Source organism: Streptococcus sp. Marseille-P7376 (genome assembly GCF_902460385.1).
Classification (GTDB): domain Bacteria; phylum Bacillota; class Bacilli; order Lactobacillales; family Streptococcaceae; genus Streptococcus; species Streptococcus sinensis.
Genome location: NZ_CABPTS010000003.1, coordinates 1 through 57,671 on the forward strand (window position 1 = coordinate 1; position 57,671 = coordinate 57,671).

Genomic DNA, 57,671 nt, shown 5'->3' on the forward strand with positions numbered 1-57,671 from the left:
ACAGATTTTCGATCAACGTAAGATTGATGTGGAACCTGTCTTTGGGCAGATAAAGGCTTATTTGGGTTACAAGAGATGTAACCTAAGAGGCAAGCGTCAGGTGAAAATTGACATGGGTTTAGTGCTCATGGCCAATAATCTCCTTAAATACAATAAGAGAACGGTTCAAATTTAAAAAGCTAGAGTTCCATAATTGGGAATCTCTAGCTTTTTTGTGACTGAGAACTATTTTGTCTCAGACTCTTTTTCAGTAATACGGGCTCGCGTCGCCCATATAAGGGTTACAAGCTTTTACCCGGCAGTAGGGTGATTGGCAGGAAGTAGCCAGTTGAGGGTACTTCCTGATTATTAATTTTTTTCAGCAGTAAATCTACTGAGAGTTTGGCAATATCTTTCAAGGGCTGTTTAATCGTAGCCAGTTGAGGATAATAATTTTCAACAAAATAAGTCCCGTCATAGCCGATAATTTTTAAATCTTCAGGAATCTGGATGTTTAGCTCTTGAGCGACTTTCATCACCAAAATGGCTGTCAAATCATCTGAAGCAAAGATTGCATCCGGCTTGTTGTGGGTCAGAATGTGCTTGATTTCCATTTCTTTGCGGACGGGTGAGAAGTCACTGGAAACATTGATGATAGCAGCATCTGGCAGGACAGAGGCAAAGCCAGCATGGCGCAGGCCTGTTGGTGAGTTGGAGTTATCATTGCCAGTAATCATGATAATATTCTGAGCGCCTGCTTTGACCAGAGTCTGAGCAGCTAGTACTCCACCAGCGTAATTGTCCGAGGACACCACTGGAATATCGGGTGAAAGGTTGCGGTCAAAGGAGATGATGGGGGCTGTTACGCGATTGTAGTCTTCGATTCCTAGGTTATGACTGCCGGAAATGATGCCGTCCACCTGATTGGCTTCTAACATCTCAATGTACTCGCGCTCCTTGTCAGAATCATGCTCGCTGTTGCAGATAATAGTTTTATACCCCTGCTTAAAGAGCTCGTGTTCCAGCTTGTCAATCAGCTCAGCATAGAAGATGTGACTAATATTCGGGAAAATAAGTCCAATCAGCTTAGCGGACTTGCCCTGAAGACTGCGCGCCAGATTGTTAGGTTTGTAGGCCAACTCCCGCATAGCCTCCTCGACCCGAGAGATAGTTTTGCTGGATAAGTAACCTTTTCTATTGATAACGCGGGAAACGGTTGTGGGGCTGACCCCTGCCAGTTTTGCTACATCAGTTAGTTTTGCGACCATAATCTAATTCATAGTAAGTACCGGTCGGATTGCCCTTGGTGATGGCAATGCCTGTCTGGTCTCCACCTGGGAAGACGCGACCGGAAAATACTTTCTCTCCTTTATTGATAAAAATTTCAAAGATGGATTTGTCGATAAAGACATTGACAGTTGTATCTTTGGTGTCAAGGCTGGTGCTGCGGCTGCTTCCGAAGTCTAGGGCATATTGTTCCCCTGCCTGACTGCGGTCGACGGTCACTTGCCCAGCTTTGAGATCGAAGTTGATGGTTAACCCCTTGCCGTCCTTATCTGCAAAGAGGACGATTTCATGTTCGGTGTCTGCAGCGAGATTCAGCTCTAGCTCGTAGCTATTCTTGCTCTCAGCCAGCGCAGTGAAAGGTTGAGCTTCCGCTCGTAAATTCTTGATGGCTGCGACAGGGTATTGATAAAGCTTGCCATCTTTTAAAGTTAATTCTTTTACTAGTGAAAAGGTTCCCTGGTGGTCAAAGCGGTCAGACGGGTATTCCACATCTGGCAGACCTAGCCAGCTGACAGCGAAAGCTCGGCCGTCAGGGGCGTTGAAAGCTTGAGTCGCGTAGCACTCAAAGCCATAATCCAGATTCTGAATCGGGCTTGGATTGAGCATTTTTGCTTGTTTTGTGTCAAACGATTGACCTATCTTATACATGTTTGGGTAAATATTATCATAGTCCAGAACATCCTTGGACAGGCCTTGTGGGCAATAGAGCAGGACTGGCTGGTCATTAATGAAGACCAGATTAGGGCACTCCATCATGTAGGCCGTCTTGTCATTATCAAAGTCCAAGTCACCAAGGGTTTCCCAGTTGGTGTAGTCATTGTCCACAGCCTTGTAGAGCTTGACATAGCCTTGCTTATCCAGATTTTGTCCGCCGACAATAGCATAGAACTGTCCCTTATAATTAAAAATCTGTGGATCGCGGAAGTGATCGGTTGCTCCTGCCGGTTGCTCAATCAAGACTTTATCAATCTTCTCAATTTTCCCTTCTTTATCCAGCAATGCTCCGATTTGATAAGGGTGGCGCACCCAATTTTCGTCGCGGACATTTCCAGTATAAAAAAGGAAAAGCTTGTCATCAAACTGCATAGCAGAACCAGAGTAGGCACCGTGGCTATCCAGTTTCGTATCTGGCAGCACTCGCACACCAGTTTCTGTGAAATGCACTAAATCATCACTTTCAAGCTGTACCCAACATTTTAGACCGTGGGCTGCTCCAAAGGGAAAGTTTTGGTAGAAGACAATCCACTTGCCGTCAAAATATGAAAAGCCATTTGGATCATTCAGAAGCCCAGTTGTGGGCTCCACATGATAGGTGGCCCGCCAAGGAGATTTAGCGATATTGTCATTAATCTGTTGCAGTTCTTCTGCAGTCCAATCTTCGTAACGTCTGTAGCGTTTTTCAGTAGTCCAAGCCAATCTTCTGTCCTCCAATTATTTTTCTTACTTCTATAGTAAACGTTTTCCGCTCAAAAATCAACCTTTAACATTAAAAAAAATAAATTTCTGTAAAACGCTTGACATATTTTAAAGTTGTGATAAAATAATATTTGTAAAGGCGGTAAAATCGCTTTCAAAAAGTTTTACAATATTTTATAAGGAGATGTTTGCAAATGGATTATGCTAAAGTTGCAAAACAAGTCATTGAAGCTGTCGGTAGAGATAATCTTGTTGCAGTCGCACACTGTGCGACTAGGCTTCGTCTAGTTCTAAAAGATGATAGCGCTATTGACCAGAAAGCATTGGATAATAATGCAGATGTTAAAGGTACTTTTAAGACAGATGGACAATATCAAGTCATTATCGGTCCTGGAGATGTAAACTTTGTTTACGCTGAAATCATCAAAGAAACTGGTCTTAAAGAAGTTTCAACGGATGATTTGAAGCAGATTGTTGCTAGTGGAAAGAAGTTTAATCCTATTATGGCTTTGATTAAACTCTTGTCTGATATTTTTGTGCCTATTATTCCAGCCCTAGTTGCAGGCGGTCTTTTGATGGCTCTTCGTAATTTCCTGACCTCAGAAGGATTGTTCGGGCCTCAATCAATCGAGCAAATGGTTCCAGCTATTAAGGGACTGTCAGATATGATTCAGCTCATGTCTGCTGCTCCGTTTATGTTCCTGCCAATTCTTGTTGGTATCTCAGCTGCAAAACGCTTTGGAGCTAACCAGTTCTTAGGTGCTGCAATCGGTATGATTATGACAACACCAGATCTTGGGGGAGCTGAGAAATTTTGGGATATTTTGGGTTACCATGTGACGCAAACAAGTTATGTTTACCAAGTTATTCCAGTTCTTGCTGCTGTATGGATCTTGGCTCATCTTGAAAAATTCTTCCATAAGAAATTGCCTTCAGCTGTTGATTTTACCTTCACTCCATTGCTATCAGTGATGCTTACAGGATTCTTGACATTTACAGTCGTAGGTCCAGTGATGCTATTGGTATCTAACGGTATTACAGATGCGATTGTTTGGCTCTACAATACAACAAGCTTTATTGGTATGAGCGTATTTGGGGGAACCTATTCATTAATCGTAATGACTGGTCTTCACCAATCTTTCCCAGCCATCGAAACACAATTGCTTTCAGCTTGGCAAAATGGTAGTGGTCATGGAGACTTTATCTTTGTTGTTGCATCCATGGCCAACGTTGCTCAAGGTGCTGCTACCTTTGCAATCTTGTTCCTGACTAAGAATGCTAAAACCAAAGGTCTTGCCTCTTCTGCAGGTGTCTCAGCCCTCTTGGGGATTACCGAGCCGGCTCTCTTTGGTGTAAACTTGAAATATAAATTCCCATTCTTCTGTGCCCTTATCGGGTCAGCAGTAGGAGCTCTTTTTGCAGGTCTTCTTCAAGTTGTTGCTGTGTCTCTTGGTTCAGCAGGTTTCCTTGGATTCCTTTCAATTGATGCGAAATCAATTCCATTCTATTTCTTATGTGAAGTTATTGCTTTTGCGATTGCCTTTGCTTTGACTTATTTCTACGGTAAGACAAAAGCAGCAGATGTCTTTGCTGAAGAAGCTGTGGTTGCAACAGCAGATGAAACAGTAGAAACAGAATTAGCTGAAGACGTGGTTACTGAAGAAACAAATGCTCTTCAAGATGAAACAATCATTTCTCCTGTTGTTGGTCAAGCTGTGACTTTGGCTGATGTCAATGACCCTGTCTTTGCAAGTGGAGCGATGGGGCAAGGGATTGCTATTAAACCAACTAAAGGTGTTGTTTATGCCCCAGCTGATGCAGAAGTGACGATCGCTTTTGCCACCGGTCATGCCTATGGTTTGAAGACTGCTAATGGTGCTGAAATCCTTATCCACGTCGGAATTGACACAGTGTCTATGAATGGCGAAGGATTTGACCAAAAAGTGTCTCAAGGTTCTACAGTCAAAGCTGGCGATGTTCTTGGAACTTTTGATTCAGCTAAAATCGCGGCAGCTGGTCTGGATGACACAACTATGGTCATCGTGACCAATACAGCTGATTACGCTTCTGTGACTCCAGTTGCGGCAGGAGCAGTGGCTAAAGGCGATGCAATTATTGAAGTGAAAGCCTAGTATTACTCATCAAAAATCAGTAAAAGAAAACGAACAAATGTCATGTTTGTTCGTTTTTTCCTTGAGTGTTAAGATTTACAGAGGAAAATCTAAAATATAGAGCAATTTTCAATCTGGAAATATGCTATAATAAAGTATAAACAATACAAGAGGTGTTGAAATGACAAAATTGTACGGAAGTTTAGAAGCTGGCGGGACGAAATTTGTTTGTGCTGTAGGCGATGAAAATTTCAATGTTGTAGAAAAAACACAGTTTCCTACAACCACGCCGATTGAAACGCTGGATAAGACAATTGCCTTTTTCTCTCGTTTTGACAATCTAGCAGGTCTGGCAGTCGGTTCTTTTGGTCCTATTGATATTGACCCTAATTCTGAAACTTATGGCTACATTACGACGACTCCAAAACCACATTGGGCGAATGTGGACATCGTAGGAGCACTTCGTCGTGCTTTGAATGTACCAATTTGCTTTACGACAGATGTTAATAGCTCTGCTTATGGTGAAGTTGTAGCTCGCAACAATGCTGGCGGCCGCATTGAAAATCTGGTTTATTATACGATCGGAACAGGAATTGGCGCTGGCGCCATTCAGCGTGGTGAATTTGTCGGCGGAACGGGTCACCCTGAGATGGGACACTATTATGTAGCCAAGCACCCGATGGATGAAGAAAAAGGCTTTAATGGCGTTTGTCCTTTCCACAATGGCTGTTTGGAAGGTTTGGCGGCTGGCCCTAGCTTAGAGGCGCGGACAGGTGTACGGGGTGAAAATATTGAGCTCAATAACTCTGTCTGGGATATTCAAGCCTATTATATTGCGCAGGCAGCTATTCAAGCGACGGTGACGTTCCGTCCAGATGTCATTGTCTTTGGTGGCGGTGTTATGGCGCAGCAACATATGCTAGACCGCGTTCGTGAGAAATTTACAGTTCTCCTGAATGACTATCTCCCTGTTCCAGATGTGCGGGATTACCTTGTCACACCAGCTGTAGCGGGAAATGGCTCTGCTACATTGGGGAATTTTGTCCTAGCAAAAGAAGTCAGCGAACGCCACGCAAAATAGGTAAAACAAGAGGTCTGAAATGTCAGGCCTCTTCTATCTGAGGTGAAATATGCAAAAAGCGATTGTCAAGGATATTTTCTTTTTACAGCAAAAATCAGCCCCTGCAACGAAAGCCGACCTCTTTTTGGCCCAGGATTTGCAGGACACCTTATTGGCTCATAGAGAGTCTTGTGTCGGTCTTGCGGCCAACATGATCGGTGTTCAAAAGCGAGTGATTATTTTTATGTATGGCATGCTGCCCATGGTCATGTTTAATCCTATTCTCATCCAGAAATCAGGGCCTTACCAGACGGAAGAAGGCTGTCTGTCACTGCCTGGAAGTCGGCAAACGACTCGCTACCAAAAAATAACGATTGAATATCTGGATCAGAATTGGCTAAAGAAGATCATCACTTTAGAGGATTTTCCAGCGCAAATCTGTCAGCATGAATTGGACCATTTGGAAGGAATTTTGATTTGATAAGGAAGGAAATTCAGCTATTCTGAGGCTGAATTTTTTTATCACAAAAATGGTTCTCATAGAAACTTTTTTCTTGACATCTGCTGTTGATGTGCTAAAATAGTTCTCACGAAAACTAATTAGTTCTCAAGGGAACTAATCTAGAAAGGAAGTTTTGATGGAGAAGCCGTTATTAGAAATGAAACACTTTGGCCGACGAATGCAGCTGATGGTAGAAAAGGTTGCCAAGGAGCAAGGGATTGAGTTCATGGCTGGGCCGCAGGGGCAAGTTTTGCGTATTGTTACTTGCCGTGCACAGGAGGGTAAGGAAACGCTTATCAAGGATATTGAGCAGGAACTGGATATTTCCAAGTCGGTGGCCAGCAACCTAATGAAAAGGATGGAGAGAAACGGCTTTATCCAGCTGGAAACCAGCCAAAGGGACAAGCGAGCCAAATATATCCGCTTGACTGCGCAGTCTCAGGAGAACATGAGGAAAATTCGTGACTTTTTTGATGAAATGGACCGTCGTCTTTTGGAGGGGATTTCTGAGCAGGAATTACTGATTTTTTCTCAAGTGCTGACTAAATTTTATCAAAATATCGAAAGTCTAGAGAATGGAGAGAAAAATGTTTAAGTTATTTAAACGGCTGACGGCAAGGGAAGTGGGCATGATTCTACTCAGTGTACTCTTCACTTGCCTGACAGTATATCTAGAATTAGAGGTTCCGACTTATATTTCGGCAATTACTGGGCTGCTGCAGACGCAGGGAACGACTTTAGCGGATTTGTGGGAACCTGGGCTGAAAATGGTTGGCTTGTCCTTTGCTAGCTTTTTGTCTGCTACTGTAGTTGGATTTTTTGCAGCTCGTCTAGCTGCCAGCTTTACCCAGAGTCTGCGGAGCGATATTTTCAACCGTGTGCTGGATTATTCGCAGACGGAGATTAAGAAATTTTCAATCCCTAGTTTGTTGACTCGAACCACGAATGACATTACTCAGGTGCAGGCTTTGATTACTATGGGTTTGCAGGTAGTGACGCGGGGACCGATTATGGCGATTTGGGCCATGACTAAGATTATCGGCAAGTCAGAAAGTTGGTTGACAGCTGTTCTCATCGCTGTTATGATCAATGTCTTGATGACAGCAGTCTTGATGACACTTGCCTTTCCCAAGCAGTCGGTTGCGCAGCGCTTGGTTGATAAGCTAAACAGCGTTACTAGAGAGAGTCTGACGGGGATTCGCGTGGTCCGGGCTTACAATGCTGAAGATTATCAGGATAAGAAGTTTGCAGCAGCTAATGATGAAGTAACCCGTCTTAATCTCTTCATCAGTCGCTTGATGGCTATGATGAATCCTGTTATGATGGGGATTTCCAGTGGTTTGACCTTAGCCATTTACTGGATTGGGGCTTATTTGATTCAGGAGGCTGGGCTGCAGGAGCGTCTCCCACTCTTCAGTGATATGGTCGTCTTTATGTCCTATGCTATGCAGATTGTGATTGGCTTCTTGCTCATGGGGGCCCTCTTCATCGTCCTGCCTCGGACCATTGTATCCGCTGGCCGGATTAATGAAGTACTGGACCTGCATTCTTCTATCACCAGTCCGGAACAGCCTAAGGCAGCAGCGGATAGTAAAGGAGGGGTGGTCTTTCGCGATGTGTCCTTCCGTTATTCCAAGAATTCAGAAGCGGTCATTGAGCATGTCAACTTTACAGCGCAGACTGGTGACACCGTAGCCTTTATCGGCTCGACTGGTTCAGGAAAATCCACGCTGGTCAATCTCATTCCTCGTTTCTATGATGTGACTGAAGGAGAGATTCTGGTAGATGGTGTCAATGTTCAGGATTACCAGCTGGAAGACTTGCATAATAAGGTCGGCTACATCCCGCAAAAGGCGGTGCTTTTCTCTGGCGATGTTGAGAGCAATCTGGACTTCGGTCAAAGCCAAGAAAGCCCGCTGGATGAGCAGAAAATGTGGGAGGCTCTTGACCTAGCACAGGCTAAGCCCTTTGTCCAAGAGAAGGAAAAGGGGCTGAAAGCAGAAGTAGCTCAAAGCGGAACCAACTTCTCTGGTGGCCAGCGTCAGCGTTTGGCCATTGCCAGAGCCTTGGCTCGTAAGCCAGAAATCCTCATCTTTGACGACTCCTTCTCAGCACTAGACTATAAGACAGACCGCATTTTGCGTAAAGAACTGGCTGAGCGGACGCAGGATATGACCAAGCTAATCGTAGCGCAGCGGATTTCTACTATCATGGATGCGGATCAAATCTTGGTCTTGGATGCTGGTAAGGTGGTCGGTCAAGGTACCCACCGAGAGCTTTTGGCAAATAACGCGGTCTATCAAGAAATTGCCTACTCACAATTATCCAAGGAGGAATTAGAAAATGGGAAATAAGAAGCCTTCATTATTTAGCCAGATACGGCCTTATCTCAAAGGCTTCCAGCTTCCTCTTGCTTTGGCATTTGTGGGAGCTGTCTTGTCAAACATTATCACGGTCTATGGGCCAAATAAATTAAAAGAAATTACCAATCTCATCTCTGAAGGTTTGGCTACCAGCATTGATTTAAAAGCTGTGTCTCAGATTGCCCTCCTGCTGACCGTGCTCTATGCAGTCGGAGCTCTGCTCAACTACGGTCAGTCCTTTATCATCAGTACGGTTATCCAGTATTTCTCCAAGCGGCTGCGGACGGCCATTGCAGAGAAGATTAACAAGCTGCCGTTGGGCTATTTCGATGGTCATTCTCAGGGGGATACTCTGTCGCGCGTGACTAATGACGTAGATACGGTCGGCCAATCCCTCAACCAGAGTCTGGGAAATGTTATCTCTGCCAGCCTGCTCTTGGTGGCTGTGGTTTTGACCATGTTCTTCATGAACTGGATCTTGGCCTTGGTAACCATCTTAGCTACTGTAGTCGGCTTTGTCTTTGTCGGCCTCATCATGGGCAAGTCTCAGGGCTATTTCACCGCCCAGCAAAACGATCTGGCTGCGGTAAACGGTTATGTGGAGGAGATGTACTCCGGTCATAATGTTGTTACCAGCTATAATGCCATTGAGCAGTCAAAGGAGCGCTTTGCAGTTCTCAATCACAATCTCTATAATAGCATTTGGAAATCGCAATTTATCTCTAGCATGATGATGCCGCTCATGTTCTTTACGGGGAATTTTGCCTATGTGCTGGTTATTTTGGTCGGTGCTGCTCTGGTGATTAATGGCTCGATTAGCATTGGAATTATCGTCGCCTTTATGGTTTATGTGCGGACCTTCTCTCAGCCTTTGTCACAGATTGCCCAAGGTATCGCCGTCTTGCAGCAGGCTGGTGCAGCACTGGTTCGTGTCTTTGAATTTCTGGCTGAGCCTGATATGGAAGACGATCAGCATAAAGAGCAGCAGCTTACTGCTGTCAAGGGAGATGTTGCCTTTGAAGAGATCTTCTTTGGCTACAAGCCGGACCAGACCATTATTCATGATTTTTCAGCCCAGGCCAAAGCCGGACAGAAGATTGCCATTGTCGGGCCAACGGGTGCTGGTAAGACGACTATCGTTAATCTACTGATGAAGTTCTATGAAATTGACAAAGGACGTATCAGCATTGATGGTATAGATATTAAGGATATGAAACGCTCCGAGGTTCACGATGCCTTTTCAATGGTCTTGCAGGATACCTGGCTCTTTGAAGGGACTATTCGGGAGAACTTGATTTATAATCAGGAGCATGTGACAAATGAAGCAGTTGTTGCTGCGGCGAAGGCGGTTGGTGTTCATCACTTTATCATGACTCTGCCGCAGGGCTATGATACAGTGCTGGATGACACGGTCAACTTATCGGTCGGTCAGAAGCAGCTATTGACAATCGCTCGTGCTCTGCTGAAAGATGCACCGCTCTTGATATTGGATGAGGCAACTTCATCTGTGGATACGCGGACTGAGGAGCTGATTCAAAAAGCTATGGACAAACTCATGGAAGGACGGACTTCCTTTGTCATCGCCCACCGCCTATCCACTATCCGCAATGCAGACCTCATCTTGGTTATGCGCGATGGAAATATCATCGAGCAGGGCAATCATGACCAGCTCATGGCGTCGAATGGTTTTTATGCAGACCTTTACAACAGTCAGTTTGAGGAAGGCGAAGTAGCTTAAATTTAGCAATGAAATAGTCTACTATAGAATGGCACGGCTTAGGCTGTGCTTTTTCTGTAACTAGTGCATCGGTCGCTTCATTGGAAATTTAACAGCTAGATTTTGTGGTATTTTATTTAAGCAACATTTACAGTTTTATAAAAATATGATAAAATAGTTATAAATTTTAGTGTATCCTAGGGAGGAAATCATGAAAAAATTTTTAAACTATCTTGTCATCTCTTTAGCTGCGCTTTTGCTAGTAGCATGTGCTCCTAAAAAAACGGGTGGGAACGGTGTCTCTGGTAATAATCATGTTGAAGTGAAAATTAAGGGTGGTACTTATGTATTGCCCAAAGATGAGTCTTCGGATTCTAAGTATCTAGCTTTGAATGTTGAAATTAAAAATAAGAGTAATAAACAGTTATATATTAGTGACAATGACATCACTCTTTATAATTCTGATGATGAAAAAATTAGTTCGATCAATGTCTATGATTCTAGTGACAAGTTCAAAACAATGTCTTATGAAAAGGTTGCTAAGGATAAGAGCGTCAGTGGTTATGTAGTATTTGAAGTAAATCCAAAGGATACTTATGAACTTCATTATTCTCCTCTGTACACAGATATTGGCAAGAAAGAGCCAGAAGAGGTCACCATCAAAGTTGATGCTAAAAAGTATGCGGATAATGTGGATAAAATGGAAGACTTGGCTAAAGAATATGTAGAAAAAGTCTTCTTGAGTGGAGACGCTTCAGGAAAAGCAGAAAATGTGAGTTCGAAGCAGTCCGATCAAGCGGTTGTGACAACCTTGACAACAAAAAATGATGACAAGAAAAAAGAAGGAAAAGCTGATCAATTTGTTCTAGGAGGAGACTTGGAGAAAGATCGAGCTAATTTCATGACAAGCTTTACCAAAGAGTTTGGGGAAGAATTCTCTTACTATACGCCATCAGAAGCTGAATTGCGGACATTTGCTGAAGCATACACTAAAATGAATGCGAAACGTGCAAAAGTAACTTACCAAGTAGCTTCTTTCTTACCAGAAAGTGCGACAGTTTACGTTAGACCAGAAACGATTGGCCTAGAAAACATTCGGACTTACGACTTGGTCTCTAAATTTGTTAATGAGCATCGAGCAGAATATTCTGATTACAACGATGCATATAAGGCAGCAGAGAAATATATTTTAGAACAAGCGCCTAGTCAGTTTGACAGTATTCCTTTGGTTACACCTAAGTATATGGAATCTGAAGGTTATGAGCTGAAATTCACGAAAAAAGATGGCAAATGGGTTGTCGATAGCTCAGATGATTATGGGTATAAATACCTTGTCCGCTCCTTCAGTGGAAGTCTGTATTAATACTCAAAGGAAAGTAAATTCGTCTTATTATTAACCGCGGTGGGTTGGTGAGAAGCGAGAATCTAGAGAGGACCTGCTGGGTCTTCTCTTTTTTGATGTTTAAAGTTCAGCAAATGTTTGTTTTAAATTTGTCGACATTGCGAAATCCAAAAGTATTTGGCTTGAGGACTTTCATGAGAATATTGGTTAGCGTTAAAATGGGGAAATCTGGAGTGTTGTTCCTCTTCTTTTGGGCTTTGATGAAGTTTTAAAAATAGGATTTTGCGATTGAAGCTTGTCGGGAAGTACGCCAAAGAATTTTTCATCCTGCTTCTCTTAAAAATGGGTGAGCAGGAGTTGGTACAGTTGCTAGTGCTTTTTGAATTTTCTAAAATAGCTGAGTAGTGCATGATCATTCTTCGTGCAGTGCTGCTCTTGATTTTGGACGAGGTGACTTCTTCGGTGGATACGCGGACAGAGGAGTTGATTCAAAAAGCTATGGACAAACTCATGGAAGGCCAGACTTTCTTTGTCGCTGCTCACCGCTGACCACTATTCACAATGCGGACCTGATCTTGGTCGTGCGCGATGGGCATATCATTGAGTAGGGCAACCATGACTAGCACATGGCGGTTTATAGCTTCTATGCTGACCTTTACAAGAGTCGGTTTGAGGAAAAGCAAGAAGCAAGCTAAAATATAAAAATTGAACTCTAGCAATTTGAATGCTTGGAACTCTGTTTTTAGTATGGTATAGTAGATAGTAGAAATGGAGAAGTTCATGGAAATAGAGGTTTTAATGATGGCTTTTGACGAGAGTCGTATACCCCTGCTGGTCTAGAGCAAGATTCCAGAGCAAATGTTTGAAAAGTATGAAGGATAAGATGAAAGATTATCGTGTTTTCTATCAAAAGCTGACAGCTCCCTTGCGGCGACGTCCCAGCTTACTCAAAGTTTTGATTTGTTTTAACCGATTGATGACCCTGCTCATGCCCTTGGTTTATGCTGGAGTGCTATTCAATGCCTATCTGGTTGGAACCTGGCGAGGGTTGCTGCTTTATCTCTTGCTACCGGCGGCGGGGTTTATTGTTTTGTCGCTGGTTCGTCAGCGTATCAACCAGCCTCGGCCTTATGAGAGCTGGGACTTCAGTCCCTTACTGGCTAAGGATGTGTCTGGGGAATCCATGCCCAGCCGTCATGTTTTTTCCTCTACGATTATTGCCATGTCAGCCTTGTCACTATCTCCTTGGTTTGGTTTCATATTGCTGTTTTTGACGGCGCTTTTAGCACTGGTTCGAGTGCTTGGTGGAGTTCACTATCCTAAGGATGTCCTGGTCGGCTATGCCTGCGGGCTTTTAGTTGGCAGCCTTCTATATCTTTTTTGACGATGTCATTTTTCCTATTTTGCTACATCAAAGTTGCGTGGTGTAGCTTTTGATTTGTCCAATTTCACTTATATCTTCTTTCGATTGATTTTTCTGGAGTATGATGTAAGAAAACGCTTTTTCTCAGAAAAGTGATATAATGAGAGGAGAATAAGGGGGTAAGTGTATGGCAAAAACAAGATTATACCTAATCCGTCACGGCAAAACGATGTTTAATACAATCGGGCGAGCTCAGGGCTGGAGCGATACTCCGTTGACAGCAGAAGGCGAACGCGGTATTCGTGAATTGGGGATTGGTTTGCGTAAAGCGGGTATTGATTTTAAACTAGCTAGATCCAGTGATTCAGGTCGGACGATTCAAACAATGGGGATTATCCTGGAAGAGCTGGGCTTGACTGGGAAGATTCCTTATAGGTTTGACAAGCGCATCCGCGAGTGGTGCTTTGGCAGCTTTGACGGGGGATATGACGGTGAGCTCTTTATGGGAGTCATGCCTCGGGTCTTTAATGTCGAGCATGTTCACCAGCTCAGCTATGCCGAATTGGCTGAAGGTTTGGTTGAGGTGGATACAGCTGGTTGGGCAGAAAACTGGGAAAAACTCAGCAGCCGCATTTGGGAAGGCTTCTCAGCTATTGCTGAAGAGCTGGAGGCTTCTGGTGGTGGCAATGCTTTGGTTGTTAGCCATGGAATGACCATCGGAACCTTCGTCTATTTGATAAACAGAAGCCGCCCTCATGGACTTGACAATGGTTCTGTGACCATAGTGGATTATGAAGACGGGAAATTCAGTGTTGCTTGTGTTGGAGATATGTCCTACCGTGAAGTTGGAAAAGAGGAGCTGGAGGCAGAAGCTTGAAAAGAGGTCACCATGCTAAGAAAAACTTTTCTTTGTATCGACTGATAAACTGGGTCTTGTTTTTAGGGCTTGGGCTTGGATTGCTAGTTGCTTTGTGGCTATTTCAAGGGCAGGAAGAACATGCCCCAAAACCTGCTGATGAAAATCTTGAGGTCTTGGAGTCGAATTTACCCAATGTTTCAGTTGATGACTGGGAATTGATTTTAGTCAATCGCAGCCATCTTCAGGAAGATGCGCCCCCTCAATTGACCCAAATTGATGACATTCAGGTAGACAGCCGTATTGCTGAAAACACAAGAAAATTTTTAGCTGCGGCACAGAAAATTGCACCGGGAGAAACTTTGATTTCGGGCTATCGAAGTCGAGCGGAGCAGGCAGAAATTTATGAAGAAGCCCTAGCCTTAGCGGAGGAAGAGGGGCTTTCTCGACAAGACGCTGAACACGAGGTGCAAAAACGAATTCAGATTCCTGGCGCCAGCGAACATCAGACAGGCTTGGCTATTGATATGAGTGAGCCAGAAGGTCAGGAAGATGAAGTGGCCGATAAGATTGCGGAAATTGCTCCCAGATATGGCTTTATTCTGCGCTATCCTGAGGGGAAAAGCGATATTACTGGAGTGGATTTTGAGAATTGGCACTATCGCTATGTCGGCGTAAAATCTGCCCAATATATTCAAAAACATGATCTGGTTTTGGAGGAATACCTAGCTCTTTTAGAAGCCGCAGATAAGTGAGTTTTTTATTGTGCACTTAATTTGACAATTCAAGAGATAAAAAATCAGCTGCTCAAACGAGCAAGCTGATTTTTAACTCTTTTATTTTAAACCAGACCTTGGGCGATCATGGCGTTGGCTACATTTTCAAAGGCTGCAATATTGGCACCAGCAAGATAGTCCTTGCCAAGTCCATAAGTTTCAGCAGTAGTTTTAGCTGTATTGAAGATGTTGGTCATGATGTCTTTGAGACGGCCGTCAACTTCTTCGCGAGTCCAAGATAGGCGCAGGCTATTTTGGCTCATTTCTAGAGCGGATACAGCTACACCACCAGCATTGGCAGCTTTAGCAGGACCATAAAGGATTCCGTTTTCTTTGTAAACTTTGATAGCATCAAGGTCGCTCGGCATGTTAGCACCTTCAGAAACGACTTTAACTCCTTGGGCAACCAAACGTTTGGCCGCTTCCCCATTGATTTCATTTTGAGTGGCACATGGAAGAGCGATGTCGTAGTTACCAGCGTAAGTCCAGACAGAACCTTCATAGTAAGTAGCAGTAGCTTTTTCAGCAGCGTATTCTGTCAAGCGAGCACGGCGGTTATTCTTCACATCTGCTAGGAGGTCGAAGTCAATACCATTTTGGTCGATGACATAACCGTTTGAGTCGGAAACAGAGATAACGGTTGCTCCAAGTTCAGTTGCTTTTTGCAGGGCGTATTGGGCAACATTACCTGAGCCGGAAATAACCACTTTCTTACCAGCCAAGCTATCGCCATTAGCCTTGAGCATTTCTTGAGTAAAGTAAACCAAGCCATAGCCAGTAGCTTCTGGCCGAATTAAACTACCGCCAAATCCAAGAGGCTTACCAGTCAGGACACCAGCATCAAACTGTCTCAAACGCTTGTATTGACCGTAGAGGTAGCCGATTTCACGTCCGCCGACACCGATATCACCAGCTGGCACGTCCAGAGATGGACCGATGTATTTTTGCAATTCTGTCATAAAGCTTTGGCAGAAGCGCATGACTTCTGCGTCCGTTTTGCCTTTCGGATCAAAGTCAGAACCACCTTTACCACCACCGATTGGCAGGCCAGTCAAGACATTTTTGAAGATTTGCTCAAATCCGAGGAATTTCAAAATCCCTTGGTTAACAGTTGGGTGGAAACGGAGACCGCCTTTATAAGGACCAACTGCTGAGTTGAATTGCACGCGATAACCACGGTTGACTTGCATTTTGCCCTCGCGGTCCACCCAAGGAACACGGAAGCTAATCACACGTTCAGGCTCAGTGATACGGGCCAAGATATTTTCTTCGATGTATTCAGGATGCTTTTTAAAGACTGGCTCAAGCGTACTGAGAAACTCTTCAACGGCTTGGAGGAATTCTGCCTCGTGTCCGTTGCGGGCTTTTACAGTTTCAAAAGTACTTTGGATATATTCTTTAGCAGTTGTCATGGTGATTCTCCTTTGAAAGATTGTATTCTTACGGGGTCAATTATAGCAGAGATTTTTCCGCTTGTAAAGAAAAAAGTTGAATTTTCTGAAAATTCCCACGACATTTTTTCTGAAATATTCTTAAAAATTAGGGAGGTAAATACCGAACATTTTAGTAGAAAAATGGGATAAACTCTTTATAGGAGGAACTTTAATGATATAATAGAAGAAAACTAAGGAATATGAGGTCAAAATGATGACGACAACCAAGACACAAATTGCGGGTTTTGAATTTGACAACTGTCTGATGAATGCGGCAGGAGTGGCCTGTATGACAGTCGAAGAGTTAGAAGAAGTTAAAAACTCTGCTGCAGGAACTTTTGTGACCAAGACGGCGACACTGGACTTTCGTCAGGGCAACCCAGAGCCTCGCTATCAGGATGTTCCCCTAGGCTCCATCAACTCTATGGGGCTGCCCAATAATGGTTTAGATTATTATCTTGATTACTTGCTAGAGCTGCAGGAAAGTGAACCAGATCGGACCTTTTTCCTCTCGCTGGTTGGCATGTCGCCAGATGAGACTCATACTATTCTCAAAAAAGTTCAGGCAAGTGACTTTAAAGGGATTACCGAGCTCAATCTCTCCTGCCCGAATGTACCTGGCAAGCCTCAGATTGCTTATGATTTTGAAACAACGGCAAAGATTTTGTCAGAGGTTTTTGCTTATTTCACCAAACCGCTAGGTATCAAGCTGCCTCCTTACTTTGACATCGTGCATTTTGACCAAGCTGCCGCGATTTTCAACAAATATCCGCTCAAGTTTGTCAATTGTGTCAATTCGATTGGAAATGGTCTTTACATTGAGGATGAGTCTGTCGTTATCCGTCCGAAAAATGGTTTTGGTGGTATTGGCGGCCAGTATATCAAGCCGACGGCTCTGGCAAATGTCCATGCCTTTTACCAACGCCTCAAACCAGAAATCCAAATCATTGGAACCGGTGGTGTCTTGACTGGGCGTGATGCCTTCGAGCATATCCTTTGCGGAGCCAGTATGGTGCAGGTGGGTACAACCCTTCATAAAGAAGGTGTGGCAGCCTTCGAGCGCATCACTGCCGAACTCAAGGCGACTATGGAAGAAAAAGGCTATGAAAGTCTGGACGATTTCCGAGGGAAATTGAAGTATATTGAAGATTAAATTATCAAAGTAAGTATATTATTGGGTAGGATGAGTTTATTTTCCTGCCCTCTTCTTTTGATTTCTAGGAATCTCCTAATCAAAATTCTATAAAAATTTACTATTTTATGAGAAAATAGACACAAAGAAATGAGGTGTTTTTATGGCAGAAATTTATCTAGCAGGCGGTTGTTTCTGGGGCTTAGAAGAATATTTTTCTCGGATTGAGGGTGTTGAGGAGACGACAGTAGGCTATGCCAATGGTCAAGTGGAATCCACTAATTATCAACTGATACACCAGACCGACCATGCGGAAACGGTGCAGGTAGCCTATGATGAAAAGCGAGTTAGTCTGCGGGAGCTCCTGCTCTATTATTTCCGGGTTATTGATCCTCTGTCAGTCAACAAGCAGGGCAATGATGTGGGACGCCAGTATCGGACCGGCGTTTACTACGTCCGTGAAGCGGATCGGTCCATTATCGAGCAGGTCTTTGCTGAGCAGGAAGAGCAGCTTGGACAAAAGTTAGCTGTAGAGTTAGAGCCTCTGAAGCATTATATCTTAGCTGAGGACTACCATCAGGACTATCTCAAGAAAAATCCCGGTGGCTACTGCCACATCAATGTCAATGATGCTGCACAGCCTTTGGTGGATGCTGGTCATTATCCCAAGCCTAGCCGGCAACAGCTGAAAGACGAGTTGACCGAAGAACAGTATCAGGTGACCCAGCAGAGTGCGACGGAGCGTCCCTTCCAGAATGCTTACAATGCTACTTTTGACGCAGGAATCTATGTTGATGTGACAACTGGGGAGCCACTCTTTTTTGCGGCTGACAAGTTTGAGTCTGGTTGCGGCTGGCCGAGCTTCGCTCGTCCTCTTACCAAAGATGTAGTCAGGTACTATGAAGATAAGAGCCACGGTATGGAGCGGATTGAGGTGCGTAGTCGTTCTGGTAATGCCCATCTAGGCCATGTCTTTGCCGACGGACCACAGGAATTGGGCGGTCTGCGCTACTGCATCAACTCAGCAGCTCTGCGATTTATCCCAAAAGAGCAAATGGAAAAAGAAGGCTACGGCTATCTGCTCACGTATATGAAGTAAAAGGCTTTTAAGGCCTTTTTTGTGAAAATTGAAAAAATTTTTTAGATAAGGGATCATGTACATACGAAAAAAGGGAGAGAAATAGGCATTTTAAAAAAGCCTTCATTACTTTAGTTGCGTTTATGGCGGTGCTTGCTTTGATAGCTTGTCAATCTACGGCGAAAAGGACTACTGGCTCCACATCTTCCTCTATTCAAAAAGGTAAAGTTACAAAGAAACCAAAATCAGACAAGGAGACTGGTTCGAGTTGCCAGACGGCATCGCCTAGTGTGACAGTTTCTGAGAGTAAGGCAACAAGTTTGCCAGATGAAGTGACGAATGGCTTGCCTCAAGATGCCCAGTCTGCCAAGACAGATAAAATTTATGCAACAGGCAATGCCAAGGTTTATTATCGTTCCTTTGAAGGAGGATTTAGCGCTCAAACGCCTGATTTCAAGGGTTATACTGAGGAAAAAGTTAGAGAAATTCTTGGTGCACCAGAGACCGTGATAAGGGATTCGAACTATATTAAAGAGACCTTTAAGCGCCAAGAGTTAGAAAACTTAAAAGCGCTCTACCAAAGCCAATATGTGACGGAAGGAACAGGCGAGGGCTTTCTATTTGGTAGCAGCAGATATTGCACAAGCTGTCGGCTTAGGACAAGACTATCAGTTGGATAGCGCCTATATTTTATATAGTTACAAGCAAAATAAAGTTTACCTTGTTTTTATTGAAGGAGAGTTAAAATATATCACTCCTCACCCTGATTATCTTTATTTTAAATAAAGTATCAAAATCCCTTGCACTATTTTCCTAGGCTTGTTATAATGGCTAAAATCTCTTGAAACCAAGTGTTGGGAAAGTGAGGATATGCGGATGAAAGCATACACAAATGTCAATCTGGTGACCTGCGACAGCGAATTTCATGTTTATCGAGAAGGCTTGCTGGTTGTGGAAGATGAACGCATTGCCTACTGTGGTGCCTATGATGAGGCTTGGCTAGAACAATGCAGTGAGCTAGTAGATTACGAGGGAGCTTGGCTCATGCCAGGGCTGGTCAACTGCCATACACACTCGGCCATGACCTTGCTGCGTGGGATTCGTGACGACAGCAATCTGCACGAATGGCTGGAGGACTATATCTGGCCTGCGGAAAGTCAATTCACGGAGGATCTAACGACCGAGGCTGTGCAGCTGGCTCTAGCAGAAATGCTGCAGTCGGGGACAACGACTTTTAATGACATGTATAATCCTCAGGGAGTGGAGATTGACCGGATTTATCAGGTCGTGCGGCAGTCTGGTATGCGCTGCTATTTCTCACCAACTCTCTTTAGCTCAGCAGCAGAAACAACAGAAGAGACTCTGGCTCGTACACGGGCGATTATTGAGAAAATCCGCTCCTACAATGATGAAGATTTTCAGGTCATGGTGGCGCCTCATTCGCCTTATGCCTGTGACGAAGAGCTACTTAAGGGCAGTCTTGAGCTAGCGCGTGAGCTGGACTTGAAGCTTCATATCCATGTGGCTGAGACCCAGGAAGAAAATGAAATCATCCTGGAGCGCTATGGTAAAAGGCCTCTGGCTTTCTTAAAAGGGCTGGGCTACTTGGAGCAGCCAGCAATTTTTGCTCACGGAGTTGAGCTGAATCCGTCAGAAATTGCAGATTTAGCAGCTTCTCCAGTCAGCATCGCCCACAATCCTATCAGCAACCTCAAGCTAGCTTCCGGTGTAGCTCCAGTGACAGACTTACTAACTGCTGGTGTGACCGTTGGCCTAGCGACAGACTCTGTCGCTTCTAATAATAATCTGGATATGTTTGAGGAAGGTCGGACAGCTGCTCTTCTTCAGAAGATGCGTGCAGGTGATGCGACCCAGTTTACGATTGAGCAGGCCTTGAAGGCTTTGACCATCGAAGGAGCTAAGGCGCTGGGCTTGGAGAACAAAATCGGCAGTCTGGAAGCGGGCAAGCAAGCCGATTTCATTGCCATTCAGCCTAAGGGACGACTTCATCTCTATCCTTTGGAAAATATGCTGTCCCACCTAGTGTATGCAGTCAAGGGCAGTGATGTTCAGGATGTCTACATTGCTGGGCAGCAGGTCGTTCAGGATGGACAAGTGCTGACGGTTGATCTAGAACGTTTTGTGTAAGCATAAAAGCCGAGTTTTAGCTCGGTTTTTTAGTATATAGTATAAAGAAAATATAATTTTTTGCTAGAAAACGCTTGCAATTTTAACAGCCTTTTTAGGATGGACTGCAGCCAATAACGGAGTTGCTCTAGTTCTTACTGCTGCTGGTGATGGTTTCTTCCAGTTCTTACCAATGATGATTGCTGTAAATGCGGCTCGTAAATTTAAAATGAATGACTTTACAGCTTTAGCGATAGCAGCAGCCCTGGTCTATCCAAATTTGGAAGCAAGTGTTACTGCATTGGGAGAAGCGGGAGCTGCCAATTTCTTTGGGATTTCTCTGACCATGCCAACTGGTGGCTATTTATCAACAGTCATTCCTGCAATTTTAGCCGTTTGGGTTGCATCTCATATTGAAAAGTTCATGAGAAAAGTTACTCCAGACACAGTTAAACTTTTCGTCGTTCCTTTTGTAACGTTAGTTGTGTCAGTCCCCCTCACTTTCCTTTTGGTTGGACCAATCGCTAATGGAGCATCTAACCTTCTTGGTTCTTTCTTGACAGCAGTTCATGGCTTCAATCCTGTTGTATATGGACTTCTGCTAGGTGCTCTTTGGCAAGTCATGGTTATGTTTGGTTTACACTGGGGATTAGTGCCCTTAGCTATCCTTGAATTAACCCAAAAGGGAACAGGGGTGATTTTAGGAGCAGCAATACTACCATGTTTCACTCAAACGGGTGTCTTAGCAGCCATCTATCTTAAGACAAAAGAAGAAAAAGTTAAGGCCATTACCATGCCAGCTCTTATCTCTTCTATCTTTGGAGTAACCGAACCTGCGATTTACGGGGGGACACTTCCTATGCGGACTCCATTTATCATCAGCTGTATCGTATCTGGTATCGTTGGTGCTTTTGTAGGCTTCTTTAACATGACAATGTATTCTGTCGGAGCTCTTGGGGTATTCGTTTATCCTTCGCTGGTTAGTCCAGATGGAAACTTTATGAGTATGTATGTTGCTTTGATTGGCACAGTGCTTGCGATTGCCCTATCTTTTGCCATCCAAATGTTTGTCCCAATTCCTACTCTCTATACTAAAAAAGAGAATAAAGCAGTCGTTGAAGAAGGGCAAGAAGTAGAAAAGATTTCGTTGAAAGAACAAGTTCTTGTCAGTCCAATCACTGGTAAAGTGATTCCCCTTTCAGACACTCCAGATGCTGTCTTTGCCAGCGGAGCTATGGGCAAAGGAGTTGCCATTGAGCCTAGTGTGGGTGAAGTAGTAGCACCAGCTGATGGGGTCATTCGTCTGCTCTTCCCAACCAACCATGCTATTGGTTTAGCTACGGATGATGGTGCAGAACTGCTGATTCATGTCGGTATGGATACAGTAGCCCTTGACGGAAAAGGTTTCACCGCTCATGTTACCCAAGGTTCTAAGGTCAAAAAAGGCCAGCTGCTGCTCAGCTTTGATATCGAAGCGATCAAAGAAGCTGGCTATCCAGTGACAACTCCGATTATTGTGACCAATACAGCTGACTATGCTAAAGTTGATGTGGTGGCTGAAGGTCAGATTGAGGTTGGCACTCAATTGCTGGAATTGCATAGATAATGTTTAAATCAAACGAGTAGTGGCAAATAGAACCATTACTCGTTTTTAATTTCCATTGGAGGCTCATTTTATGATAAAATATAAGTAAAAAGGAGGTTGACAAAAATGGAGAAAAGAACTGAAAAAAGAAAAAAATCTGCGAGAAGCAACCGTGGCTTTATCCTTGCCCTGTTAGGAACGGTATTGGTATCAGCGAGCGCTATTTTATTCTTTCAAAATATGATGGGAATGAATAAACAGAGCGATAGGAATACTGCTAAAAATGAGCCAAATTCCTCTTCGGTAGCAGGGCAAAAGACGGACTCTAAAAGCGTTCGTATTATGGCTAATGGCGATCTTTTATATCATGACGGCCTCTATATGAGCGCTCAAAAGGAAGATGGGAGCTATGATTTTTCGGAAAATTACCATTATGTCAAGGAATGGCTCCATCAGGGAGACTTGGTTTTGGGGGATTTTGAAGGGACCATTCGGCCGGACTATCCTTTAGGGGGCTATCCGCTTTTTAATGCTCCGGAAGCCGTTGTTTCAGCCGTCAAAGATGCTGGCTACCAAGTAGTAGATCTGGCCCACAATCATATCTTGGATTCTGGTCTCGAAGGAGTGTTCACAACTGCCAAGGCCTTTGAAAATCAAGGAATTACTCCAGTTGGTGTCTACACTCATGAAGACCGTGCCAAATCTCCGCTCCTCATCAAAGAAGTAAAAGGCATCAAGATTGCTATTCTGGCCTATTCCTATGGTTTTAACGGCTTGGAGTCTAATCTAAGCCAGAAGGAGATTGACAAGCATCTATCAACCTTTGATGAAGACAAGATGAAGGCTGAAATTGAGCGAGCAGAAAAAGAAGCGGATATTACGGTAGTTATGCCACAGACGGGAGTCGAATATCAGCTGGAGCCGAATGAGGAACAGGTAAACCTTTATCACAAAATGGTAGACTGGGGAGCGGACATCATTTTTGGTGGGCACCCGCACGTGGTCCAACCCTCCGAAGTCCTTGAAAAAGATGGCCAGAAAAAGCTGATTATCTACTCCATGGGGAATTTTATCTCTAACCAGCGGATTGAAACCATGGCTGGAGTGGAGACTGCCCAATGGACGGAGCGTGGCGTGCTGATGGATGTCACCATTGAAAAGACGGACAAGGGGACGATTATCAAAACAGCTCAGGCGCATCCAAGCTGGGTCAGCCGTGTGGAAAAGGGAACTTACTCCCCAGAAGGATACCCGCTTTACACTTATCAAACCCTTATCTTAGAGGATTTCATTGAGGGCGGAAAATATCGGGATCAGCTAGATCAGGCAACCAAAGATCGGATTGACACAGCTTATCAAGAAATGAACGAGCATGTGCATCTGAACTGGGAATAACCTGGCAAAGACTCTGGGATGACATAGCTGCTGAAAAGTAAAACTCAAAGAATTCAAAATAAACCAAAAACGAATGCTTCACTTCTTCAGATGTTGATGGAAGAAGGAACATTCGTTTTTGGTTAAAAAATCATGATTCAATTCTGTTTTTTAATGCAGACTGTTTAAGCGAACTTAGCAATCTCATTTTTTCCGATATTGACTGGGGGTCATTTGGTAATATTTTTTAAATTGACGGTTGAAATTGGAGAGGTTGTTAAAGCCAGATTGACTGGAGATTTCCAGAACCGACAGAGTAGAGTGCTGGAGGAGCTCAGCAGCCTTGCGCAGGCGGAATTGAATCAAATATTCAATGCAGGAAACACCCAAATGTTTCTTGAAGAAATTCATGAAGTGCGTGGGACTGTAGCCGCAGATGCCAGACAGCTGATCAATAGTGAGCTCTTCCTGATAATGCTCATTGATGTAGTCAATGATGGAGCGGATTTTCTCCTCCTTGCGGTAGCCCTCAGCAGACAGCTCCTTGGAGACGATATAGTCGTTTTCAAAGAGCAGGTAAAAAAGCTGGTTAAGCTGGGCCTTGAGCTGAAATTCATAGTATTTCTTTTGGAAATAGCCCGTTTCCATGGTGTCCAGCAGACATTTGCGAATTCGCTCATAGGCTTGGTCACTGGGCTTGATGACATGGACAAAGTCTAGCTGACCATTGTAGAGAGGCTGTAGGTAGTGAATGCTGGCATGATCCATGGCCGAATAGCCCATCAAATCCAAGTGAAAGTTAATCGCATCCATATAATGCCGCTGATTGTCAATCGGGTGGATCGAATGGAGAGCATTGGGACGAATCAGGATAATATCACCTTTTTGGCTATTAAAATAATGATAGTCGATGTGAAATTGGGCGCTTCCTTCGTGGACATAAATAATCTCAACATCTGTATGCCAGTGGAAAAGAATATCAGGCTGGCCGTTTTCAGTAATTGTCCGCGTCAGAGAGTACGGAGTGCCTTGGTTTTTATAGACGGTATTTTTATGCAGTTGCCCTAAATCAATCATGTTATCACTCTTTCGTGGAATAGTATCATGTTTTAAGATGATTGTGTTGGAAAATATATTTGACAACTATTATAATATAATTAGAATAAAAACGAAAGTAGGAAAATATAAATGGGTAAATTTCCAGAAAATTTTCTTTGGGGCGGAGCGACAGCAGCCAACCAGTATGAAGGAGCCTACAATGTTGATGGGAAGGGACTGTCCGTTCAAGATGTGACTCCGAAAGGTGGCGTGCCAGCTAAGGCTGGTGACCACGATCCTTTGATTACAGAGCAGCCTACACCGGACAATCTTAAGCTGGAAGGGATTGATTTCTACCACCGCTACAAGGAGGATATTGCCCTCTTTGCGGAGATGGGCTTCAAGGTTTATCGGACTTCCATTGCCTGGTCTCGAATTTTCCCAAATGGGGACGAGCTGGAGCCCAATGAAGCCGGTCTGCAGTTCTATGACGATCTCTTTGATGAGCTGGCTAAGTATGGCATTGAGCCACTGATTACCCTGTCTCACTATGAAACGCCGCTGCACTTGGCGCGTCAGTACAATGGCTGGGCTAACCGCGATTTGATTGATTTTTATGAGCGTTATGTTCGCACGGTCTTTACCCGCTACAAGGATAAGGTCAAGTATTGGCTGACCTTTAATGAAATCAACTCAGTCCTTCATGCACCCTTTATGAGCGGAGGAATTGCGACTCCGTTTGATGAGCTGTCCAAGCAGGAACTTTACCAAGCGGTCCATCATGAGCTGGTGGCTTCTGCTTTGGCAACTAAGATTGGTCATGAGATCAATCCTGATTTCAAGATTGGCTGTATGGTCCTCGCTATGCCGGCCTATCCCATGACACCCAAGCCAGAAGATGTGCTGGCAGCGCGCGAATTTGAAAATCAAAACTACCTCTTCTCTGATATCCATGCGCGTGGGAAATATCCTGCCTATATCAATCGTTTCTTCAAAGAGAATGACATTGAGATTCAGTTTGCGCCAGGCGACAAAGAGCTTTTAGCTGAAAACACTGTAGACTTTATTTCCTTCTCTTACTACATGAGTGTGGTTGCGGCCCATGATCCAGAAAATTATTCTTCTGGCCGAGGCAATCTTCTAGGCGGCATCATGAATCCTCATCTAGCTAGCTCAGAATGGGGCTGGCAGATTGACCCAGTCGGTCTGCGCTTGGTGCTAAATAGCTTCTATGACCGCTATCAGCTTCCTCTCTTTATCGTGGAAAACGGCCTTGGAGCCAAGGATGTCTTAGTAGATGGTCCAAATGGTCCAACGGTTGAAGATGACTACCGTATTGACTATCTGAAACAGCATCTGCAGCAGGTGGGAGAAGCGTTAGAAGACGGTGTAGAACTGTTGGGCTACACAACTTGGGGTTGTATTGACCTTGTCTCTGCCTCTACTGCGGAAATGAGCAAGCGCTATGGCTTTATCTACGTTGACCGCAATGATGACGGCACTGGCAGTCTAGCTCGTTACAAGAAAAAATCTTTTGACTGGTACAAGGAAGTCATCGCAAGCAACGGAGGCAGCCTCTATGAAGATTGAACATGCAGCCCTTTATGTCCGTGATTTGGAAGCGGCTCGACACTTTTTTGAAACTTATTTTGTAGCTAAGAGCAATGCCCTTTACCATAACCAGAGAACAGGCTTTCAGTCCTATTTTCTGACCTTTGACGAAGGAGCGCGCTTGGAAATTATGACGCGGGATGAGGATTTGACAGATGGCAGCCATGACCTGCTTTTCACAGGTTACCACCATCTGGCCTTCAGCCTGGGCAGTCCTGAGGCGGTAGACCAACTGACAGTCCGTTTGGAAAAAGATGGTTATCCTGTTCTGAGCGGCCCTAGAGTGACAGGTGATGGTTATTATGAAAGCTGTATCCAAGCTTTTGAAGGCAACCAAATTGAACTGACAGTTTGAAACATAACAGCTGTGAGTTCTGTTTCTAATTAGAGCTCCTTATAAAATAGACCTTGTCTAGTGACTAGGTTTGGATTGAAGAAATTATTCTAACGAATGTCTCTTCAATCTTTTTTGTTTTCTAGTCAGGGGCTGGGCAACCTGATTTCCTATTATCAAAATAGCTTCGCAGAGCTTTATTTTAGACTTTCTAAGTAGTATAATAAAGTCTAAACAGAACAAAAAAAGGCAGACTGGCTTAGTAATCAAAAATTATTGGATGGGCAAATGAGCTGGAGGATGGTGAATTACCAAGGATTTTCTTGCAGCTCAATAGTCTAAATAAGAGAAGCTGACGCATGAAACAGCCCATAAAGTTTAAAAGATTATGACAGAAAGAGCAAGACTTGCTTGAGGTAAAAATATGACCATTAAAATGATTGCTACGGATATGGACGGCACGCTTTTGGATGCGAGAGGGGAGCTGGACTTGCCGCGTCTAACAGCTGTCTTGGATCAGCTGGAGGAGCGAGACATCAAGTTTGTCGTTGCAACAGGCAATGAAATCCAACGAATGCGCTTATTATTGGGTGATTTGACAGAGCATATGACCCTGATTGTCGCCAATGGAGCCAGAATCTTTGAAAAGAATGAAATGATGATGGGGACCTTCTGGCAGTCTGATTTGATTGCGGACACACTGGATTATTTCCATGGCCGAGAACGAGATGTTCATTTAGTTGTGACATCTACAAAGGGTGGTTTTGTTCAGGACGGCACAGATTTCCCTATGATAAACAAGGTTATGACAGATGAGATGGCTCGTCATTTTTATAAACAGATGAATTTCATGCCCAGTCTGCAAAATCACCATTTTGAAGAAGTGCTGAAGATGAGTATTATGGTGGATGAAGCGAAAGCAACAGAAATCACGCAACAAATCAACAAAGACTTCTCTGGACGATTGAGTGCGGTGACCAGTGGTTACGGCGCGATTGATATTATCCAAGAAGGCGTCCATAAGGCTTGGGGGCTTCGTCAGCTCATGAACCGGTGGCAAATCGGAAGTAAGGAAATCATGGCTTTTGGCGACAGCGAAAATGATTTGGAAATGCTGGGATTGGCGGATTTCTCCTACGCCATGGCAAATGGAGATGAGAAGATTAAGCGCATTGCCAGTCGCTTGGCACCAGCCAATACAGAAGCCGGGGTTTTGCAGGTGATTGAGCAATACTTAGAAAAAGGAGTTTAAATGGCAGTTCAACTATTAGAACAGTGGCTTTTAAATGAGCAGGCAAAGATTCGGAAAAATTATCGGGACTTGAATCAGCTTTCGGTAAAAGAGCCAGCGATTATTTTTATCGGTGATTCGATTGTGGAATACTATCCTCTGAATGAGTTGCTACAAAGTCCTAAAACGCTGCTCAACCGAGGGATTCGTGGCTATAAAACAGACCAACTGCTTGAACATCTGGATGCCCATCTTTTTGGGCAGGCTCTGGATAAGGTCTTTCTCCTGATCGGAACCAATGATCTCGGTAAAGAAATACCTCAAGAAGAGACTTTGGCTAACTTGGAGGGCATTATTCAAAGTTTGGCAAGGGACTATCCTTTGACCCAGCTCCAGCTTTTGTCAGTTCTTCCTGTGAATGAGAAGGAACAGTATAAAGGGACGGTTTACATCCGAACGAACGAGAAGATTCGAGTCCTCAATCGTGCTTACCGAGACCTAGCAAGTATCTATACGAATGTCCAGTTTATCGACCTTTATGATACCTTCTTAGATGAAAGTGGCCAATTGCGCGAGGAATTTACCACAGATGGCTTGCATTTGACAATCGCCGGCTATGAAAGGTTATCAAAAGCCCTCCAACCCTATCTCTAAGTGCTCTTAGGAAAAATGATTTTCATATTAGCAAAAAAACGCTCCAGTCTGAATGAAGATTGGAGCGTTTTAGATACCTATATAAAAAGCGCGCTAAATGTTACGAAAAGATTACAAATGTTACAGTTGTGTGTTGGAGAATGGTTTTGAAAGGTATAAAATATAAGTGAAGATTTATTAGAAAGCAGGATAGGAGTATGAAACACAGGATGTTTGGTCGTGAACTACAACGCTTCTCCATACGGAAATATTCATTTGGCGCAGCTTCCGTTTTGATTGGTTGTATCCTCTTTTTGACGGGGCGGCCTGCATTTGCAGATAGTCTGGCTGCTAATCCAGTAGAAATAGCAAATCAGAACCTTGATAGCATGAAAGAAGAGGCAACCAACCAACTCACAGTAGTTCAAGCTGTGACAGAGCAAAAAGAAGAAGTGGTCGCAACAGAAAAAGAAAAGTCTGAATCGTCAGTTTCAACTTCAGATTTACCGATGCAAGCAGAAAATCCTTCCACAATGAGCGAGGGTGCAGCGGACACATCAACTCCATCTGCTAGACTGGAGACTGAAGCAACAAGAGCAGCGGACGAAAAAGAAAGTAGCACTGTTGCGGTTGATACGACTGTTCGTATGGTTGCGGCTGCAGGAACTACAAGTAGTGAAGAACAGCAGATACCGAAGCAAAGCTTACCAAGTCAAGGACAATATACCTATACAAAACGGACAGAAGTAAAAAATGAGCCTAAAGCGACTGCACCGACTCAATTCTATGTAAATGCTGGAGATAAGGTGTTTTATGACAGAGTTTTGACTACAGATGGTTACCAATGGATTAGTTACAAATCTTACAGTGGTATTCGGCGCTATGCTGCGATTGAAAAATTAAGTCAAGCAGAGCCTCAGAATCCTATAAGCGACACTCCCCAAGGCACCCTCACTATTACAAATGTAGATTCAAATGCTAGTAGCTTCGATGTGCATGTAACCAATATCTCAGCTCCTAAGCCCATCAAAAAAGTAGCCCTGCCCACTTGGTTCAGCGTTAATGGGCAGGACGATATCATCTGGTATGATGCTAAAAAACAAGTAGATGGGACCTATAAGATCAGCGTCGCTGCCCGTGATCATAAGTATTCCACGGGCGAGTACAATATCCACCTTTATTATCTACTGGCAGACAATCAGCTGGTCGGCGTAGGCGGTACCAAGACGACAGTTTCTCTGGCAGCTCCAAAGGGCAAGTTGACCATCCAGAACAACAATCAACAGACGGGCACTTTTGAAGTGGTGGTTTCTGAAGTCGAGAATGGCTATGGCATAAAGGAAGTCAAGCTTCCGACCTGGTCTAGTGCCGAGGGTCAGGACGATCTTATCTGGTACACAGCGGCTAAGCAAGCCGATGGCACCTACAAGGCGCAGGTCAATCTACGCGACCACAAGTATTCCACAGGTGAATACAACATCCATCTCTACTATGTTCAGGATGATGGTCATATGGTCGGCGTTGGCGGCACCAAGACGACAGCAAATATAGATGCAGCCTTTATAAAGAAAGTTCGCTACAATGGATCTTATTACTATGTTCAGGGGAAATATAATGAGATTGTCATTGCAAATAAAAAACATCCACTAGCTTCAAACTATAATCCTGGTGAAAATCCAACTGCCAAGGAAGCCTTTGTCCGTCTGAGAAATGATATGATAGCGCAAGGTTATAATGTTGGCTATGGCTACAGCGGCTTCAGATCTTATGACTATCAAAGAAACTTGTACCAGCATTATGTAAATACGGATGGTCAAGCCGCAGCGGACCGCTATTCTGCCCGTCCTGGCTATAGTGAGCACCAAACAGGTCTCGTTTTTGACTTGACAGATAAGTCTGGCAATCTGTTGGAAGATACCGCAGCAAGCACTTGGCTAAAAAATAATGCCCATCGATATGGCTTTGTCGTTCGCTATCAGCCTGGCAAGGAAGCTTCGACAGGCTATATGCCTGAAGCTTGGCATATTCGCTATATTGGTCAAGAAGCTCCGGACATTTATCGTTCTGGTTTAAGTTTGGAAGAATATTATGGCTTTGAAGGTGGGAATTATGCGACGGCTCCGTCAAATTCATCCCAAAGCAAGCCAAGTCTTCCTGCTCAGGGAACTTACTATTTCACCAAACGCTCCTCTATCAAAGCAGAACCCAAGCAGTCCAGTCCAGAATTGGCTTATTACACAGCTGGGGAATCGGTTCATTACGATCGAGTACTTGATGCGGATGGTATGAGATGGATTTCCTATCTCTCTTATAGCGGAAACAGGCGGTATATTTCCATCGGTTAATCCAGAAATTTTAAAACGAGTGTGGCAACAAAGTCACACTCGTTTTTCTATATTCTTTAGACGCTCATGGCTGCCTTATTCTAACCATTGGATAAAGGCGGTTTTATCCTGGTGATTGTAACCGGCATGTTTATAAAAATTCCAGGTACTCTCTTGCTTGGAGCTCGTTAGTAGCATCATTTTGTAGCAATTTGTTTCAGTCGCTATTTTCTTAGCAAAATCAAGACATTCAGTAGCATAGCCTCTGCCTCTAAAATCGTGATGGGTGACGACATTTTCTATCAAGGCATAGGGACGTAGCCCTCTTGTGAGATTAGGTATCACGACACAAATACAAGAGGAAACAATTCTCTCATCAACTATCTTGACAATAATATGATGATCTGGATCGTCTATCATCCGTTGCCACACTTTTTGTAAAGCAGGATTCTTTTCTGGGATGGCAGTCTCGTGCAGGGAGAGGTATAAATGTAGTAATTCTTCCAATTCATTTGGAGTCGCTTCTCTTAGCATATTTTCACCTATGATTTCATGATTTCTTCAGGTTTTCTAGCGCTATTATAACATTTTTTACAAGCAAATTTCTAGCTTGTTCTGGCTAGCACTATTATTTTAAAGCGCGGAAGTGCTGCAGCTAATGTCCACTTTAAGCCTTTTCTGAAATCTATTATAAAATACATTAGAAAAATCAGAAAAATCTTATTTTTGTTATGTAATAGTTATCAAGCTTTATTGAGCATATTCTTATACAGGAGGGTCAAAAGATGATAAATTGATATAGTAAGATTTGTTGAAACGTTTTCATTATATTGTCTGAAAGTTTTCAACGAATCATTAAAATTTTTGAAGGAGAGTTATCATGACTCAAGGAAAAATTACTGCATCTGCAGCAATGCTCAACGTATTGAAAACATGGGGCGTAGATACGATCTACGGTATCCCATCAGGAACACTCAGCTCACTCATGGATGCTTTGGCTGAAGACAAAGATATCCGTTTCTTGCAAGTTCGCCACGAAGAAACAGGTGCTCTTGCAGCGGTTATGCAAGCTAAATTCGGCGGCTCAATCGGGGTTGCAGTTGGTTCAGGTGGTCCAGGTGCGACTCACTTGATTAACGGTGTTTACGATGCAGCTATGGACAACACTCCATTCCTTGCTATCCTTGGATCACGTCCAGTCAACGAACTCAACATGGATGCTTTCCAAGAGCTAAACCAAAACCCAATGTACCATGGTATCGCAGTTTACAACAAACGTGTAGCTTACGCTGAGCAATTGCCAAAAGTAATCGACGAAGCTTGCCGTGCTGCAGTATCTAAAAAAGGACCAGCTGTTGTTGAAATTCCAGTAAACTTCGGTTTCCAAGAAATCGACGAAAACTCATACTACGGATCAGGTTCTTACGAGCGTTCATTCATCGCTCCTGCTTTGAACGAAACTGAAATCGACAAAGCTGTTGAAATTTTGAACAAGGCTGAGCGCCCAGTTATCTATGCTGGATTTGGTGGTGTCAAAGCCGGTGAAGTGATTACAGAATTGTCACGTAAAATCAAAGCACCAATCATCACAACTGGTAAAAACTTTGAAGCTTTTGAGTGGAACTACGAAGGTTTGACAGGTTCTGCTTACCGTGTTGGTTGGAAACCAGCCAACGAAGTGGTCTTCGAAGCAGACACAGTTCTTTTCCTTGGTTCAAACTTCCCGTTTGCTGAAGTTTACGAAGCCTTCAAGAATACTGAAAAATTCATCCAAGTCGATATCGACCCTTACAAACTTGGTAAACGTCATGCCCTTGATGCTTCTATCCTTGGTGATGCAGGTCAAGCAGCACAAGCTATTCTTGATAAGGTAGACGCAGTTGAGTCTACTCCATGGTGGCGTGCAAACGTTAAGAACAACCAAAACTGGCGTGATTACATGAACAAACTCGAAGGTAAAACTGAGGGTGAGTTGCAATTGTACCAAGTTTACAATGCTATCAATAAACATGCTGACCAAGACGCTATCTACTCAATTGACGTAGGTAACTCAACTCAAACATCAACTCGTCACCTTCACATGACACCTAAGAACATGTGGCGCACATCTCCACTCTTTGCGACAATGGGTATCGCCCTTCCTGGTGGTATCGCTGCTAAGAAAGACAATCCAGATCGCCAAGTATGGAACATCATGGGTGACGGTGCATTCAACATGTGCTACCCAGACGTGATTACAAACGTTCAATACAACCTTCCAGTTATCAATGTTGTCTTCTCAAACGCTGAGTATGCCTTCATCAAGAATAAATACGAAGATACCAACAAACACTTGTTTGGTGTTGACTTCCCTAACGCTGACTACGCGAAAATCGCTGAAGCACAAGGTGCTGTTGGATTTACAGTAGACCGCATCGAAGACATTGACGCAGTCGTTGCAGAAGCTGTAAAACTCAACAAAGAAGGTAAAACTGTTGTCATCGATGCCCGCATCACGCAACACCGTCCGCTTCCAGTAGAAGTACTTGAATTGGATCCAAAACTTCACCCAGAAGAAGCCATCAAAGCCTTCAAGGAAAAATACGAAGCAGAAGAACTCGTACCATTCCGCCTCTTCTTGGAAGAAGAAGGATTGCAATCACGCGCAATTAAATAATTCTTCTCGTCGAAAATCAAATTTTAAATTTGTAGACTTCATTCGGAGGTTTACTTCCGACGATTCCATCATTGAAACCTTAATTTTCAATGATGGAATCTAGTGCGGAGCCTAGAAAAAGTCCCAAAGGATTTTTCGTAGTTTGATGAGCAAAGATTTGCCATCAAACTTGGTTCCGCCTTGTTTATTCTTTGATTTTCTTAGAGCAGAAGTTAAAAAGATCGGAGTATTCCGGTCTTTTTGCTTGGTTTTATCCTTATCACAAGATTGTGATAGTTTACATCTTCATAACAAAGCAATAAAATACTTGATTGTTTTGGTTTATCGTTATAAAATATAAAACGAAAAAATGAAAGAGGTTTTGAAAATGACTGAAAACCAAGTGAAAATACTGGGTTGGGTTGCAACTTTTATGTCCGTGATGATGTATGTGTCTTATTTTCCACAAATCATGAATAATCTAGCTGGGCAAAAAGGAAATTTCATTCAACCACTCGTTGCGGCCATCAACTGTAGTCTCTGGGTCTACTACGGCCTTTTCAAGCAAGAAAGAGACATTCCGCTTGCAGCAGCAAATGCACCAGGTATCATTTTTGGTCTGGTGACTGCAATCACTGCCTTGATTTAAAAGGAATAGGAGGAGACTGTTTTTTCAGTCTTCTTTTTTTCTTTTTCTCAGTTTGCAGAAAGACCTTGTTTGATGTCTGTGCTCATTGGAAAAGATGAGTTTATTTTAAAGAGCTGGGGAAAGAATCAGAGTGAAAACAAGTTGGCAAAAACTAGAATAGTATTACTATTTCGCATCATTTTACAAGTAAAGGTTTTGAGATTGCGGTATAATATAAGTAAATGAACAATCAAAATAAGAAAGCGAGTAGAAATATGACTGAAAAACTGACTTTTCCTGATGGTTTCTTGTGGGGCGGAGCGACAGCTGCCAACCAGTGTGAGGGCGCTTATGCTGCGGATGGTCGCGGGCTGGCCAATGTAGATGTGGTGCCGATTGGTGAGGACCGTCTGGCCATCATCACGGGTAAAAAAAAGATGTTTGACTTCGAGGAAGGCTATTTCTATCCAGCCAAGGAAGCCATTGACATGTACCATCGCTTCAAGGAGGACATTGCCCTCTTTGGCGAGATGGGCTTTAAGACCTATCGTTTGTCCATTGCTTGGAGCCGGATTTTCCCTAAGGGAGATGAGCTGGAGCCTAATGAAGCAGGCCTGAAATTTTACGAAGACCTCTTTAAGGAATGCCACAAGTACGGCATTGAGCCCTTGGTGACCATTACTCACTTTGACTGTCCCATGCACTTGATTGAGCAATATGGCGGTTGGCGTAGCCGTAAGATGCTTGAATTTTACGAGCGTCTCTGCCGCACTCTCTTTACCTGCTACAAGGGCTTGGTCAAATACTGGCTGACCTTCAATGAGATTAATATGATTCTGCATGCACCATTTATGGGGGCGGGGCTTTGCTTTGAAGAAGGTGAAAATGAAGAACAGGTTAAATATCAAGCAGCCCATCATGAGCTGGTCGCGTCAGCTATTGCCACCAAGCTGGCTCATGAGATTGACCCGGAAAACAAGGTCGGCTGTATGCTAGCGGCGGGTCAATACTATCCCAATACAGCTCATCCAGCTGACTATTGGGCGGCCATGCAGGAAGATAGAGAAAACTATTTCTTCATTGACGTGCAGGCGCGTGGTAAATATCCTAACTATGCCAAGAAAGCTTGGGAGCGCGAGGGCATCACTGTCGAAATGACAGAAGAAGACCTGCAGCTGCTCAAGGAGCATACGGTGGACTTCATTTCCTTCTCATACTACTCTAGCCGGGTAGCTTCGGGCGACCCTAAGGTCAATGAGCTGACGGAGGGCAATATCTTTGCTTCTCTCAAGAACCCTTATTTGGAAGCTTCTGAGTGGGGCTGGCAGATCGACCCTCTGGGCCTGCGCATTACGCTTAATACCATCTGGGATCGCTATCAAAAGCCCATGTTTATCGTGGAAAATGGTCTGGGTGCAGTGGATACTCCAGATGAAAATGGCTATGTGGCTGATGATTACCGTATTGACTACTTGGCGGCCCATGTCAAGGCCATGCGGGAAGCCATCAATGAGGACGGCGTGGTGCTGTGGGGCTACACGACCTGGGGCTGTATCGACCTGGTATCAGCCGGAACTGGTGAGATGAAGAAGCGCTATGGCTTTATCTATGTGGACCGGGACAATGAAGGTAAGGGAACACTCAAGCGCTCCAAGAAGAAATCCTTTGACTGGTATAAGGAAGTCATTGCGACGAATGGCGCGTCTGTCAAATAAAAATCAACATCCAACGTTTGTTGCGTTGGATTTTCTTTTGTATCTTTTATATTTGATTGACTTGCTGGCTCATCCTTGCTACACTAGTTTTATCAAGCTATTGGAGAATGATGATGGCCAATCTTTTACTAATTGAAGACAACAATGATATTCATGAGATTTTAAAAAATCTCTTTACGCAGGAGCATGTCGTGTTTTCAGCTTATTCTGGGACCGAGGGACTGAGGATTTTTGCGGAAGAAGATATTCATCTAGTCCTGCTGGATATTATGCTGCCAGGCAAAAATGGTGATGAAGTGCTGAGGGAAATTCGCAAGACCAGTCAGGTGCCAGTGGTCATGCTGACAGCTCTGAGCGAAAAGAGTCTCGTGAGCCAGTATCTGCTGGACGGCGCCAATGATTATATTGTCAAGCCCTTTAATCTAGACGAAGTGGCGGCGCGTGTCACTGTCCAACTGCGAGGTAGTCAGCAGTCTCAGCCCAAGCCTACTGGGGAGACCTTGATTAAAAACATCCGCCTCCTGCCAGATACTTTTGAAATTGCTTTTGGTGACCAGTCCATGCGGCTAGGGAAAAAGGAGTTTCAGATCTTCCAGACCTTGCTGGCTCATCCTAAAAAGATTTTTACCAAGGAGGAGCTGTATGAGTCGGTCTGGGAGGAGACCTATCTGCCAGGTGATAATACGCTCAATGCCCATCTCAGTAACCTCCGTAAGAAATTAGCCCAGCTGGATCGTTCGACAGACTATATCGAGACCATTTGGGGTCTGGGCGTGCGGCTCAAGGAGGATTAGCTATGTGGTTGATTATAGCCTTTGTGCTCATACTCTTCTTGTCAATCATGCTGGTTCGCTATCATCTGACGATTCGTAGTCTGACCAGCCAGATCCGTGCCAAACGTCGCACAGGAAGTCAGATTCGGCTGACTTTAAGAGATCAAGCTCCGAGTCTGGTGGCACTGACTAACGAGGTGGAGCAGCTTTTTCAGGAAATTGATAAGATGTCCTTTGTGACCCAGCAGGAAAAGAAAACCTTGGACATGGCTATCAGCAATATTGCCCACGATATCCGAACACCGCTGACCATTGCTAGTGGCTATACGCAACAGCTACTCAAGGACGCTGATAAGGACCAGATGGACCAGCAGCTGCAAAAGATTGCGGATAATCTGGGTATGGTATCTAGACGCTTGGAGGCTCTGATGGAATACCGTCGCTTGATGGAAGGAGCTATTCGACCGAAGTTGGAGCGAGTAGACCTATCCCAGCTGGTTACCCAGCAACTCTTTGCCTACTATGATGCCTTTCAGCGAGCAGGGATTGATTTAGATGTGGATTTGTCTGAAAATCTGCTGCTGGAAACGGACAGTGATATCTTTGATCGAATCATCCAGAACATGCTCAGCAATGTCCTCAAACATGGCCGAGAAGCAGCCAGCATCAGTCTGAAAAAAGAAAGACAAAAGGTTATTTTTCGGGTCAAAAATAAGGTTCAGAAGCCTATTTTGCATCTGGATAAACTAACCAATCGCTTCTATTCTGAAAACCTCTCCAGTAGTGAGGAATCCTCTGGTCTGGGGCTTTATATCACCCAGCAGTTGGTCGAAATCTTAGGTGGTGATTTGAGTATTCAAGCAGAGGACGATTGGTTTAAATTGATTGTGGCTTTATAAAAAAGAATCAGCTAGTCAGAAGATTAGCTGATTGTTTGCTTTTAGAGATCTTTTTTCTTGAAAATGAGGAGGCTGTTGCCTAGGAAGAAGACTGCTATGCCAATCGCGACTAAACTAGCTCGCAAAACTACAGCAGGATCTGCAGCCATCTCTATTCCAAATCGTAAGGTTAAATAGCGGAACAATTCTATATGAGGATAGAGTAAGACTGGAAAGACGAGCAGGGCGCTTCCGACAAAATAGGTAATAAAGACCGCGGCAATAGAATGACTGAGATAGAGGACGAAAGACACGATGCCAATCCAAGCGATGGTCACAATGAGTTGGACGAGAATAGTTAGCAAAAATTGGCCAAAGAAACCTGTCGGAGCTGTCCCAATTCCGTTGATAGCGCTAGCGATGATGAAGGATAGCCCTAGCAAGAGGATGAATTGGAAGATGGCGACAACAAAGGAGACCAAAGTTTTAGATAGGAAGAACTCTGTCCGTGAAATACCGTGAGCGAGGCTGTTTTTATAAAGCTTACGGGACAAGTCCACACCTAATAAGAGGCAGACGACAATGAGAGTGAAAAATATAATACTGTCAGAATTTCCAGAGAAATGGGCAAGGGCATTGATACCTGTCATTTTTACTGGTACTTGCTGAGCGACGTTTTGTCCATCCATCTCAATGGATGTTCCAAATCTGCTCGAAACTTTATAGATGGCACCGAGCAGGATATTGGCTAGCAAAACGAGCTCGGTAATCCAAAAGCCCTTGGAGTGGAAGAGGCGGTAAAAGTCAGCGCGAATGGTTTGAATCATGATAGACCTCCCTGGTTTTGATCAAGTAAATCTGTAAAGAAATTTTCTAGATTTTGCCGTGCATAGTAGATTTCTTGAATGACTAAGTCAGCTGTGGCTAGCTCTTTTACGATATTGTTGATGTTGTGCGAATGGGTAAAGACATGGATCTCATTGAGAGCATTGACCACCTTGATGCGGTAGCCTAATTGATCTTGGAGCAGCTGGCTGGCTTCCTCCAAATGATCCGTTTTCAAGACGATATAATCTTCGCTTTGCTCTTCAAATTCAGCCTTGGAAATTTCCTTGATCATGCGTCCTTGGTCGATGATACCAAAGCGCATGGCGACTAGGTAGAGCTCAGATAGGATATGACTGGAAATAACAAAGGTCATGCCCAGCTCTTCATTGAGCTTTTGGACGAGCTGGCGAAATTCCTTGATGCCGACAGGGTCTAGTCCGTTGATAGGCTCATCTAAAATCATCAGATCTGGCTTGGATAGTAGGGCGATAGCAATGCCCAAGCGTTGCTTCATCCCGAGGGAGAAGTCACGAAATTTCTTTTTGCCAGTGTCCGTCAGGTCTACATAGTTGAGCGTTTCTTGGATGGCCTTATCGGCATTAGGAATCTGACGCAGTTTGCAGTAGTAGCTGAGATTTTCGTAGGCGGTCAAGTGGTTGTGGGCAACGGGCGTTTCAATGACCGAGCCGACCCGCTTGAGGGCTTGTGTCCATTCGGCCTGATTGCTGGAACCAAAGAGAGACACGGTTCCGTTGCTGGCATGCATCAGCTGGGTCATGATTTTGATCAGAGTGGTTTTACCAGCCCCGTTTTTACCGATGAGACCGTAGATGTCTCCCTTTTTGATGGTCAGATTGACATCGCTCAGAACTTGCTGCTGGCCGAACTTTTTGCTGACCCCTTGTAAAACTAAAATATTTTCCATGGTTTTACTTCTCCTTTTTGATTTATTCTTGGAAGTCCTTTCCTCACCATCTAGTATATCGGACACTTATTAAGTATTCATCAAGCAATTCTAAAATATTTCTAAAATCTCGAAATAGCAGTTATACTGCTTGGTTGAGCTGAGTATGACCTATAGAAAAAGAAATCGAAAGGTCGATTTCTAATCATCTATTTTCAATTCATAAAGGCCTCGCAGTGCGTTGCAGGCGTAGATTTTTTCTGCTGATTTTAAGTCGTCTAGGCTGAGGATTCTTTCTGTGGCCTGACCTGTTGCCAAGAGATGCTGGCGGTAGATGCCGTCCAAAAGCCCTAGCTCAACTGGTGGCGTGTAGAGGTAGCCGTTCAGCTGGAGGACTAGGTTACCGATGGAACTTTCCAGCAGCTGTCCTTGGGCATTGTAGTAAATCTGCTCCTGCTGGCCTAGGTCTAAATGTGGCCGATAGCTGGTTTTAAAGTAGGTGAAAGGCTGTTGTAAGTTGGCATTTTGTAGGACTAGAATGGCCTTGCAGAAAGCTTCTGGGAGTGCTTGTAGCTTTTCTAGCTTGCAGGTCATTTTTCCAGATTTTTCGATGGAGATCCGCAGGCGGTAGTCCGTACTTGGATCCAGTTCTGCTAGGCTTTGGTTCAACTCTACCTTCAGTTTTTCCTCATCAAATGGATAAGCAAAGTAACGAGCGGCTTCCCGTAGTCGTTTCAGATGTTGGTCTTGGAAGGTCAGTCGGCCTTTCTCAATCTTCCCTGTCGTAATCAGAACAAACTGCGGATTTTTCCGATAGAGGACGGCAGATTTTTGCTGGGTTTCGATGTATTCACCCTGCCAACTACTATCCCAAGTGATACCTCCACCGACACCATAGATAGCCTTGCCATCTTCTAGCTGAATGGTGCGGATGGCCACATTGAAAATCCGTCTCTGGTCTGGCAGGCAGATGCCGACTGTACCGCAGTAGACTCCGCGAGCGGCTTTTTCTGTCGCCTTGATGATAGCCATGGTCGAAATCTTTGGAGCGCCTGTGATAGAGCCGCACGGAAAGAGCGCATCAAAAATTTCTCCTAGGCCAATCTCAGGTCGTAGCTGGCTCTTGATGGTAGAGGTCATCTGCCAGACTGTAGAATACTGCTCGACCTGACACAGCTGCTCGACTCGTTCACTGCCAATCTCTGAAATGCGGTTCATGTCGTTGCGCAGCAAGTCAACGATCATCATATTTTCCGCCCGATTTTTAGGATCCTGATGGAGCCATGCAGCCTGTTCTAAGTCTGCAGTGACCGTCAGACCGCGATTGGTAGTACCTTTCATCGGCCGCGTTGTCAGCTCACCTTGGTGCTCCTCGAAAAAGAGCTCAGGACTGATGGATAAGATTGCCTGATTATCGTGTTCTACATAGGCATTGTAGGCGGCGTTTTGCTCGACGACCAGACGGTTGTAGATAGCCCAGCTGTCCTGTGGATTAAGCTCTGCGCCTAGCTGCACCGTGTAGTTGACCTGATAAGTATCGCCTTGACGGATATGGTGGTGAATGGTTCCGATTGCCTTTTCGTACTCTTGCTCAGTCGTCAGGCTCTGCCATTGCGCCGGCATCTCCACCTCGTCGTAAGCCAAAGGGAATGGTGCTTCCTCAGCTCTGTCATGAATGGTAAAGTAAATCAAGTATTCGCCTAGTAGAGGGGCTTCGTGAACTTGTAGTTTTTCCTCAAAAGCGGAGGCAGCTTCGTAGCTGACATAGCCCACTGCATAAAATCCCTTTTTCTGCCAGTCCTCTATCTCGTGCAGAATCGCTCTGACCTCAGTCAGCTTGCGCGTTTTGAGCTCTTTAATGGGCTGGCTGAAAATCAAACGCCGACCCAGTTCTTTAAAATCAATAACCGTTTTCTTGTGCATGATAATAGTATAACATATCGTGGGCAGATAGAGACCGAAGAGAGCAAGAAAATTGCACTAGGGGTAGTAGAATATGATAGAGATTTGACAAGCAGCAGTCTTTCTGTATATACTGTCTGTAGATAGACACAAGAAGAAAGATTAACAAGCTCTTTGTGCTATATTCACCAAGAAATATAGAAATTTGAAAAGAAAAATGGTGACGAAGATATGAAAAAATTGCAGTTTAAAGGGCAGTGGCGAGATTATCAAAAGCGTATTTTGGATAGGAGTCAAGGCTATATGGCAGATGGTCGTGTCCATATAAGCGCAGCACCTGGTTCGGGCAAGACAACTTTAGGAATTGAATTCATCAGGCGCTTTAATAAGCCGGCCCTCGTTTTGGTGCCCACGATTACGATAAGGGAGCAATGGGCTGAGCGCATTAAAGAGGCATTTTTGGAGACTCCATCAGAAGCAAAGGCCTTGTTGTCTCAAAATTTGAAAGAACCTAAAACGATTACGATTGTCACCTATCAAGCTTTGCACAGCGCTTTGACCCGCTATAAGGGGAGCTTGTCGTGCCAAATTGAAGATGAAGCTATGCCTTCAGAGGAAGTTGATTTTTCTCAGTTTGATTTGGCAAAAATGATGCAGGACATTGGTTTGTGAAGGCTTTGTCTGGACGAATGTCATCATTTGCGCAAATCAGTCTGATTACACTGACAGCTACGCCGCCTTATGATTCAGAGCCTGCTTTATGGCAACGCTATATGAACTTGTGCGGAGAAAAGGAAAACCGTGTTTTGACCAAGAAGAAGGTTGAATCGCCTTTGAAGTAGTGATTGCGACGGTGAAAAGTTTACTATTTCATCTTTGCTGCGTTCCCGCAGTTTTATGCTTAAACGAGGAGAAATGATGAATTACGAATGTCTTTATTGATTGGAGGAAAAATGAAGCGAAAAATAAAAGGAAATGAAGAACAGATTGGAAAGGCTTCTGATTAGTTTTGTTTTACTCGTTGGTCTAGCTAGTTGAGATGAAAATTAAAAATAAAAAAGGGGAAAATTTTATGAAAAAACATGTATTTAAGAATCGGAAAGTCCTCTGGTCTCTCCTTCTTCTTTTTCTAGTCATAACAGGATCTTGTTTCTTTCTTCTCTTGAAGCCCAGTCAACCCCCAAAAGAACAAGAGTATAGAATGAGAACTGCCAGGGAAAAATCAGATTTTCAACTATTTGGAGATAAGAACCAATATGTCATTGAGTCTACAAACAAAGGTAGTTTATTTGTCAGTAAAACATATGCGATCACAGATGAGTATAAGACTTTTATAGTAGAGGATGAAAAAAAGCTACATACTGTTCCTCATCTCCAGATGGAGGGAGAGTATTGGAACTTGATTTTGTATAATTTAGACGAGGAGGGCTTGCCCGAACGAAAGATTGACCTATATCAGGCAGTACGAAGCTACAATCAGAAAAGCATTCCTACAAATCTAGTTGACTCCTATTATGTTGAGGGTACTCACTATTTTAGGTTGACAATCGGTGATTTATCGGATGAAGAGAATCGAATTTACAAAGATGTCTATCTCAATGTGGAGACCGAAGAAGTAGTGGATTTTCCAAAAGACACAAAGTTTGGAAGGAACTCTGATATAAGCGATACCGCTAGAACAACAAATTATGACAAGGTTCTACATGCTAAGGGTTATTTTGATCCTTCAAATGAGATCGACACAACTAAGCTTGAAGGACAAGTCCCAGACCCTAACATCAATCTCTATAGTCTTTATCCGGACCTAGAAGATAAACTCATCAATCAGGATTGGTCGCTTTATATCCGTCCAGATAAGGTCACACCGGATGAGTGGTTTGATACCTTGTTACATTGGTTCGCGCCCAAGGGAGAAGACCTCCTAACTGTTTATGGACTGAATGAAGATGGGAAAGTCTCAGATGTTCAGATTCATAACAGCCAAGAGGCGAATGCCTGGTTGGAGCAGCATCCAGCTCTAAAAAACCTTTATAAAGTAGACATGGGAGACAGCCGATGAGTAATAAGAAAATTAATCCGGATAATCTAAGCCGTGTGAATGGTGCATTTAAGGATATGAGTGGCGAGTTAGAACATAACGTTTCGGACCTTATTTCTTCTAGTGCCACGGAGAAGCTAGGAGCTGCAACAGATGGCATTAAAAAACTATCTAAGGAAATGGTTGCGACGATTAGCTCCTTAGATGAGTATCTTGGAGCGGTAGGTGAGGATTTTAGAAATGTATTGGAAAAGTTGCCGATTTCGTCTGACCAAAATGTGAAACATGGCTATGAAGAATATCAGCTGTATCTAAATAGTAAATACTGAGGAGGAGCTCAATGAAACCAAACAGGAAAAAGATTCTAATCATTATGGGGTGTTTAAGCCTTCTAATTTTGCTTAATGGAGCCTATACCTTATATCGTTATATGACACACGACCGTTACAAGGTGCGGACTCCTGAGGTGGAGCCAGCTTCTTATGAATTTATAGGTGATAGACAGGGACTGGTCATTTCTTGGAAATATGTCAATCACAGCAATGAGAAGGAAGCTAATGAAGAACCACTGGAGTATACCAGTGCGATTTATGGGAAACGTTACTTATCGACAGAAAGTAAACGCTTGATTCATCGTTATGATGATAACCGCTTTGATGTCAAGAATCTGAGTTGGGGGGAGTATTGGAAGATTCAGGTTTACGACACCAATCAGGATAATTTACCTCGCAAGGAGTATGATCTTCTGAAGGCTGTTGCGGATTATGATGTTTCTTACTTTCCAGTTTCAAGTACCTATATTAATTTTGTTACATACAGTGGTCAAGAGTATCGTAAGGTAGTTCTCCAGAAAACTGGAGGACATGATCGTAAGGAAGCCCTCTTTAACATGGAAACAGGTAAAATAGAGGATGTTCCGGAGGAACTTGGAGTTGCCCTTGAGAATAGGTATACATATTTATTTAACCGTTATACAAGTTTGAAAAATTACTATTATAATGATGATTTTATAGATAACACCACCTGTCTTAATCTCTCACAATCCGTGATTAATCAGTCTTCAGACTGGCGCTTGAAGGAGGAATACCCTGCAGCTTATGAGCTGATGACGAAGAAGAAAGGCGAGCTGTATTTCTTGACCAATGAGACAAATGTCAAACTCCTCTCAAATATATATAGTCTCTTAATCCCTAAAGATCGAGACTTATTTGATAATCTGACAGTTTATGGAGAGGTGACCAAGGATGGAAAAGACCATGTGGTTCACTCTTACGAGGAGTTTATCAGTGTCTTAAAACCAAAGGAGGAGTTGAGAAATGGTAGTTAAACGCATTCAGCCGATGCGAATTCAAAGTATCAAAGCTAGTATTAATGCTTCGACAGAAGAAATCTCTCAGGGGATGGATAGTATTATCGAAGCGCCAGTTACAGACAATCTAGAGTCTTGTGCAGGTCTTGTAAAAGCTTGTATGGAAAATTTAGTCGAAACAGTAGATTCATTAGATGAGTTTATGAACAAGATTGCGGAAGCTTTTCAAAATATGGATGAAGATTTAGCAGGCTCCATAGATGGGATTATGAACAAGATTGGGGAAGGCTCCATAGATGGAATTATGAACAAGATTGCGGGAGTCTCTCAAAATAAAGATGCAGGTTTAGCAGGCTTGATTGAAGCTAATGAGATGTATGGTTTCTTATGGAATAATACCTACAGGGAGGTGCAGTAATGAAGTTTTTTAAGATAAAAGTATCTAATAGAATCAAGTGGCTCGTCGGAGGCTTACTAGTCATTATTGTACTGCCTTATTTAGCTTACCAAGGCTACATTACTTATTTTGTTAAGCCGTACTTTGCACCAGTTTTAAAACAGCGAATTAGTGAATATGAGTTCATTGAGGACGGAAAGGCGATTGTGGTCAAGTGGGATTACGATAATTCTGTGGATTATTGGTTAACCTCTTCTAATAAGCAGGTATTTTCAGGGAAGAAACTTGTAGGAAAGACAAAGATTGTGAAAGATTATAAAAAGATTAAGGGTGCACGGGTGAGAAATAACATTCCAGAGGAGATGGAATACTGGGGAATCACAGTTTATGATACGCAAAATCAGACCCTTACCTCTAAGGATTATGATATCTTTAAGATGGTTCGAGATTATGATACGGATTATATGCCTATCAGTCTTTCTAACGAGATTTATACCAGTGGGGGAAAAGAAGTTCTAGACCTCTATATTCAGAAAATTGGTGGTGCAGAGTCCTCCATTCGAAAATCTATTGATTTGAATAGCGGTAAGATTGTGGAGGCGGGAGACGAGCAAGAGCGGGATAAAGAATATTCTAGCTCAGTTAATCTTTTTACACAAACGAATTTACTATCCGTTAATTCGGATTATTCTATAAACAGTTGGAGAATTCGTTCATCATCTGAGAAGCGACTGCCTTCTGATACTTTGATTTGGACTAAATATCCAAAGGCAGCGGAGATTTTTTCTAAAAATGCTTCAATGATCGCTCTTTTGAAAGATATAACAAGCTTGGAAGATAATCTGCCTCTTCTTCAACTCTTAGTTAAAGATGGGACAAATCTATTTAAAGATGTGAGAATACCGACAAAATATTCCGTTGATGGTCAAGAGCATACTGTTAATTCATTGGAAGAATTTAAACAGTATTATGATCTTCAAAAGGATGTCTGGAAAAGACCTACACAGGATGAGTAAGGAGAGTAATAAGCAAATTAATCCAGATAACCTAAGCGGTGTGAACGGAGTTTTTAAAGACATGAGTGGCGAATCTGAAAATTATCCCAAAGAGAAGAACAAGAATTAGCGAGCTTTCGGGCTTGCTTTTTTCTGTCACAGTCATAAGTTTTGACTATAACAAAGCATAATTTTTGGTCATGGGAGCATTAGTGATGCGGTTTAACAATAGGCCTTCTTCGGAGGTATAGTTTTAGGCTATATAAAACTCTGGAAAATTCCAATTATACAGCGGGGAGATTTTCTGCTAAGATAAAATCAAGAAAAATTTTGGAGGACGTTTATGTCAACGACTATCATTGGTTTCCCACGTTTGGGTGAATTCCGCGAATTAAAATTTACAACTGAAAAATACTTTAGAAATGAAATCTCAGCAGAAGAGCTTCTGGCTGCGGTCAAAGAGTTGCGTGCTAAACACTGGAACATCGTCAAAGAAAAAAGCATCACTGAAATTCCGTCAAATGACTTTTCTCATTATGACAATGTGCTGGATGCGGCCCTTCTCTTTAACGTAGTACCGTCATCTGTTCAAGGCTTGGAATTGACGGACTTAGAGCGGTATTTTGCCTTGGCTCGTGGCTATCAGGGCGAAAAAGGGGATGTCCGTGCCCTTCCGATGAAGAAATGGTTCAACACTAACTACCACTATATCGTTCCTAAATTTGAAAAAGAAACCCAAGTCAAGCTGGCTGGGCATAAGATTTTTGATGAATTTGCTGAAGCGAAAGAGTTGGGACTGGTAACCCGTCCAGTAGTCATCGGCCCATTCACTCTCCTGCAAGTATCTGATTTTGAAGATGGTGTGGTGGCAGCGGATTTTGTAGATGCCCTGACTACAGCTTATCAAGAAGTTTTTGCCAAATTAGCAGAGCTGGGTGCAGAGCGTATCCAGCTGGATGAGCCAAGTCTGGTCAAAGACCTGTCAGCAGAAGAAAAAGCTCTCTTCTTGGACCTTTATAAGAAGCTTTTGGCTGACAAGAAAGGCTTGGAAGTCTTGCTTCAAACTTACTTCGGAGACGTTCGCGACGTTTATGCTGACCTTGTAAACTTGCCAGTTGACGCTATCGGACTTGACTTCGTTGAAGGTAAGAAAACTCTTGAACTGGTCAAAGGTGGCTTCCCAGCTGATAAGACTCTTTATGCAGGGATTGTCAACGGTAAGAACATCTGGCGCAACAACTACGAAAAGAGCTTGGCGGTGCTTGAGCAAATCCCAGCTGAAAATCTTGTTTTGACAAGCTCATGCTCACTGCTCCATGTGCCATTTACAACGGCTAACGAAGAATTTGAACCAGCAATCTTGAACCACTTTGCCTTTGCGGTGGAAAAATTGGATGAAATCCGTGACCTGGATGCTATCCGCAATGGCGGTGGTGCAGAAGCACTTGCTGCTAACAAAGCTCTCTTTGCAGCAGAGCGTGTTGGGCAAAATGCGGATCTGGCTGCTCGCATCGCTGGTTTGACAGATGCTGACTACACTCGCCTGCCGGTCTTTGCAGAGCGTGAGGAAATCCAGCACAAGACGCTCAATTTGCCACCGTTGCCAACTACGACAATTGGATCCTTCCCTCAAACCAAGGAAGTCCGTGCCAAACGTTTGGCCTTCCGCAAGGGCGAGCTGTCAGCAGAAGACTATGACAAGTTCTTGGCTGAGCAGATTGATGAATGGATCAAGTGGCAAGAAGAAGTCGGCTTTGACGTGCTGGTGCATGGTGAGTTCGAGCGTAATGACATGGTTGAGTACTTCGGTCAAAACCTGTCAGGTTACCTCTTCTCTAAGAATGGTTGGGTACAATCATACGGTATGCGTGGGGTGAAACCACCAATCATCTGGGGTGATGTGACTCGTCTCAACCCAATCACTGTTAAATGGTCTAGCTATGCACAAAGCCGTACTGACAAACCTGTCAAAGGTATGTTGACTGGACCTGTTACCATCCTCAACTGGTCATTCCCACGTGAAGACATCTCTATCAAGGACTCAACTCTTCAAATCGCCCTTGCTATCAAGGATGAAGTACTTGATCTTGAAGCTGCTGGTGTTAAGATTATCCAAATCGACGAGGCTGCTCTTCGTGAGAAATTACCACTCCGTCGCAGTGACTGGTATGAAGATTACCTTGACTGGGCAATTCCAGCCTTCCGCTTGGTACACTCTACAGTAGCTCCCGATACGCAAATCCACACTCACATGTGTTACTCAGAATTTACTGATATCATCCCTGCTATTGACAACATGGATGCGGACGTGATTTCCTTTGAAGCGAGCCGCTCCAACTTGGAAATCCTGGATGAGCTCAAGGCTAAGAACTTCCAGACAGAAGTAGGTCCTGGAGTTTACGATATCCACTCACCACGCGTGCCAAATGAAGGGGAAATCGACCACACTATCGAAGCTATCTTGGCTAAGGTGCCAAGCAGCAAGGTCTGGATTAACCCTGACTGTGGTCTTAAAACTCGTGGTATCCCAGAAACCAAGGCTAGCTTGGAGCGCTTAGTAGAAGCAGCTAAAGCAGCTAGACAACACCTGAAATAATCCTCCTCGAACCTCAAAAATTGATCTTGATGGAGGAACATACCAAAATTGAAGCGGAGCTGACAATCCTGCAGGAGCTGTTTTTGTAGGATTGTCCTTAGCTATCGCTACCATCATTGAAAGGAACTTTTTGTTATATGGTTCGTCGTCACACACCCAGTCTCTCATTTGAAGTATTTCCTCCCAATCCGGCAGTAGGCAATGATAAGATTTTTCAGGCATTGAGAGAGATGCAAGATTTGGCTCCTCACTTTATCAGTGTGACAGCCAGCAATAATAAATTTGACATTGAGGAGACGACGGTTCGTTTGACAGAGTTCATCGCCAACGATCTCCAGATTCCGACGATTGCTCACTTACCTGCGGTCTATCTGACCAAGGACATGGTGTCCAATATCTTGCAGTCTTTGGATCGGGTTGGTGTCCATCAGATTTTAGCTTTGCGAGGGGATATTTTTCCAGATGTAGCGCCTAAGGATGATTTCACCTATGCGACTGACTTGATTGAATACATCAAGACAGAAGCACCGCACTTTGACATCATCGGAGCCTGCTATCCGGAGGGCCATCCGGATTCTCCAAATCAGATTTCGGATATTCAAAATCTGAAGAAAAAGGTGGATGCTGGCTGTTCTAGTCTGGTGACCCAGCTTTTCTTTGACAATGAGCGCTTTTATGATTTTCAGGATAAGTGTATTTTAGCTGGTATTGAGGTGCCTATCCATGCCGGGATTATGCCCATTCTCAACCGCAATCAGGCTCTGCGCCTGCTCAAGACCTGTGAGAATATCAAGCTGCCAAGAAAATTCCGGGCTATTCTGGATAAGTACGAACATGACCCAGAGTCTCTGAGAGCAGCTGGTCTGGCTTATGCTGTGGACCAAATTGTTGACTTGGTGACCCAAGATGTAGCGGGCATACACCTTTACACTATGAATAATGCTGCAACAGCCTACCATATTTATAAGGCTACCCATGCTCTCTTCAATCATAATCCATCCGTCCAATCTTTCTAAGATGAATGAAGAAACCACTAATCAGATTCAGTTGCTGTTTAGTGGTTTTTGTTTTATAATAAGGATAAAAAAATTATCTAAATCTAAGGAGAAGCTGATGGAGCATTCGCTGACCTTGGTTAAGTCTATGCAGTTTGGCCAAGAAGATTGTTTTTTTGCCTTCTGTGGTTATTCAAAAACGGAAGCCCATCATAGCTTTGGGCCGGCTGTCTGGGATGTTTATGTCATTCATATCGTACTGGAGGGACGGGGGACTTACTCCGTGGGCAATCAGCGCTATGATTTGCAGGAAGGGCAGGGCTTTGTGGTGCCACCGGGTCAGTCGGTCTTTTATCAGGCTGATGGAGAAGAGCCTTGGTCTTATGTCTGGATGGGACTGGGTGGGCACCTCTTGCCTCGTTATCTGCAGGCTCTGGGACTACAGTCAGGCCAATGGTCTTTTGAGCTGACTTCTTTGCAGGAATTTAAGGCCTTGGTCTTTGAAAGTCTGGCCTATGAGGGCAGCGGAATAACAGCTGAACTAGCTCTGCAAAGGCAAGTTTATCGCTTCTTAGAGCTCTTGTCCCAACGTCTTAAGCAGACATCTTTAATCACGGAAAGCCGTCGAGTCAATCCTTATGTCCAGCAGGTCTTGGAACTGCTGAGCAGTCATCTGCCAGAAAGTCTATCTGTACAGGAGTTGGCGCAGAAAGTGGCGCTGCATCCTTCCTATCTATCTCGGCTTTTCAAGGATGAAGTAGGCAAGGGAATTAAGGAGTACAGTAATGATTTGCGGCTCAATATGGCAGCTGATTTGCTGACGAGCAGCCAGCTTTCGGTGGAAGAGATTGCCAATAAGACAGGCTTTGCTGGAACACAGAGTTTTTCAAAAGCCTTCAAGAAGGCACGTGGTCTGTCGCCCTTGAATTTTCGCAAGGCTAGCTCTCATCTGGGGCAGGAACTGTAAAAGGTCACATTTGGATAAATAATACTAGAAAGAAAGGCTTACCAAAAGGGGTAGCCTTTTTTATAATGAAAGGAGAAACATGATTGCGGACTACGAAAGGAGAAGACCATGAATGAGGCTAGTATTTTATTTAACGAAGAGTGCAGGCAATTTCATCTGACTAATGGCGAGGTTTCTTATATCTTTCGGGTTTCGGAGGATGGTAAACTCTTGCAGCTTTACTACGGCGCAGATGTACCGGAGCGGGATTATTTTTATTTGGTGGAGCTGCAGCATCGGCCCATGACGACCTATCGGAAAGAAGGGGATTTACGCTATTCTTTGGAGCATGTGCGGCAGGAATTTCCAGAATACGGCACGACAGACTTTCGTCATCCCACTATCTGTCTGCGGCAGGAAACTGGCTCGCGTATTACTGACTTTGTCTATGTCAGTCATCAGATGGTAGATGGTAAGCCAGCTTTAGAGGGGCTGCCCGCTACTTATACAGAGGCACAAGAGGAGGCTAAGACGCTTATCTTGACCCTGCGAGATGAGTTGACAGAAGTTGAAGTTCAGCTGTTTTATACGATTTTTGCTGATTGGCCGGTTATCGCTCGTTCAAGCAAAGTAATCAATCAAGGCAGGGAAACTTGCTACTTGGAATCCTTAGCTAGTCTGTCGCTGGATCTGTTAGATGCTGACTATGACTGGCTGCAGCTATCAGGAGCATGGGCTCGGGAGCGCCATATCAAGGAGCACCCGCTTCAGCAGGGGATTCAGTCCATTGAGTCAACCCGCGGCATTTCCAGTCCCCATCACAACCCCTTTGTAGCTCTTAAGCGACCGGAAACGACTGAGTTTTCAGGTCCAGTACTAGGAGTGGCCTTGGTGTACTCGGGCAATTTTCTCATTCAGGCTGAGGTGGACACCTATGATGTGACTCGGCTGCAGATAGGCATCAATCCTTTCGGTTTTGAATGGAAGCTGGCTGCGGGTCAGTTCTTTACCAGTCCAGAAGCTCTGCTGGTTTACTCTGAGCGGGGCCTCAACAGCATGAGTCAAGTCTTTCATCAGCTATTTCGTCGACGTCTAGCTAGGGGTTACTGGCGCGAGCGAGCTCGTCCTATTCTCATCAATAACTGGGAAGCTACCTATTTTGACTTTAGTGAGAATCAGCTGCTGGATCTTGCTGAAAAGGCTCAGCAAGTAGGAGTGGAGCTCTTTGTGCTAGATGACGGCTGGTTTGGCCAGCGGACTAACGATAGTGCTGGGTTGGGGGATTGGTTTGTCAATCTAGACAGGCTGCCGCAGGGGCTGGGCTCGCTAGCAGAGCGAATTCACGGTTTGGGCATGAAGTTTGGTCTTTGGTTTGAGCCGGAAATGGTCAATAAGGACAGTCAACTCTACCGTAGTCACCCCGACTGGCTACTGGCAGTGCCAGGTAGACAGCCTCACCATGGCCGTTATCAGTTTGTTTTGGACTATTCTCGGCCGGAAGTAGTGGATGAGATTTTTGAACGTCTATCAGCGGTTATCGAGGAAGCGCAGCTGGATTATATCAAATGGGATATGAATCGCCCTCTGACGGATGTCTTCTCAGCTGCCTGGCCAGCCGATCAGCAGGGAGAGATTTTTCACCGCTATGTCTTGGGTGTTTATGACTTGTATGAGCGTTTGATCAGTCGCTATCCGAGATTGTTATTTGAGTCCTGCTCTTCAGGTGGAGGCCGCTTTGATCCAGGTATGCTTTACTATGCTCCTCAAGCTTGGATCAGCGATGATTCGGATGCGATTGAGCGCTTGAAGATCCAGTATGGAACCAGTCTTCTCTACCCTCTTTCGTCCATGGGAGCCCATGTCTCCATCGTGCCCAATCACCAGACCAACCGTCTGACTCCGTTGAAGACGCGGGGCAATGTAGCCTTTTTCGGTACCTTTGGCTATGAGCTGGATCTTAATCAGCTAAGCCTAGAAGAATTGGCTGAAGTCAGGGAACAAATAGCTTTTTACAAGCGCCATCGAGAGCTGATTCATAATGGAACTTTTTATCGACTGCAGTCGCCATTTAAGGGAGATGGGCAGACAACTTGGATGGTTGTCAGTCAGGATCAGAACACGGCACTTTTAGGCACTTTCAAGGTTCTCAATCAAGTCAATCGCTCTCATCAGCGCTTGCAACTGAAAGGACTAGTTGTGGATAAAGTCTATCGGTTAGAGGGGAGTGTCTATACAGGGGCTGAGCTTATGCGAGTTGGGCTGGTCACCACGGACGCTTCCAGCGGTCAGCTTTTAGAGGATTCTGAACAAAAGACGAGCTACGACTTTGATTCCAAACTCTGGCTGTTTGAAGCAGAGGATGAGTAGATAAGATGGGAAATAAAAAAAGCAGAAGGAACAAGCTGATTAAAAGCTGTCCTTCTTGTTTTTTCTCTGAATAAAGAAAGGATAGTACCAATATCTCTGATAATTCTATAGGAAAAGGCTTTCGAAAAGATATATAATAGGATAGAGAGTTCGTAAAATAATATTGGCCAAAAGTGAGAGAATTTGTAAAAAATGAAGAAAGCATTTGCCAGCTTGTATTGTTAGAAGAAAGTAATCGGTAAATGCAAGGAAGAGGGGGCTTTATGACGAGAAAAATCATCTTTCTGGATGTGGATGGGACCATCATTGACTATGATAATCATATACCAGAGTCTGCTGTGACTGCTATTCGCCGGGCACGAGAAAAGGGCCATCTGGTCTATGTCTGCACAGGTCGCAGCAAGGCTGAGATGCCGCCGGAAATTTGGGATATTGGCTTTGATGGTATGATTGGCGGCAACGGCTCCTATGTGGAGCATAAGGGGCAGGTCATCCTACACCAGCTGATTCCGCAAGAGGTTGCGAGGCAGCTAGTAGACTGGCTTCAGGAGCGAGGTCTGGAGTTTTACCTAGAGAGTAATAATGGCCTCTTTGCAAGCAGGGGCTTCCGCGAAGCAGCGCGACCGGTGCTTCGAACCTACGTTCTTGGAAAAGGTGCCAAGCCAGAAGAAGTTGTAAATATGGAGGCAGAAGAAGCTCTTCACGGCCTGGTTTATGGCGGGGAGCTCTATCGGGACGACCTTAACAAAGTCAGCTTTATTCTCAGAAGCTACCAAGATCATCTGGACTCTAAGGCAGCTTTTCCTGAGCTCAAGGCAGGTACTTGGGGAGGCAAGGACGAGCATGCTCTCTTTGGTGACTTGGGCGTCAAAGGTATTACCAAGGCGCATGCCATTGAGGTTCTCCTGAAGTATCTTCATGCTGACAGGGCAGATACTCTGGCTTTTGGCGATGCCAAGGTTGATATTCCTATGCTGGACTATTGTCAGGTCGGGGTCGCTATGGGAAATGGTGGAGCGGAAATCAAGGCCATGGCCAATCTGGTGACAGACTCGGTCAGCCAAGACGGTCTCTACAAGGCCTTTGAAAAGTTAGAACTCATCTAAAGGAGATATGAATGATGGCAAAAACTCTTTATCTGATGCGGCATGGCCAAACGCTTTTCAACCTACGCCACAAGGTGCAAGGCTGGTGTGATGCTCCTCTGACCGATTTTGGCATCTATCAAGCCAAGGTGGCTGGTCAGTATTTTAAGGATGCCGGTATTACGTTTGACGATGCCTACAGCTCTACTCAGGAGCGGGCTTGTGATACCTTGGAATTGGTAACAGACGGGAAGCTTCCCTATAAGCGTATCAAGGGACTCAAGGAGTGGAACTTCGGGACCTTTGAAGGGGAAAGCGAGGATCTTAATCCGCCCCTGCCCTATGAAGATTTCTTTGTGACCTATGGCGGTGAATCACAAGATCAGGTCAGGGAGCGCATGGCTGCGACCGTTCTCAAGCTCATGCAAGAGACAGATGGCCAGTCCGTGCTCATGGTCTCTCATGGCGCAGCTATGGCCAATTTTGCTAGGGCTTGGCAGAAAAATTGGCGACTGGATAGTTTGGGTCACATGACCAACTGTGGTATTTTGAAGTTTACCTTTGAGAATGATCAATTCTACCTTGAAGAAGTGATTGGTCACGATTTTAGCAGCTGGGAGGAAAAATAAATGAAAGATTTATATTTGATGCGGCACGGTCAGACTTTTTTCAACCAAGAAGGCTTGGTGCAGGGAGCTTGCGACTCTCCTTTGACAGAACTGGGGCAGGAACAGGCCCGGCAGGCAGGAGCTTATTTGAAAGAGCGGGGCATTCGTTTTGGTCCTCTCTACTCGTCCACCCAGGAGAGAGCTTCCGATACTCTGGAACTTGTCTCCGGCCGGACCGACTATACTCGCCTTAAGGGCATTAAAGAATGGAGCTTTGGTCTTTTTGAAGCTCAGCCCGAATGCCTGCAACCGAAATTCCGACCGGGAGCTACCTCTTTTGAAGACCTCTTCGTCCCCTATGGCGGAGAAGGTGTGAACCAAGTCGGTGAGCGCATGCTAGTCACTCTGACCGAGGTTATGGAGCAGGCAGGAGCAGAGCCAGTCTTGGCTGTTAGCCACGGCGGTGCCATGTGGGCCTTCTATCTCAAGATTGCGGCTCAAGCTCTGGACCCTAAGGTGCGCTTTGGCAACTGCGCTATCTGCCATTACCATTATGAGCAGGGACATTTTAAGCTGGCAGAAGTCATTGACCCACTGACGGGTGATGTGTATGAGTGTGAATGAAGAAGCAGATTTACCTAACTATTCATAGAGATAAATGATCAGAAGGATGATCCCCACATTAAAAACCTCAGCTTTTTTTCTGAGGTTTTTGGTTTATACTTGACTGAAGGTTTCACGACGACTTAGTTTTGCGTCTTCTTTTTTGCTGAGTATTGGCTGTGTTTGCCCTTCTGCCTTCCACACACTTCGGGTAAAGACCATGGAGAGTAGTGCCAGAGCTACAAAGGCTGCTCCCACATACCAGTAGGGCGTATCCAGCGTTGTGGAGCGGCCAGATAGTTTGACGATGCCACGTAAGAGCATGCCGGCTGTCATGATGGCTACGGCTGAGTTCCAGAGGTTGAGGCTGAGCCGAGAGAGATTGGGAATCATTTTCATGAAGAGCAGGAGGAGGCTGCCGCCCGCTAGAGGAACGGCAAAGAGGTAGTGCATGTGGCTAGATGTTTCGCCGAAGCTGAAGGATTCATAGATTCTGCTGAAAGCAAAGAAGAAAATAGTTAATAGTGCGTAGATAAGGGCCGTTTTTATAAAACGTTTTTTGCTGGGATTAGTAACCGATGTAGACAATATCACTCACCGACCTTTCTGAGATAGTGTTTCCGTTGGTTGTAGGTTTGTTAATGACCTGACCGTTAAAGTAAAGTGTAGAGGAACCGCCGCCGTCGAGGTTATAGGCAGTCTTGACACCATAAGATTTCATGATTTCTGCCATCTGGTAGAGGGAAAGTCCCTCGCTTTCTGAGGTGCGTCCGTCTGAAACGATGATGATATAGTGGTTTTCGTCAATGATACCGATAGCTGTCCGTGGATTGGAAGCCATGGACTGGCCAACTTCGGACTTAGTATTCACGACAATCTCACCATTTTCTACAAGGGCTGGTCCGAAGGCCAGGAGATTGACCACGCCGTCTTTGACCAGCTGGTCGGCAGAGATTTCATTTTCGTAAATGATTTTAAAAGAGCCGTCTTTATAAATGGCCAAATCCCCATTGCTGGAGTCTTCTCGGACGGTATCGCGGTAGACGACGCCATTGCGGATGACATAGCCAGTCGTATTGGCTCCATAGTAGTCGCCGTTCACCGCTAGGATAGCATTGTTGTTGGCAGCCGTTTCCGAGGTCTTAGCTGTGACATTGTTTCCGTAGGTATTTTGGGCAAAGGCCGTTTTCAGATATTCTGATGAGCTAACGGTCACATCGGCGATGTAGATTTGGGTGTTGCTGACGGTCTTTTCAGTCAATGTGACAGAGATGTTATCGTCTGAATAGCTGGTATCTGTCACTGTTGCTGTTTCAGCAGCCTTGCTGGCAGCCACGGCATTGGATGATGAAGCGGTGCTTGAGACTGTGGAAATAGTCTCTGCAATGACGAAGGTTTTCAGCATGGAGTAGCTGAAGGAAGCTGTCAGAAGGAGGCCGAAAATGGAGGCGTAGGCATAGCCTTTCTTTAAAAATTTCATGATGCGGTGTGTGTCCTTTCCTTAAAAATAAATCTCTTTTGCACCATCAAAGAGACGGTGAAGAGTAGCAGTCCGACGATAATCTTGGCAAGCAGAAGATTGAGTCCAAAGACAGCGTAGAAGAGGCGAATTAGTAGTGTGTCTAGGATAAAGAGCACTACAGCTAGGCTGAAATAGCCGGTTCCTGTCTTGAGTATACTGTCGTCGTTCTTAAAGACCAGCTTTTTATTGGTTGAGTAGTTAAAGATTGAGCTGGTCACGCGGGCAATTCCGTTAGCTAGAAGAATTCTCAGGCTGGTCGGCACAGCAGTTAAAAACAAGAGAGCCAGTGCGTAGACGATGTAGTCAACGATAAAGCTGCTGAGAGAAGTCAGGGCAAATTTGAAAATATTTTTATAAATCATGAGTCCATCCCGAATTGATCGGAAGTGCGAGCCTTGATTGTCATTGATATAGACCGTCTCAATGGGCACTTCCAATATCGGATATTCCTTGCTGGCTTCTAAGAGCATGTTCATTTCATACTCATAGCGCTCCCCCTCTACCTTTAGCATAAATGGAATCATGTTGGTCGTAAAGGCTCGCAAGCCTGTCTGAGTATCGGAGACACCCATCCCAGTCTGAAGCTTGAAGAGAGCCCGAGTCAGACTGTTGCCGAAGCGGCTGCGCAGAGGCACCTTGCCAGTAAAGGCGCGTGCTCCCAGAATCAGCTGATTGGGATTTTCAGAAGCCTTGGTTGCCACGCGGAAAATATCCCAGACCTTGTGCTGGCCATCCGCATCTGCTGTGATGACCGTTCCATATTGACCCAGAGACTGGATGTAGGCGAAGGCAGTTTTTAGTGCTTGCCCCTTGCCTTGATTGTTCGCGTGATGGAGGACAGTAGCGTACTGCTCAGCCTGTTCAAACAAGACTTTTGCCTTGGAGGAGCTGCCGTCATTAACCACAATCAGTTCCATCTGACTTTTTTCTTTGATTTTTTTCAGCAATCGGATCAGGTTGAAATCTGGCTCGTAAGCCGGAATCACTAGATAGTCCATAATCAGTACCTCTTTCTTAGATGATTTGTAGAAAGTATACAGACTGCGGCTTAAAGCTAGCTGATATCAGTTAGCTTTAAGAAAAAGTTAAATTTTCTTTAAGGAAGAAATAGGAGCATGACGACCAACAATCCTATAGGCAGCTTCCTACATACTACCATGGGTCTGGGATTGTTTCACGCATTTCCAACCGATTATGCGTAGAAGGAGAAAAGGAACAGAAGGAGGCCCCCCTTCTTTATAAGTTACTTTCTAAAATTATATTTTCGTCTTATTA

At 44.3% G+C, this 57,671-nt stretch carries 52 protein-coding genes and 2 pseudogenes; 43 read left to right on the top strand and 11 right to left on the bottom strand.

The window, feature by feature from the left end; translation table 11 throughout:
• The coding region (locus FZ952_RS02675) for a transposase (RefSeq protein WP_148880494.1) at nt 1–175 on the top strand (175 nt) is incomplete at its 5' end.
• A 106-nt stretch (nt 176–281) separates the two neighbouring features.
• On the opposite strand, the gene FZ952_RS02680 is transcribed toward FZ952_RS02675, so the two are convergent.
• Together FZ952_RS02680 and FZ952_RS02685 are read right to left on the bottom strand one after the other, a co-directional pair.
• A complete protein-coding gene (locus tag FZ952_RS02680; protein WP_062200160.1) occupies nt 282–1,247 on the bottom strand; it encodes a LacI family DNA-binding transcriptional regulator in 966 nt (321 codons plus the stop codon).
• Nucleotides 1,228–2,682, bottom strand: a complete 1,455-nt coding sequence (locus tag FZ952_RS02685; RefSeq protein ID WP_148880495.1) for a sucrose-6-phosphate hydrolase — start codon at nt 2,680–2,682, stop codon at nt 1,228–1,230. Before FZ952_RS02685 ends, FZ952_RS02680 begins: the two co-directional genes overlap by 20 nt.
• A 194-nt stretch (nt 2,683–2,876) precedes the next feature.
• Between FZ952_RS02685 and FZ952_RS02695 the strand changes: the two genes are divergently transcribed.
• From FZ952_RS02695 to FZ952_RS02745, 11 genes and pseudogenes are all read left to right on the top strand, one after another.
• Nucleotides 2,877–4,814 carry a sucrose-specific PTS transporter subunit IIBC gene (locus tag FZ952_RS02695; protein WP_148880496.1) on the top strand — a complete coding sequence of 646 codons (1,938 nt, stop codon included), beginning with the start codon at nt 2,877–2,879 and terminating at the stop codon, nt 4,812–4,814.
• Between the two features lie 160 nt (nt 4,815–4,974).
• Nucleotides 4,975–5,874 carry a fructokinase ScrK gene (gene scrK, locus FZ952_RS02700; protein ID WP_148880497.1) on the top strand — a complete coding sequence of 300 codons (900 nt, stop codon included), beginning with the start codon at nt 4,975–4,977 and terminating at the stop codon, nt 5,872–5,874.
• Between the two features lie 49 nt (nt 5,875–5,923).
• On the top strand, nt 5,924–6,334 hold the full coding sequence (locus tag FZ952_RS02705) for a peptide deformylase (protein ID WP_148880498.1): 411 nt from the start codon (nt 5,924–5,926) through the stop codon (nt 6,332–6,334).
• Nucleotides 6,335–6,491: 157 nt separating this feature from the next.
• Nucleotides 6,492–6,950, top strand: coding sequence for a MarR family winged helix-turn-helix transcriptional regulator (locus FZ952_RS02710; protein ID WP_062200172.1), 459 nt, complete (start codon nt 6,492–6,494; stop codon nt 6,948–6,950).
• Nucleotides 6,943–8,709, top strand: coding sequence for an ABC transporter ATP-binding protein (locus FZ952_RS02715; RefSeq protein ID WP_148880499.1), 1,767 nt, complete (start codon nt 6,943–6,945; stop codon nt 8,707–8,709). The genes FZ952_RS02710 and FZ952_RS02715 overlap by 8 nt, the downstream gene beginning before the upstream one ends.
• Nucleotides 8,699–10,456, top strand: a complete 1,758-nt coding sequence (locus tag FZ952_RS02720) for an ABC transporter ATP-binding protein (RefSeq protein WP_148880500.1) — start codon at nt 8,699–8,701, stop codon at nt 10,454–10,456. The genes FZ952_RS02715 and FZ952_RS02720 overlap by 11 nt, the downstream gene beginning before the upstream one ends.
• 190 nt (nt 10,457–10,646) lie before the next feature.
• Nucleotides 10,647–11,798, top strand: coding sequence for a DUF4352 domain-containing protein (locus FZ952_RS02725; RefSeq protein WP_148880501.1), 1,152 nt, complete (start codon nt 10,647–10,649; stop codon nt 11,796–11,798).
• A gap of 405 nt (nt 11,799–12,203) precedes the next feature.
• Nucleotides 12,204–12,397, top strand: a pseudogene (locus tag FZ952_RS02730) (ABC transporter ATP-binding protein); the annotation flags it as partial.
• Between the two features lie 263 nt (nt 12,398–12,660).
• Nucleotides 12,661–13,161 (top strand): phosphatase PAP2 family protein, encoded by a 501-nt coding sequence (locus tag FZ952_RS02735; protein WP_148880502.1) that lies wholly within the window; start codon nt 12,661–12,663, stop codon nt 13,159–13,161.
• 166 nt (nt 13,162–13,327) lie between these two features.
• Complete coding sequence (locus FZ952_RS02740) at nt 13,328–14,017, top strand: histidine phosphatase family protein (protein ID WP_037617905.1); 690 nt, start codon at nt 13,328–13,330, stop codon at nt 14,015–14,017.
• Nucleotides 14,014–14,751: a M15 family metallopeptidase gene (locus FZ952_RS02745; RefSeq protein ID WP_148880503.1), complete on the top strand. Its 738-nt coding sequence runs from the start codon at nt 14,014–14,016 to the stop codon at nt 14,749–14,751. The genes FZ952_RS02740 and FZ952_RS02745 overlap by 4 nt, the downstream gene beginning before the upstream one ends.
• Nucleotides 14,752–14,837: 86 nt before the next feature.
• Here the strand turns inward: FZ952_RS02745 and gdhA are convergent, their stop codons facing one another.
• Nucleotides 14,838–16,184, bottom strand: coding sequence for an NADP-specific glutamate dehydrogenase (gdhA, locus tag FZ952_RS02750; RefSeq protein ID WP_148880504.1), 1,347 nt, complete (start codon nt 16,182–16,184; stop codon nt 14,838–14,840).
• Nucleotides 16,185–16,419: 235 nt separating this feature from the next.
• Between gdhA and FZ952_RS02755 the strand changes: the two genes are divergently transcribed.
• The 7 genes and pseudogenes from FZ952_RS02755 to FZ952_RS02780 all read left to right on the top strand — a co-directional run bounded on the left by FZ952_RS02755 (nt 16,420) and on the right by FZ952_RS02780 (nt 23,522).
• Nucleotides 16,420–17,358 carry a dihydroorotate oxidase gene (locus tag FZ952_RS02755; protein WP_148880628.1) on the top strand — a complete coding sequence of 313 codons (939 nt, stop codon included), beginning with the start codon at nt 16,420–16,422 and terminating at the stop codon, nt 17,356–17,358.
• Between the two features lie 142 nt (nt 17,359–17,500).
• Entirely contained in the window at nt 17,501–18,436 is a 936-nt protein-coding gene (msrB, locus tag FZ952_RS02760) for a peptide-methionine (R)-S-oxide reductase MsrB (RefSeq protein WP_148880505.1), read from the top strand.
• Between the two features lie 122 nt (nt 18,437–18,558).
• The gene (locus tag FZ952_RS02765; protein ID WP_262366319.1) at nt 18,559–19,095 is read left to right on the top strand and encodes a DUF4947 domain-containing protein; all 537 of its coding nucleotides are present in this window, start codon (nt 18,559–18,561) and stop codon (nt 19,093–19,095) included.
• Nucleotides 19,037–19,201: a DUF4947 domain-containing protein gene (locus FZ952_RS11720; RefSeq protein WP_262366320.1), complete on the top strand. Its 165-nt coding sequence runs from the start codon at nt 19,037–19,039 to the stop codon at nt 19,199–19,201. The genes FZ952_RS02765 and FZ952_RS11720 overlap by 59 nt, the downstream gene beginning before the upstream one ends.
• 90 nt (nt 19,202–19,291) lie before the next feature.
• Nucleotides 19,292–20,563 carry a TRZ/ATZ family protein gene (locus tag FZ952_RS02770; RefSeq protein WP_148880506.1) on the top strand — a complete coding sequence of 424 codons (1,272 nt, stop codon included), beginning with the start codon at nt 19,292–19,294 and terminating at the stop codon, nt 20,561–20,563.
• A 73-nt stretch (nt 20,564–20,636) separates the two neighbouring features.
• Nucleotides 20,637–22,148: pseudogene (locus FZ952_RS02775) on the top strand (glucose PTS transporter subunit IIA); the annotation flags it as partial.
• 105 nt (nt 22,149–22,253) lie between these two features.
• Nucleotides 22,254–23,522 carry a CapA family protein gene (locus FZ952_RS02780; protein WP_148880508.1) on the top strand — a complete coding sequence of 423 codons (1,269 nt, stop codon included), beginning with the start codon at nt 22,254–22,256 and terminating at the stop codon, nt 23,520–23,522.
• 183 nt (nt 23,523–23,705) lie between these two features.
• On the opposite strand, the gene FZ952_RS02785 is transcribed toward FZ952_RS02780, so the two are convergent.
• A complete protein-coding gene (locus FZ952_RS02785) occupies nt 23,706–24,578 on the bottom strand; it encodes an AraC family transcriptional regulator (RefSeq protein ID WP_148880509.1) in 873 nt (290 codons plus the stop codon).
• Nucleotides 24,579–24,689: 111 nt separating this feature from the next.
• Between FZ952_RS02785 and FZ952_RS02790 the strand changes: the two genes are divergently transcribed.
• The 5 genes from FZ952_RS02790 to ldcB all read left to right on the top strand — a co-directional run bounded on the left by FZ952_RS02790 (nt 24,690) and on the right by ldcB (nt 30,693).
• Nucleotides 24,690–26,129 carry a glycoside hydrolase family 1 protein gene (locus FZ952_RS02790; RefSeq protein WP_148880510.1) on the top strand — a complete coding sequence of 480 codons (1,440 nt, stop codon included), beginning with the start codon at nt 24,690–24,692 and terminating at the stop codon, nt 26,127–26,129.
• The gene (locus FZ952_RS02795; protein ID WP_148880511.1) at nt 26,119–26,505 is read left to right on the top strand and encodes a VOC family protein; all 387 of its coding nucleotides are present in this window, start codon (nt 26,119–26,121) and stop codon (nt 26,503–26,505) included. The genes FZ952_RS02790 and FZ952_RS02795 overlap by 11 nt, the downstream gene beginning before the upstream one ends.
• A 403-nt stretch (nt 26,506–26,908) precedes the next feature.
• Nucleotides 26,909–27,736, top strand: coding sequence for a Cof-type HAD-IIB family hydrolase (locus FZ952_RS02800; RefSeq protein ID WP_148880512.1), 828 nt, complete (start codon nt 26,909–26,911; stop codon nt 27,734–27,736).
• Nucleotides 27,737–28,369 carry an SGNH/GDSL hydrolase family protein gene (locus tag FZ952_RS02805; RefSeq protein WP_148880513.1) on the top strand — a complete coding sequence of 211 codons (633 nt, stop codon included), beginning with the start codon at nt 27,737–27,739 and terminating at the stop codon, nt 28,367–28,369. It abuts the gene before it with no gap.
• Between the two features lie 197 nt (nt 28,370–28,566).
• The gene (ldcB, locus tag FZ952_RS02810) at nt 28,567–30,693 is read left to right on the top strand and encodes an LD-carboxypeptidase LdcB/DacB (protein ID WP_148880514.1); all 2,127 of its coding nucleotides are present in this window, start codon (nt 28,567–28,569) and stop codon (nt 30,691–30,693) included.
• A 75-nt stretch (nt 30,694–30,768) separates the two neighbouring features.
• On the opposite strand, the gene FZ952_RS02815 is transcribed toward ldcB, so the two are convergent.
• Nucleotides 30,769–31,206, bottom strand: coding sequence for a GNAT family N-acetyltransferase (locus tag FZ952_RS02815; protein WP_148880515.1), 438 nt, complete (start codon nt 31,204–31,206; stop codon nt 30,769–30,771).
• A gap of 346 nt (nt 31,207–31,552) precedes the next feature.
• Here FZ952_RS02815 and spxB point away from each other — a divergent pair, with 346 nt between their 5' ends.
• From spxB to FZ952_RS02840, 5 genes are all read left to right on the top strand, one after another.
• Nucleotides 31,553–33,328, top strand: a complete 1,776-nt coding sequence (gene spxB, locus FZ952_RS02820; RefSeq protein WP_148880516.1) for a pyruvate oxidase — start codon at nt 31,553–31,555, stop codon at nt 33,326–33,328.
• A 367-nt stretch (nt 33,329–33,695) separates the two neighbouring features.
• A complete protein-coding gene (locus FZ952_RS02825) occupies nt 33,696–33,956 on the top strand; it encodes a SemiSWEET family transporter (RefSeq protein ID WP_003026359.1) in 261 nt (86 codons plus the stop codon).
• Between the two features lie 254 nt (nt 33,957–34,210).
• Nucleotides 34,211–35,650: a 6-phospho-beta-glucosidase gene (locus FZ952_RS02830; protein WP_148880517.1), complete on the top strand. Its 1,440-nt coding sequence runs from the start codon at nt 34,211–34,213 to the stop codon at nt 35,648–35,650.
• 113 nt (nt 35,651–35,763) lie between these two features.
• Nucleotides 35,764–36,444 (top strand): response regulator transcription factor, encoded by a 681-nt coding sequence (locus tag FZ952_RS02835; protein WP_148880518.1) that lies wholly within the window; start codon nt 35,764–35,766, stop codon nt 36,442–36,444.
• 2 nt (nt 36,445–36,446) lie between these two features.
• Complete coding sequence (locus FZ952_RS02840) at nt 36,447–37,322, top strand: sensor histidine kinase (RefSeq protein ID WP_148880519.1); 876 nt, start codon at nt 36,447–36,449, stop codon at nt 37,320–37,322.
• Nucleotides 37,323–37,363: 41 nt separating this feature from the next.
• On the opposite strand, the gene FZ952_RS02845 is transcribed toward FZ952_RS02840, so the two are convergent.
• From FZ952_RS02845 to pabB, 3 genes are all read right to left on the bottom strand, one after another.
• Nucleotides 37,364–38,128 (bottom strand): lantibiotic ABC transporter permease, encoded by a 765-nt coding sequence (locus FZ952_RS02845; RefSeq protein WP_148880520.1) that lies wholly within the window; start codon nt 38,126–38,128, stop codon nt 37,364–37,366.
• Nucleotides 38,125–39,054, bottom strand: coding sequence for an ATP-binding cassette domain-containing protein (locus tag FZ952_RS02850; RefSeq protein WP_148880521.1), 930 nt, complete (start codon nt 39,052–39,054; stop codon nt 38,125–38,127). Before FZ952_RS02850 ends, FZ952_RS02845 begins: the two co-directional genes overlap by 4 nt.
• A gap of 180 nt (nt 39,055–39,234) precedes the next feature.
• On the bottom strand, nt 39,235–40,956 hold the full coding sequence (gene pabB / locus FZ952_RS02855; protein ID WP_148880522.1) for an aminodeoxychorismate synthase component I: 1,722 nt from the start codon (nt 40,954–40,956) through the stop codon (nt 39,235–39,237).
• A 210-nt stretch (nt 40,957–41,166) separates the two neighbouring features.
• On the opposite strand from pabB, the gene FZ952_RS02860 reads away from it, so the two are divergent.
• From FZ952_RS02860 to FZ952_RS02920, 14 genes are all read left to right on the top strand, one after another.
• Nucleotides 41,167–41,607 (top strand): DEAD/DEAH box helicase, encoded by a 441-nt coding sequence (locus FZ952_RS02860; RefSeq protein ID WP_316246191.1) that lies wholly within the window; start codon nt 41,167–41,169, stop codon nt 41,605–41,607.
• 17 nt (nt 41,608–41,624) lie between these two features.
• Nucleotides 41,625–41,777: a hypothetical protein gene (locus FZ952_RS11895; protein WP_316246192.1), complete on the top strand. Its 153-nt coding sequence runs from the start codon at nt 41,625–41,627 to the stop codon at nt 41,775–41,777.
• Between the two features lie 230 nt (nt 41,778–42,007).
• Nucleotides 42,008–42,994, top strand: coding sequence for a hypothetical protein (locus FZ952_RS02865; RefSeq protein ID WP_148880523.1), 987 nt, complete (start codon nt 42,008–42,010; stop codon nt 42,992–42,994).
• A complete protein-coding gene (locus tag FZ952_RS02870; protein WP_148880524.1) occupies nt 42,991–43,302 on the top strand; it encodes a hypothetical protein in 312 nt (103 codons plus the stop codon). Before FZ952_RS02865 ends, FZ952_RS02870 begins: the two co-directional genes overlap by 4 nt.
• 11 nt (nt 43,303–43,313) lie before the next feature.
• Nucleotides 43,314–44,300 carry a hypothetical protein gene (locus FZ952_RS02875; protein WP_148880525.1) on the top strand — a complete coding sequence of 329 codons (987 nt, stop codon included), beginning with the start codon at nt 43,314–43,316 and terminating at the stop codon, nt 44,298–44,300.
• Nucleotides 44,290–44,700, top strand: a complete 411-nt coding sequence (locus FZ952_RS02880; RefSeq protein ID WP_148880526.1) for a hypothetical protein — start codon at nt 44,290–44,292, stop codon at nt 44,698–44,700. Before FZ952_RS02875 ends, FZ952_RS02880 begins: the two co-directional genes overlap by 11 nt.
• The gene (locus FZ952_RS02885) at nt 44,700–45,695 is read left to right on the top strand and encodes a hypothetical protein (RefSeq protein ID WP_148880527.1); all 996 of its coding nucleotides are present in this window, start codon (nt 44,700–44,702) and stop codon (nt 45,693–45,695) included. Before FZ952_RS02880 ends, FZ952_RS02885 begins: the two co-directional genes overlap by 1 nt.
• Before the next feature lie 322 nt (nt 45,696–46,017).
• Nucleotides 46,018–48,270, top strand: coding sequence for a 5-methyltetrahydropteroyltriglutamate--homocysteine S-methyltransferase (metE, locus tag FZ952_RS02890; protein WP_148880528.1), 2,253 nt, complete (start codon nt 46,018–46,020; stop codon nt 48,268–48,270).
• A gap of 137 nt (nt 48,271–48,407) precedes the next feature.
• Nucleotides 48,408–49,286, top strand: a complete 879-nt coding sequence (gene metF, locus FZ952_RS02895; protein ID WP_002910611.1) for a methylenetetrahydrofolate reductase [NAD(P)H] — start codon at nt 48,408–48,410, stop codon at nt 49,284–49,286.
• Nucleotide 49,287: 1 nt separating this feature from the next.
• Complete coding sequence (locus tag FZ952_RS02900; protein ID WP_187423853.1) at nt 49,288–50,232, top strand: AraC family transcriptional regulator; 945 nt, start codon at nt 49,288–49,290, stop codon at nt 50,230–50,232.
• 108 nt (nt 50,233–50,340) lie between these two features.
• Nucleotides 50,341–52,578 carry an alpha-galactosidase gene (locus FZ952_RS02905; protein ID WP_148880530.1) on the top strand — a complete coding sequence of 746 codons (2,238 nt, stop codon included), beginning with the start codon at nt 50,341–50,343 and terminating at the stop codon, nt 52,576–52,578.
• Between the two features lie 242 nt (nt 52,579–52,820).
• The gene (locus tag FZ952_RS02910) at nt 52,821–53,684 is read left to right on the top strand and encodes an HAD family hydrolase (RefSeq protein ID WP_262366321.1); all 864 of its coding nucleotides are present in this window, start codon (nt 52,821–52,823) and stop codon (nt 53,682–53,684) included.
• An 11-nt stretch (nt 53,685–53,695) separates the two neighbouring features.
• The gene (locus tag FZ952_RS02915; protein ID WP_148880532.1) at nt 53,696–54,292 is read left to right on the top strand and encodes a histidine phosphatase family protein; all 597 of its coding nucleotides are present in this window, start codon (nt 53,696–53,698) and stop codon (nt 54,290–54,292) included.
• Nucleotides 54,293–54,895: a histidine phosphatase family protein gene (locus FZ952_RS02920; RefSeq protein ID WP_148880533.1), complete on the top strand. Its 603-nt coding sequence runs from the start codon at nt 54,293–54,295 to the stop codon at nt 54,893–54,895. It begins immediately after the preceding gene.
• Nucleotides 54,896–54,988: 93 nt separating this feature from the next.
• On the opposite strand, the gene FZ952_RS02925 is transcribed toward FZ952_RS02920, so the two are convergent.
• Genes FZ952_RS02925 through FZ952_RS02935 form a run of 3 tightly spaced genes read right to left on the bottom strand, consistent with a single transcriptional unit; the run spans nt 54,989 to nt 57,400 of the window.
• Entirely contained in the window at nt 54,989–55,462 is a 474-nt protein-coding gene (locus FZ952_RS02925; RefSeq protein WP_187423854.1) for a hypothetical protein, read from the bottom strand.
• Entirely contained in the window at nt 55,443–56,354 is a 912-nt protein-coding gene (locus tag FZ952_RS02930) for a phosphodiester glycosidase family protein (RefSeq protein ID WP_148880535.1), read from the bottom strand. Before FZ952_RS02930 ends, FZ952_RS02925 begins: the two co-directional genes overlap by 20 nt.
• Nucleotides 56,351–57,400 (bottom strand): bifunctional glycosyltransferase family 2/GtrA family protein, encoded by a 1,050-nt coding sequence (locus FZ952_RS02935; RefSeq protein WP_148880536.1) that lies wholly within the window; start codon nt 57,398–57,400, stop codon nt 56,351–56,353. Before FZ952_RS02935 ends, FZ952_RS02930 begins: the two co-directional genes overlap by 4 nt.
• Nucleotides 57,401–57,671: the final 271 nt, after the last annotated feature.

Coding starts and splice junctions, on each gene's coding strand:
- FZ952_RS02905 (WP_148880530.1), top strand. CDS start 50,341: ATGAATGAGGCTAGTATTTTATTTAACGAAGAGTGCAGGCAATTTCAT.
- FZ952_RS02715 (WP_148880499.1), top strand. CDS start 6,943: ATGTTTAAGTTATTTAAACGGCTGACGGCAAGGGAAGTGGGCATGATT.
- FZ952_RS02800 (WP_148880512.1), top strand. CDS start 26,909: ATGACCATTAAAATGATTGCTACGGATATGGACGGCACGCTTTTGGAT.
- FZ952_RS02930 (WP_148880535.1), bottom strand. CDS start 56,354: ATGAAATTTTTAAAGAAAGGCTATGCCTACGCCTCCATTTTCGGCCTC.
- FZ952_RS02840 (WP_148880519.1), top strand. CDS start 36,447: ATGTGGTTGATTATAGCCTTTGTGCTCATACTCTTCTTGTCAATCATG.
- FZ952_RS02680 (WP_062200160.1), bottom strand. CDS start 1,247: ATGGTCGCAAAACTAACTGATGTAGCAAAACTGGCAGGGGTCAGCCCC.
- FZ952_RS02850 (WP_148880521.1), bottom strand. CDS start 39,054: ATGGAAAATATTTTAGTTTTACAAGGGGTCAGCAAAAAGTTCGGCCAG.
- spxB (WP_148880516.1), top strand. CDS start 31,553: ATGACTCAAGGAAAAATTACTGCATCTGCAGCAATGCTCAACGTATTG.
- FZ952_RS02900 (WP_187423853.1), top strand. CDS start 49,288: ATGAATGAAGAAACCACTAATCAGATTCAGTTGCTGTTTAGTGGTTTT.
- FZ952_RS02860 (WP_316246191.1), top strand. CDS start 41,167: ATGAAAAAATTGCAGTTTAAAGGGCAGTGGCGAGATTATCAAAAGCGT.
- scrK (WP_148880497.1), top strand. CDS start 4,975: ATGACAAAATTGTACGGAAGTTTAGAAGCTGGCGGGACGAAATTTGTT.
- FZ952_RS02805 (WP_148880513.1), top strand. CDS start 27,737: ATGGCAGTTCAACTATTAGAACAGTGGCTTTTAAATGAGCAGGCAAAG.
- FZ952_RS02865 (WP_148880523.1), top strand. CDS start 42,008: ATGAAAAAACATGTATTTAAGAATCGGAAAGTCCTCTGGTCTCTCCTT.
- metE (WP_148880528.1), top strand. CDS start 46,018: ATGTCAACGACTATCATTGGTTTCCCACGTTTGGGTGAATTCCGCGAA.
- msrB (WP_148880505.1), top strand. CDS start 17,501: ATGGCAGAAATTTATCTAGCAGGCGGTTGTTTCTGGGGCTTAGAAGAA.
- FZ952_RS02770 (WP_148880506.1), top strand. CDS start 19,292: ATGAAAGCATACACAAATGTCAATCTGGTGACCTGCGACAGCGAATTT.
- FZ952_RS02755 (WP_148880628.1), top strand. CDS start 16,420: ATGACGACAACCAAGACACAAATTGCGGGTTTTGAATTTGACAACTGT.
- FZ952_RS02705 (WP_148880498.1), top strand. CDS start 5,924: ATGCAAAAAGCGATTGTCAAGGATATTTTCTTTTTACAGCAAAAATCA.
- FZ952_RS02870 (WP_148880524.1), top strand. CDS start 42,991: ATGAGTAATAAGAAAATTAATCCGGATAATCTAAGCCGTGTGAATGGT.
- FZ952_RS02725 (WP_148880501.1), top strand. CDS start 10,647: ATGAAAAAATTTTTAAACTATCTTGTCATCTCTTTAGCTGCGCTTTTG.
- ldcB (WP_148880514.1), top strand. CDS start 28,567: ATGAAACACAGGATGTTTGGTCGTGAACTACAACGCTTCTCCATACGG.
- FZ952_RS02915 (WP_148880532.1), top strand. CDS start 53,696: ATGATGGCAAAAACTCTTTATCTGATGCGGCATGGCCAAACGCTTTTC.
- FZ952_RS02835 (WP_148880518.1), top strand. CDS start 35,764: ATGGCCAATCTTTTACTAATTGAAGACAACAATGATATTCATGAGATT.
- FZ952_RS02785 (WP_148880509.1), bottom strand. CDS start 24,578: ATGATTGATTTAGGGCAACTGCATAAAAATACCGTCTATAAAAACCAA.
- gdhA (WP_148880504.1), bottom strand. CDS start 16,184: ATGACAACTGCTAAAGAATATATCCAAAGTACTTTTGAAACTGTAAAA.
- FZ952_RS02875 (WP_148880525.1), top strand. CDS start 43,314: ATGAAACCAAACAGGAAAAAGATTCTAATCATTATGGGGTGTTTAAGC.
- metF (WP_002910611.1), top strand. CDS start 48,408: ATGGTTCGTCGTCACACACCCAGTCTCTCATTTGAAGTATTTCCTCCC.
- FZ952_RS02815 (WP_148880515.1), bottom strand. CDS start 31,206: ATGCTAAGAGAAGCGACTCCAAATGAATTGGAAGAATTACTACATTTA.
- FZ952_RS02830 (WP_148880517.1), top strand. CDS start 34,211: ATGACTGAAAAACTGACTTTTCCTGATGGTTTCTTGTGGGGCGGAGCG.
- FZ952_RS02845 (WP_148880520.1), bottom strand. CDS start 38,128: ATGATTCAAACCATTCGCGCTGACTTTTACCGCCTCTTCCACTCCAAG.
- FZ952_RS02795 (WP_148880511.1), top strand. CDS start 26,119: ATGAAGATTGAACATGCAGCCCTTTATGTCCGTGATTTGGAAGCGGCT.
- FZ952_RS02880 (WP_148880526.1), top strand. CDS start 44,290: ATGGTAGTTAAACGCATTCAGCCGATGCGAATTCAAAGTATCAAAGCT.
- FZ952_RS02790 (WP_148880510.1), top strand. CDS start 24,690: ATGGGTAAATTTCCAGAAAATTTTCTTTGGGGCGGAGCGACAGCAGCC.
- FZ952_RS02740 (WP_037617905.1), top strand. CDS start 13,328: ATGGCAAAAACAAGATTATACCTAATCCGTCACGGCAAAACGATGTTT.
- FZ952_RS02910 (WP_262366321.1), top strand. CDS start 52,821: ATGCAAGGAAGAGGGGGCTTTATGACGAGAAAAATCATCTTTCTGGAT.
- FZ952_RS02735 (WP_148880502.1), top strand. CDS start 12,661: ATGAAAGATTATCGTGTTTTCTATCAAAAGCTGACAGCTCCCTTGCGG.
- FZ952_RS02720 (WP_148880500.1), top strand. CDS start 8,699: ATGGGAAATAAGAAGCCTTCATTATTTAGCCAGATACGGCCTTATCTC.
- FZ952_RS11895 (WP_316246192.1), top strand. CDS start 41,625: ATGTCATCATTTGCGCAAATCAGTCTGATTACACTGACAGCTACGCCG.
- FZ952_RS02885 (WP_148880527.1), top strand. CDS start 44,700: ATGAAGTTTTTTAAGATAAAAGTATCTAATAGAATCAAGTGGCTCGTC.
- FZ952_RS02780 (WP_148880508.1), top strand. CDS start 22,254: ATGGAGAAAAGAACTGAAAAAAGAAAAAAATCTGCGAGAAGCAACCGT.
- pabB (WP_148880522.1), bottom strand. CDS start 40,956: ATGCACAAGAAAACGGTTATTGATTTTAAAGAACTGGGTCGGCGTTTG.
- FZ952_RS02765 (WP_262366319.1), top strand. CDS start 18,559: ATGGCGGTGCTTGCTTTGATAGCTTGTCAATCTACGGCGAAAAGGACT.
- FZ952_RS02695 (WP_148880496.1), top strand. CDS start 2,877: ATGGATTATGCTAAAGTTGCAAAACAAGTCATTGAAGCTGTCGGTAGA.
- FZ952_RS02825 (WP_003026359.1), top strand. CDS start 33,696: ATGACTGAAAACCAAGTGAAAATACTGGGTTGGGTTGCAACTTTTATG.
- FZ952_RS02710 (WP_062200172.1), top strand. CDS start 6,492: ATGGAGAAGCCGTTATTAGAAATGAAACACTTTGGCCGACGAATGCAG.
- FZ952_RS02920 (WP_148880533.1), top strand. CDS start 54,293: ATGAAAGATTTATATTTGATGCGGCACGGTCAGACTTTTTTCAACCAA.